This window comes from Pseudoalteromonas sp. DSM 26666 (assembly GCF_900116475.1).
In the GTDB taxonomy this organism is placed as follows: Bacteria; Pseudomonadota; Gammaproteobacteria; order Enterobacterales; family Alteromonadaceae; genus Pseudoalteromonas; species Pseudoalteromonas tetraodonis.
The window spans coordinates 113,973-171,643 of record NZ_FPAR01000007.1 but is presented as its reverse complement, the minus strand read 5'-3'; the positions used below and the strand labels follow the sequence as shown (position 1 = coordinate 171,643).

Sequence of the window (57,671 nt, the reverse complement as noted above, 5' to 3'; positions counted from 1 at the left end):
CGATTACCCATGCCAATCAAGTGGATGATGCAATCACAGCCTTATTAAATAGCGATGGACCTTACATTGTTCATGCTTGTATTGATGATAAAGAAAACGTATGGCCACTTGTTCCACCTGGGGCTGCTAACGATGAAATGATGACGGAGAAAGCACAATGAAACACAGTTTAACTATTGCCTTAAAAAGCCAAAGTGTCGCAATCGAGCGCTTTTTACGTGTCGTGCGTCATCGTGGTTTTGATTTAACTCACTTGCAGCTCAATATGGACGATGGCCAATATAATATGGCCATGACGGTTGATAGCGATAAACCAATTTATTTGCTTACCAGTCAACTAAATAAATTGGTTGATGTGAAACATGTCACGCTGCAAAGCTTACAGCAACAAGCTGTATAACAAAAAATTTAACAGATTTTACGAGTAACTGTTCACGTGGTTACTCATCAATTTTAAGAATGAGGAATGCCCGCATTTATTGCGGCAAATACTGAGGTAACTATGGCTAAATTAAGAAGTGCAACGACTACTGAAGGACGTAAACGCGCAGGCGCAAGAGCATTATGGCGTGCAACAGGCATGACCGACACCGACTTTGGTAAACCCATTATTGCTGTGGTTAACTCATTTACACAATTTGTGCCGGGGCATGTGCATCTTAATCAGCTCAGTGAACTAATGGCTGAAACCATCACCCAAGCGGGCGGTGTTCCAAAAGAATTTAATACCATCGCCATAGATGACGGTATTGCCATGGGGCACGGCGGTATGCTTTATTCACTGCCATCGCGCGATTTAATAGCCGACTCGGTAGAGTACATGGTCAATGGCCATTGTGCTGATGCGATGATTTGTATCTCAAACTGCGACAAAATCACCCCTGGGATGATGTTAGCGGCGCTGCGTTTAAATATACCGGTTATTTTTGTATCGGGTGGCCCTATGGAAGCGGGTAAAACTAAATTAGCCAATATCGATATTAAACTCGATTTAGTAGATGCCATGGTTAAAGGTGCCGATGAATCGGTAAGTGATGCCGACTCAGAGCAAGTTGAACGCTCTGCATGCCCTACCTGTGGGTCGTGTTCAGGGATGTTTACTGCCAACTCAATGAACTGTTTATTAGAAGCAATAGGCCTTGCGCTGCCGGGTAACGGTACCACGCTTGCGACCCACAAAGACCGTAAACAATTGTATGTTGAAGCAGGTGCTCGCATCGTTGATTTATGCCGCGAGTATTACCAAAAAGATAACCAAGACGTACTGCCTCGTGCCATCGCTAATAAAACCGCATTTATGAACTCTATGGTGGTTGATATTGCCATGGGCGGCTCATCAAATACGGTATTACATTTACTCGCAGCGGCACAAGAAGCTGGCGTTGATTTTGATATGTCACACATTGATGAACTTTCACGTAAAACCCCGTTTTTATGTAAAGTTGCCCCAGCTACCGCGCAATACCATATTGAAGACGTACACCGCGCTGGTGGCATGATGGCCATAGTACGCGAGCTTGGTAAAGCCGGCTTGGTTGATTTATCGGTTAATCATGTTGCCGGCATGACCATGGGTGAGCTGGTAAAAAAATGGGATGCAACGGATCCTAATAACGAAGTGGCGCGAAAGTTTTACCGCGCGGGTCCCGCTGGTATTCGTACTACTAAAGCCATGAGCCAAGATTGCCGTTGGGACGAAGGGGATAATGACCGTGAACATGGTTGTATTCGCAGTGTTGAACATGCATTTCGTCAAGATGGCGGCCTCGCGGTACTTTCAGGTAATTTAGCGGTTGATGGCTGTATTGTTAAAAGTGCCGGCGTTGTCGATGAAATGCTGCACTTTGAAGGCACTGCTGTTGTTTATGAGTCTCAAGATGACTCTGTAGAAGGGATTTTAAATGGTGAAGTAAAAGCCGGCGATGTAGTTGTAATTCGTTACGAAGGCCCTAAAGGCGGCCCAGGCATGCAAGAAATGCTATACCCAACCAGCTACTTAAAATCAAAAGGTTTGGCAGAGAAGTGCGCATTAATTACTGATGGGCGTTTTTCAGGGGGCACATCGGGTTTATCAATTGGTCATGTGTCTCCCGAGGCTGCCAGCGGTGGAGCGATAGCTTATGTTGAAAATGGCGATAAAATTATCATCGATATTGCTACTCGAGAAATCACTTTAGCATTAAGCGATGAGGAACTCGAAGCTCGCAGGCAAAAACAATTGGCTCGTGGTAAACAAGCTTATAAGCCGCTAAACCGCGATCGTTATGTGTCATCTGCGCTTAAAGCGTATGCGCTACTAGCAACCAGTGCCGATAAAGGTGCGGTGCGTGATTTAGCCAAACTGGAGGAGCTTAGTTAGGTATGGTTTCTCAAGAACTCGATTATTTTCGCGCTATTATCCAAGCCAATATGGAGCCTTTAGCTAAGGTGACTGAGGTGAGTGAAATGGCCGAATTGAGTGCACGATTAGGTAATCATGTTTGGTTAAAGCGTGAAGATCAGCAACCGGTGTACTCGTTTAAATTACGCGGTGCTTTTAATAAATTAAATAAGCTGCCAAAGGGCTCGGTCGTGATAACCGCATCGGCAGGCAATCATGCTCAAGGGGTGGCGCTGAGTGCTTCACACCTAGGGCATAAAGCCACCATTGTTATGCCCGTAACGACGCCTGAAATTAAGGTTAATGCGGTAAGGGCATTGGGCGGGGAAGTCGTGTTACATGGTCATCAATTTGATGCCGCAAAGGCGTATGCGCTTGAATTAACTGAGCAGCGAAACGGCGTATTTGTCCCTCCATTTGATGACCCCGATGTCATTGTTGGTCAAGGCACAGTTGCCCGTGAACTAATGCAACAGCTGAACGACTTAGACGTGGTATTTATTCCTGTTGGCGGCGGCGGATTGCTGGCGGGTATGGCGGTATACATTAAATCGCTGCGCCCAGATATCAAAGTGATTGGGGTCGAGGCTAATGAAAGCGCTTGTTTAAAAGCTGCCATGGAAGCGGGAGAGCCTGTAGAGCTAGAAAGAGTAGGAAGCTTTGCCGATGGTGTTGCCGTAAAAATAATTGGTAGCGAAACATTTAGACTGGCGCAAAAGTTTTGCGATGAAGTGGTGACCGTATCAGATGATGAAATATGTGCTGCCATGCAAGATATTTTTGTATCAACCCGTGCTATTGCCGAACCTTCAGGCGCACTTGCAACTGCAGGGCTTAAAAAATGGTCTCAGCAGTCGGGTTTAAAGGGGTTAAACTTAGCGGCTATTTTGTCTGGTGCTAATTTAAATTTTGATCGCTTACGCTATGTAGCTGAACGTACTGCATTGGGTGAGAAGAACGAAGCATTATTAGCGGTAACAATTGATGAAAAACGCGGTAGCTTTAAACAGTTTTGTGCATCTTTAGGTGGGCGCGCTATTACCGAATTTAACTATCGTTATGCGGGGCCTGGCGAGGCGCAAATTTTTGTTGGTATTGCACTGCGCCAAGGATTAGCAGAACTTGAGGAGCTTAAACAAAGCCTAACCGATAATGGCTATTCGTTTTGCGACTTGTCAGATAACGAATTAGCAAAACTTCATGTACGGTATATGGTTGGTGGTAAAGCGCCAGAGCAGCTACATGAACGCTTACTGCGGTTTGAGTTTCCAGAGTACCCAGGTGCATTAGCGCGCTTTTTAGATACACTGGGTAGTAATTGGAATATCACTTTATTTCACTACCGTAATCATGGCGGTTCAACGGGTAATGTATTGGCAGGTTTTGCTATTGAGCCAAGTCAATATGAGATGTTTAATGAGCACTTAAACCGCCTAGGTTACAGTGTTCAAGACGAAACCCATAACCCGTGTTTCACCCAGTTTTTAACCACACAACCTCAAGCAGAAAAGCTTGAAAAGCTCGCCTTAGCATAATCCTATTTTAAGCAGGCATCTTCTGTGGATGCTTGCTTTATCAGCTGCTTTACATATAGTTACGTTAATCACTACGTTTTTTGGAAACTCTCTTTGTTACTTAAAGGAATGATAATTAGCGCCTGCCTTTTTTGTAGCCAGTTAATGGCGCAGGAATCAGTCACACTACAATTAAAGTGGACACATCAATTTCAATTTGCGGGTTATTATATGGCTCAGCAAAAAGGGTATTATGATGAGGCCGGTTTAGACGTCACTATTGTGCCTGCAGATCAAAAACGACCCAATAGTTTTGGCGCGGTAGAGCGTGGTGAAGCCCAGTTTGGGGTTGCGCATTCTGGTATTTTACAGCAGCGTATTGCAGGTAAACCCTTTGTAGCCATGGCTGCCATATTACAGTTTTCTCCTTATTGCTGGATGGTCAAAGAAAGCTCTGATATTTTTCATGCCCGTGATTTTGTCAATAAACGTGTAAGTGAAGTGAGTAAAGAGAGCAATTCTGAGTTGTTAACTATGCTCAAGCGCAGCGGTATAAATACCGAAAAGTTGGCTATATACAAAGGCGATAAATTACAAAAAGCATGGATGGAAAATAAAATAGATGCCATCGAAGTCTATGTTACCGACTTACCTTATTATATGGATCAGCAAGGTATTGCTCATCGACTTATATGTCCACAACGTTATGGTATGGACGTATACGCAGATATTTTATTTACCAGTGATAACATGATTAAGTACCACCCCGATACGGTAGAAAAGTTTTACCAAGCGAGTTTAAAAGGGTGGCGCTATGCGGTAATGAATATGGATGAAGCCATCGCCATTACTCAGCAGTTTTATGCCCCTGAGCGTAGTTTTCATCAATTAGCTTATGAGGCCGAAGTGCTAAAAGACTATATTGCGCCACCAAGCACCAATGTGGGTAATATGTCGATGGCCAAATGGCGTTTAATTGCTGATTTATATGAGATTGACCAAACAAAGTTTGACGAAGTAAAATCCGATTTTATTTATAAATATAAAAAACAAGAAACGTTGCAGCTTTCTTGGATGCTGATTGCAGCCATTATTATTAGTATTATTTCTATTCCCCTTTATTTACGGTTAATGTTCAAAGCACGCTAATGGCTAATTTAACCAATAGAAAAGGCGGGAAAGTTAAGTAATCCCCTTGCTCTGCGAGGTTAAAAAAATAACCGCTTAATTAGGCGCGAGTGTACTGGTATAATTTATTGCCTTTTTAATATTTTAAGCTGTTATGACCTTAACTGAGCAATTTACTGCCCTCGATTCGTTACTGATGAATACGCGCTCGTATTGGCAATGTACTGCGTTTGATTTTGACTGTTTACCGTGGCCTGAATTACACGACCCCCTAACTGCTTTAACTGATCAGGACGTTGCTGAGTTAGATACTGATCAAGCGCAACTTTATCAGTTTTTTTCACCTTACATACCAGGTATTGAGCAATTAAGCCAATTAGCTTCACTCCCTGTCATAACAAGCAGTCGAACGGATTATCCGTTTTGGATTAGTAACGGTATTAAAGGACGAAAGTTTACACAGCTACAAGACTTTGTTGGTGCGCTACCTGCCAATGATCAGCCTATTTTAGAGTGGTGTGCAGGCAAAGGCCATTTAGGACGAATGTTAGCTTTTAATGGTGCGCCGAGCGTGCACAGTATTGAGCTACAATCTCACTTATGTGAGCAAGGACAAAAAAGTGCGCAGCAACAGGGGCTTGCTATGCAATTTAGCCAAGCTGATGTACTCACAGATAACACTCAGGATTTTTTTAACCCACAAACCCATGCCGTTGCTTTACATGCCTGCGGTGCGTTACATCAAACTTTTATGCATCAAGCCAGTGCGGCCAAAGTAACACAAATTAGTTTTTCACCTTGTTGCTATCACTTGTTTACCGAGAATAATTATCAAGCAATGAGCGAACAGGCGAAGCGAAGTGCGCTTAATTTAACTCATCGAGATTTAAAACTCGCCTTGCAAGAAACCGTCACGGCTCCATCGCGAGTGGGCAAAGTACGAAAAACAGAAGTTGAGTGGCGACTCGGGTTTGATGCTTTAAGAAAGTCACTCACCGGTGAGTCGGCGTATGTTAGTGTGCCCTCAGTGAATAAAGCAATATTTTCAGATTCGTTTGAATCATTTTGTAAGTGGGCGGCAGATAAAAAAGCCTTAAAACTGCCAAAAGATATTGATTACAATAAATTTTTATTGATTGGGCAGGCGCGAAAAAAGATAACCGAGCGAGTTGAACTGGTTCGACATGTGTTTAGAAGAGCAATAGAAGTTTGGCTTGTGCTCGATCGTGCTTTATATTTGCAACAGCAAGGCTATAACGTCAGTGTTAGTACATTTTGTGAGAAGCAATTAACACCCCGTAATATTTTAATTTTAGCCAGTTTAACGCCCTCGACCTAAAAGAGATGTAATGAGAAATTTAAATAACCTACTAGAAAATAATAAACGCTGGGCATCTAGAACGAGCGAAGCTAATCCCGAATTTTTTAAAATTTTATCGATGCAACAAAATCCAGAATATTTATGGATTGGTTGTTCTGACTCACGAGTTCCTGCTAATCAAATTGTTGATTTATTACCAGGTGAATTGTTTGTGCATCGTAATGTTGCCAACGTGGTAGTGCACACAGATCATAATTGCTTATCGGTTATGCAGTATGCGGTTGAAGTATTAAAAGTTAAACATATTATGGTTGTTGGCCACTACGGTTGTGGTGGTGTACAAGCGGTATTAAACGAAGATCGCTTTGGCTTTATTGATAACTGGCTACGCCATGTTGGTGATGTAAAAGAAAAGCATTTAGAGCAACTTAATGCTCTACCAGAAAAACAGCGTCTTGATCGTTTAATTGAGCTTAATGTGATTGAGCAAGTGCGTAACGTATCGCGCACTAGCATTGTTCAAGATGCTTGGTTACGAGGTCAAGAGCTCACAGTGCATGGCTGGGTATATGGATTAGAAAACGGTCACCTGCATGATTTAGAGTCGGTAGTTAGCTGCGCTGAAGAAGAATGCACTAGCTATAAAAAGGCAGTACACCATGTACTGAACAAGTCAGCGGGTAGTCACGCTTAATATGGCTAAAACGGCGTTAATAATCGGCAGTACCGGCTTAGTGGGCAGCCAGTTATTACAACAGCTGTTAGCATCTCCTTGCTATACGAAAGTAGTGAGCTTATCGCGCCGCCAATTAGACTTTTCTCATCCTAAATTAACTAGCCATGTTATTGATTTTGAGAACCTGACACATTACGTTGAGTTATTCAAAGGTGACGTGTTTTTTTCCTGCTTAGGCACCACGTTAAAGCAAGCTGGAAGCGCAGCAGGACAGCGTAAAGTTGATTTTGAATACCAATTTATTTGTGCGCAAATGGCGGCCAATAACGGTGTTCCTCATTATTGTTTGGTGTCATCAAGTGGCGCAAATGCGCATAGCATGAGCCGTTACCTAAAAATCAAAGGGGAACTTGAGCAGCAGGTAAAGCAGCTTGGTTTTTCGCGCTTGAGTATATTGCAACCGTCTTTGTTAGTCGGCGAGCGATCAGAGCTTAGAATTGCAGAAAAGTTAGGTGAGGTGGTACTGCCACTGTTAACGCGTTTTGGCATCTTCAAACGGTATAGACCAATAACCGGTGAGCAAGTAGCTAATAAATTGCTAAGGGTGAGCATAGAGCAGCAACAAGCAACGGGTTACTATGTGCTCGACGAGCTATTTTAATAACTGAGTGATTAGCGCCATAAAGCAGGTTCGTCTATGGCGTTATATTTATTATTCTGCGTCTATTTTTGCCGATAATTGCTGTTCAAGTATCGCTACTTTTGCTTCTAATTCAGTTAGCTTTTCACGGGTGCGGATCAGCACTTGGCTTTGAATATCAAACTCTTCGCGGCTTACAAAGTCCATTTCGGCAAGCTTATTTTGTAACACTTGCTTGGTTTTACCTTCAAGTGTATCAGCCAGGTTTTTTACACCTTGTGGCATGTTATTAGTGATCTGTTTCGCAATTTCTTCAAGTTTTGCTGGGTTAATCATAGTCGTCCCTTGCCTGTTGCCTAAAATGATAATAACTAATATTACCTTATTGGCTAGGCGTATTGTAGTGATTACGTTAAAATTGCCCGTCTTTTTGCAATCAGCTGGTCGTTATGAAACTCAATCCTAAACAAGATGAAGCGGTAAAGTACATTAGTGGTCCTTGCTTAGTATTAGCTGGCGCAGGCTCGGGTAAAACACGAGTTATCACCAACAAAATTGCTTACTTAGTACAGAAGTGTGAGTATCAAGCGCGTAATATTGCGGCGGTTACCTTTACCAATAAAGCGGCTAAAGAAATGCGCGAGCGGGTTTTGCAAACCTTAGGAAAGCAAGAGTCTAAAGGTTTATGGGTCTCTACATTTCATACACTCGGGCTTGAAATCATCAAAAAAGAGTTAAAAACACTGGGTTTTAAGCCTGGTTTTTCGCTGTTTGACGACCAAGATACGAATCAACTACTCGGTGATTTAACCGAAGATGAGCTTAAAAAAGACAAAGACTTACTTAATCTACTTAAAATGCAAATTGGTAGCTGGAAGAATGAACTCATTTTACCAGAGCAAGCTATTCGCGAAGCCAGAGAGCCACAAAAAGCCTTGTTCGCTCAATTGTACGTACGCTATCAAAACCAACTTCGCGCTTATAATGCACTCGACTTTGATGATTTAATTATGATCCCCACGCTGCTTTTAAGCAGTAACGCCACTTCACGTGAACGTTGGCAGCAGCGTTTTCGGTATTTACTGGTGGATGAATACCAAGATACTAATACCAGCCAATACCAATTAGTAAAATTGCTGGTTGGTGAACGTGCACGCTTTACTGTGGTAGGAGATGACGATCAGTCAATTTACTCTTGGCGTGGTGCTCGCCCACAAAACTTGGTGTTATTAAGTAAAGACTATCCAGGATTAAGATTAATAAAACTAGAGCAAAACTACCGTAGTGCAGGGCGTATTCTTAAAGCGGCGAATATATTAATTGCGAATAACCCCCATGAGTTTGAAAAAAAGCTCTTTAGTGAACTTGGCTATGGTGAGCAAATTAAAGTCATTGGTTGTCGCGATGAAGAGCATGAGTCTGAGCGTGTGGTTGCAGAAATTATTTCGCATAAGTTTATGAAGCGCACCAGCTATAAAGATTACGCGATTTTGTACCGGGGTAATCACCAAGCGCGTGGTTTTGAAAAGTCGTTAATGAGTAACCGTATACCTTATAAAATTAGCGGCGGGATGTCGTTTTTTTCACGTTCTGAAATTAAAGATATCATGGCTTACTTACGCCTTTTAGTGAACCAAGATGATGACAATGCCTTTTTAAGAATCGTGAACACGCCACGGCGTGAAATAGGCACGGTGACGCTTGAAAAACTAGGCACCTTAGCCAATGAAAAACATCAAAGCTTGTTTGCCACCTGTTTTGATAATGACTTAGGGTACAGGCTAAAAGGACGTGGTTTTAATGCGTTAGCTGGGTTTGCCCGTTGGGTGGTTGAGCTGTCGGATAACGCAGTACGCAGCGATACCTTAGAAGCGGTCAAAGATTTAGTGCGAAATATTAATTATGAAGCCTATTTATATGAATCATCACCGAGTGCCAAAGCCGCCGAAATGCGGATGAAAAATGTGTCCGAGCTGTACCGTTGGATCACCGATATGCTGACTGGCGATGCCGATAACCCGCCAATGACGTTAGCTGAAGTGGTTAGTAAATTGACCCTGCGCGATATGCTAGAGCGTAATGAGGAAGAAGATGAAGCAGATGCAGTACAATTACTTACGCTGCATGCTTCAAAGGGACTCGAGTACCCTTATGTATTTATGGTAGGCATGGAAGAGGGGCTATTACCACACCAAGTAAGCATTGATGAGGATAATGTAGACGAAGAGCGCCGCCTTGCCTATGTAGGTATTACCCGCGCGCAGCAAGAGCTAACCTTAACGTATGCTAAAATTCGTCGTCAATTTGGTGAAACATCGCAAACGGAGCTCAGCCGGTTTGTGCAAGAGCTACCACAAGATGACTTAGCCTTTGAAAACAAAAAAGCGCCTAATACTCAAGCTGAACGCATGGAAAAAGGCCAAGCTCGGGTTGCAAATTTAAGGGCAATGCTAAAAAAACCACAATAGCATGTGTTTAGCGTTATTTTGATTCTGAGCTTATAAGTGTTGAACGTATCGCGCTTTTAAGTGGGTGCTGTTTGGCAACAAACAAGTTCAAGCCATGCTTATCTAAAAGGGCTCTGAAGTTTAATATTGACGGGCCTTTAGCAATCACTTTAATGTGTTTAAGTTTAGTGATAGCCAGCAAACCTTGTAGCTGCAAGTCATAGCATTCCTGCTGCAATATTCGTTTACTGAAAGTGGAGCTTAATAGTAAGTAATCAAATTCTATCTCGGTCACTAAATTAAGCTCGCATTTATCCTTTGCGAAATTATTTAGACCAATAGAGTAGCCCAGCGCTTTAAGCTGTTTTAAGTTTTCTAGTTGCAGCGCACTGGCGTAACGTAATTCTTGATCATCAAACAACAAACAAAGTGGATCAATGTTTAATGGCTGCTTTAGTGCAGCAGTTAATAAAGAGAACTCATGCTTTTCTAAAAGCAGACTTGAGCAAGGCAGAAGAGCAACGCTTATTTCAGCGTCTTTCGCTTGTTGATACGCTTGTAAAATCAGTTGGAGTTCTACTTTTATATGCTGTTCTTTATCACTTGCAAATTTCTTTAAAATATCAAAACTAGTAAAGCCAAGTACAGGGTGTTCACCAAACGCTTCAAATAATGAGGCATATTGATAATGCTCATCCATAGAAATAATATCTGAGCTACGAAACGTCATAGGTAATACATCAAGATGGTGCAATGTTTGTGACTCATGTTGCAGCATTGGCTCTGTGAGTAACGGGTGAAATAATTCGAAGCGATTTTTACCAGAGTTTTTAGCGTAATACATTGCGGCATCAGCATCTCTAATAATTTCATCTGTATGTTTATAGCTTTGTTTTGAATAAGTGATACCAATACTCGCGCCGCTTTGCACACAAATACCTTTTGTACAGAAAGGTTTTCGCATGATGTTGATGATTCGATTTGCAACATCTTCAGCTTGGTTTGGCTCGGTTAAATGAGTGAGTAAAATTACAAATTCATCTCCCCCTAAGCGTGCTAATAAATCATGCTCACGGATACATTGAGAGAACAACTGACCCACGCTAATTAAAAATTCGTCTCCGGCATGGTGCCCAAGCTGGTCGTTTATATCTTTAAATTTATCAAGATCAATAAACAATACCGCAAAGTGCTCATCAGGGTGACGTTGGTAAAACTGTAGCGTTTTTTCTAGCTGCGTTAAAAATAAATTACGATTAGGCAAGCTTGTTAATGAGTCATGGTGCGCATCGTGATACAGCTGCTGTTCTATTTTTTTACGCTCATCAATTTGCATCTGTAAATGCAAATTTGCTTGGCTTAATTCTTTGGTTTTTTCGTTTACTCGAGAAGCGAGCTCTTGGTGACTTTTTTTCAGCGCCTGTGAGGCTAATTTTGTTTGTAATACCGTGGCAATTTGATGCGATACAAAGGTAATGAGTTCTGCATCATCTTGTGTGAAAAGATGTTCATTATTATAAGCTTGGCAAACAATTAAACCAATAACCCCTTGCGATGTTTTTAGCGGAGCGCCAAGCCAGCTGGTGGCTCTTCTAGATTCATCAATTGGTTTTTCACGCTCTACAATGCCACTATCTAATAACTCTTGTGCTCTTTGCGGGTGAATTATTTGTGTTTCTTCGGTGCTGATCACCAGCTCACTGTACCCTTTTGCAAAGCGCCTTGGTTGGGTGCTGCCTTGAAATTCGTCAACACTGTAAGGAAAACTAATCCAGCCCGTTTCTTTATCATACAAGGCAATATAAAGATTTTTTGCGTAAGTGATGGTTTTTATTATTTCGTGTATTTGAAAATAAGCATCATCTAGGTTTTTAGCTTGAGTTGTCAGCTCTGAAATTTTAAATAATATTTGCTGGCGTTGCAGGGCGCTTTTTCGCTGTTGTATTTCAACATTTAAAGCATCATTGCTTTGCGTTAATGCACGGGTTCTTAGTTTTACTTCTGATTCGAGCAACTCTCGTTTCTTAACGCGTTCAATAGCTGTCGCTAAATAAAGTGACATTGCTTCAAGTAGGTTTATTTGTTGCGAACTATAACCCTGCTCAGTGTCGTAACTTTGCGCTGCTAATACGCCAATAATATTTTTTTCTTGATAAACTGGAACGCCTACCCAGTGTTCTGCAGGTGTACCTAATGCTTTAAATAAGCCTTGCTGTGCAGCATCATGCATTTGTTGCTTAGTGAAATAAGTGGTCTTTCCTTGCTTAAACACATAACCCGTTGCGCCTTCTTCAAAATTATTCTCCCGATTAAGTGGTACAGAAATTCCATCTTTTTCATCAGAAAAATAAGACAGTTCCAACTGTTGTGATTGCGGCTCAACAAGCACCACATAAAAGCTTTTACTCGGGACATACTTTTGTAAAATGTCATGAATAGCTGGGTAAAGTAAGGTTAATTCGGCAACAGTACTTGCTTGCTCTGATAACTGTATCAGGGCATTGTGGAGGTGGTAGGCATGTTTGTACTTTTTCAATAGTGCTTTTAGTCGTTTATTTTGGCGCACTACGCTACTCGGTACAATGAGTTTATCTTCCAATGATGTTTAACCAGTTATAATTTTTTGTATAGTTATTAATCATTATAGTTCCACTTTTAACATTTTGCGTCAAGTAGATATTTATCTTAATTATGCTGCGAAAAGTCGATAATTAGAAACAAAAAAGGCTTACTGTGAGTAAGCCTTTCATTTATAGTTTTAGCCTGACTGATTTTATTTAGCAGTCATAAAGTCGATTGCTGCGCTTATTTCATCATCAGAACAATCCATACATGTACCACGTGGCGGCATTGCATTGAAGCCATTGATTGCATGATCTAATAAGGTATCTTTTCCTTTAGCAATACGAGGAGCCCAATCGTCAGCTGATTTAGGAGCGCCTAAAGCACCTGTACCATGACAAGCAAAACAGGCCGCTTGATATACTTGCTCGCCTGAACGAGGCCCTGTTGGTGCAGCAACCGCTACTTTTTCACCTTCAAGGTAAACAGCACCAATAGGCGCTAAACGTTTTTTAATTGCATCTTCAGTCATAGAGTTATCATATGGCTGTGCGTATGCGGTGGTTGCTAGCACAAGTAATGCTGCAGCTGATAGTTTTTTCATTTTGCCTTGCCCACTTCAATTTGAACGTGATCAATCACGATTTTAAATGACGGAATTTAAACCAATTATAACTCCACTAAGTCATTTATAAAATGCTCAGAGTCGATTTTATTTAGAAATACGACTAATGATTGTCTTAACTCAATAAAATTACATGGTTTAGCGCATAGTTAAATTATAAAACGGGATCATCACGCCTTTAATGCGATCAAAGCCCTTACGACTAACTCATAGCTAATACGTTACGCACTAACTTATCGATTCCTGCATCTGCATCCATAATAGACTGTGCCAACATATAGGCCGGTGTCGTAACGAGTTTATTGCTTTTATCAATAACAATATCATCCACTTTACACTCTACGTGTTCAGCGCCTAATGTGCTAAGAGCCTCGGCTGTGTCGCTATCATTACCAATAGTAAGCTGAGGTTTATGATAAATAAAAGGCAATAGAGCCGGTGCAATACACATGTAACCCGTGGCTTTTTTTGCATCCGCAAACGCTTTACAAGCGCTAAGTACTGCCTCGTTTACTTTAGCGTTAGTGCCATTAATAGCAAAGTCAGATAGATTTTTAGCTACCCCGAAGCCCCCAGGGACAATGAGTGCATCAAATTGTGTAACGTCTAATTCAGCGAGTGACTTTATATTGCCACGGGTGATGCGAGCTGATTCAACTAATACATTTCGCGGCTGTGCTATTTCTTCACCAGTGATGTGATTAATGGTGTGGTACTGCTCTATATCAGGTGCAAAGCACTGATACTGAGCATTATTTTTTTCAATGTGTAATAAAGTCAGTACCACCTCATTAATTTCACTACCATCAAACACACCACAACCTGCTAAAATTACAGCTATATTTTTCATATCATTTCGCTCCATTAAAGTCTCTTAAATAAAGTTTAACACGATGAATCAGCCGATTTAAAAATTTATTTGCTCGTTTTTTAGGCGCAAAGCACGTTGTTATGCGCTATATGCCATTTAGTGATTAGTAGCCATGAAAAAAATTATAAAGGATCGCTATGATCTTTGATCCATTATGCTAGAATGCTCATCCAGTTATTTAAATGGACGTAAATAATTAAGGTGGGTTATAAAACCAGTGACGGTATAAATGCTTTTTCCACATTAATAAAAAAATAATAAAAAAGAACCTCGAATTATCTTTTTTTAAATAAAACAATAAATTACAAATTAATCTAGGCATTTCAAGATGCTTCGGATGAATTGCCTGTGGATGTTATCTACATAGTTATCCACAGCTTACTAAAAATGTAGCGCGATTACTCACATTAATTCACAGTCGTTTTATTTACTGCCTTATGGCATGCTTACACTCATATTACTTTTTTGTATTTAGGATCCAATTTTACCATGGCTCAGATCCCCGAAAACCCGCTTATTTTAGTTGATGGCTCTTCATATTTGTTTCGTGCTTATCATTCACCACCACATCTAACCAACTCTAAGGGTGAGGCCACCGGTGCCATTTATGGCGTGGTAAACATGCTTAAAAGTTTGATCAAACAATATGATCCCTCACATATGGTGGTGGTATTTGACGCCAAAGGTAAAACCTTCAGAAATGATATGTACAGTGAGTATAAAGCGAACCGTCCGTCAATGCCTGATGATCTGCGTACTCAAATAGCGCCGCTGCACAGTATTATCAAAGCAATGGGTTTTCCGTTAATTAGTATTGAGGGCGTGGAAGCCGATGACGTAATCGGTACTTTTGCACGGATTGCCTCTGAGCAACAACGTCATGTGCTGGTATCGACTGGTGATAAAGATATGGCGCAGTTGGTCAATGAGCATGTAACCTTGATTAATACCATGACCGACAGTATTTCAGATCCCGAAACTGTGGTTGAAAAGTTTGGTGTTGGACCTGAACTTATTATCGATTATTTAGCTTTAATGGGCGACAAAGTAGATAACATTCCTGGCGTTGAGGGCTGTGGACCTAAAACAGCGGTTAAATGGTTACAAAAGTACGGATCGCTTCAGGGCGTAATTGATAATGCTTCTGATATAAAAGGTAAAATAGGCGAGAAACTGGCAAAAGCGATTGATCATTTACCGTTAAGCTATGAGCTTGCCACTATTAAATGTGATGTTGAGGTTGAATCTGATCTTGATACTTTTAAATTACAAACACCGAATAAAGACGAATTAATTGCCTTATACGGTGAATGTGAGTTTCGTCGTTGGCTAGCTGAATTGCTAGACAACCCAAAAGATGCCGACACACATTTAGCAGTACCAACGCAAGAGAATGAGCTGCCAAAAGTTGAAGATGCGCACTATGAAACTATTTTAACTGAGGCCCAATTTGAGACATTAATAGAACAGCTTAATGAAGCTGAGCTATTTGCTTTTGATACAGAAACAACCAGTTTAGAGTATATGAAAGCGCAATTGGTCGGTATGAGCTTTGCGGTTAAAGCAGGGGAAGCGGCTTATTTACCAATAGCACACGATTACCCCGGTGCGCCCGATCAGTTAAGCCTTGAATTTGTGATGCAAAAGTTGGGGCCAATATTAGCAGACGAAAATAAAGCTAAAGTAGGTCAAAATCTAAAATACGATAAAAGCGTGCTTGCCAATGCAGGCTACGAATTAAATGGTATTAAGTTCGACACTATGCTGGAGTCTTATGTATTTAATAGCGTAGGCACCCGTCATGATATGGACTCGTTGGCGCTTAAATACTTAGGCCACAAAAATATTAGCTTTGAAGATATTGCTGGTAAAGGTAAAAAGCAGCTTACATTTAATCAAATAGAACTTGAAAAAGCAGCGCCTTATGCCGCTGAAGATGCCGATATTACTTTGCGTTTGCACCAAGTGTTATGGCCGAAACTTGAAGCGGATGAAAAACTAAAATCGGTGTTTGAAGATATAGAAATGCCACTAGTAAGTGTTATTTCTGATATTGAGCGCACCGGTGTTGCTATCGACAGCAACATGTTGGCCACGCATAGCCAACGTTTAGGTGAGCGATTACTTGAGCTTGAAAAAGAAGCGTTTGAAATCGCGGGCGAACCGTTTAACTTAAGCTCACCAAAGCAACTACAGGTGCTGTTATTTGAAAAGCTCGAATTGCCCGTTATCAAAAAAACACCTAAAGGCGCGCCCTCTACAGCAGAAGAAGTACTACAAGAGTTAGCGCATGATTACCCATTGCCTAAAGTGATTATTGAGCATCGTGGTTTATCTAAGCTCAAATCAACCTACACCGACAAGTTACCCTTGATAGTCAATGAACGCACGCAGCGAGTGCATACTTCTTATCACCAAGCGGTAACAGCAACAGGTCGATTAAGCTCAAGCGATCCTAATTTACAAAATATTCCTATTCGTTCAGAGGAAGGGCGTCGTATTCGTGAAGCGTTTATTGCCGCAGATGGGTATAAAATTGTGGCTGCCGATTACAGCCAAATAGAACTGCGTATTATGGCGCATCTCTCGCAAGATAAGGGATTACTAAGCGCATTTGCTAATGGCTTAGATGTTCACAGTGCCACGGCTGCTGAAGTATTTGGGGTTGAGCTTGAAGAGGTAACATCAGATATGCGCCGTAAAGCTAAAGCGGTAAACTTTGGCTTAATTTATGGCATGTCAGCATTTGGCTTAGCACGTCAACTTGATGTACCACGCCATGAAGCGCAGCATTATATTGATAAATATTTTGAGCGTTTTCCAGGTGTTTTAGAATACATGGAAACAACGCGTGAGAAAGCGGCCGAAAATGGCTATGTAGAAACAATTTTTGGCCGTCGCTTACATTTACCAGAAATAAATGCGCGCAATGGCGCTCGTCGCAAAGGCGCTGAGCGCGCAGCAATTAATGCGCCGATGCAAGGCACTGCGGCTGATATTATTAAAAAAGCGATGTTAAGCGTGCATGCTTGGGTTAATCAGCAAGCACCTAATACAGTTAAGCTGCTTATGCAGGTACACGATGAATTGGTATTTGAGATTAAAACTGAATGTACTGAGCAATATACCAAACAGATTTGTGAGCTGATGTCACAAGCGGCGCAGTTAGATGTACCACTTATTGTTGAAGCTGACGAAGGTGATAACTGGGAACAAGCACACTAATTTAGCGCTACTGTACTGGTTTTAATATAGGCCAAATACAGAGTCCAAAAAGAGAATCATAAAGCGCCGCTAGGCGCTTTTTCTTTATCTTGCAGGTTAAAAAAAAGTTAAATTAAACAGCAGTTTGTATTAAATCGTTAGAGGTTCGTCAATTCGCTACGATTATCAATAATATGCTTGTATTTTTACACTTGCTTTTGGTAAAGTGCCGCCCGTCCTCATCCTGTAGGACATCCTGTTGATGATGCATCGTAAGATGCAACGTATTAATAGCTTCTCCCCAGTTTGCTATATCGGCCTATCATATATTTGATGGGCCGTTTTTTTATTGCCTTGCATCCAAGCGTTAAATTTATTCTCTAATTGCACTTAGCGTTTCAAGTGATACCATCAGTCTACTTAGCATTTTCGATTTACCACACAGTAACTAATGATTTTCAGCTGGGCTGATCAAAGTATTATTTTTACCGGTATAAGTCTTTTTATTTTAGGAGTGCATTATGTTTAAAACGTTAGCTATCGCAGGTTTATCTTTATCATGTTTACTAGTTTCAGGTGCTGCATCGGCAAACTGGCAACTATTGAACGATAAAAGCCAATTAAGTTTTGTATCAATTAAAAAAAATAGTATTGCTGAAGCAAGTCACTTTACTCAGTTAGCTGGGCAGCTGAGCGATCAGGGTCAATTTAGCGTAAACGTTGATTTAACCTCAGCCGAAACCTTTATCCCAATCCGTAACGAACGTTTAAGTAAGATATTGTTTGAGTCTGACACGTTTGCAAACGCAGTATTAACCGCTGACTTATCTGATAAGTTGTCACTTATTAAGCAACCAGGGCAGTACGTATTAAAAGGTATTAGCGCTGAGCTAGACTTTCATGGTCATAAAAAGCCACTTGCTGTTGATGTACTCGTAAGCAGTGCGGCCAATGGAGATTTAAGTGTGGCATCATTCACCCCTATCATTATCAACAGTGATGACTTTAAGATCACTGAAGGGGTAATGCAGTTACAAAAATTAGCCGGATTACCTTCAATTGCTACTGCCGTGCCAGTTACTTTTGCACTGACATTTAAAAAACAGTGATTTCACTTAACGAGCTTAGCAAGCAACTCAGCGAGCCAAGCAAACCTTTTGAACAATGGCAGCCCGCTCACTGCGGGCAGTTACCATTATTGATTGATGAGCAAGGTAAATGGTTTTACGCAGGTAGTGAAATTACCCGTCAATCAATGGTGAAACTTTTTGCCAGTGTATTATGCAACGAAGATGGGCAGTTTTACTTAAAAACACCCGTAGAAAAAATCGCGATTGAGGTGAAGGATGCGCCTTTTATTATTGTAAATTGGCATAGTGAAAAGACATCAGAGGGAAGTGTTATTTGTTGTATTGATAACTTAAACCGTACATGGTTATTAAGTCGTTCTGAGTCACTTTATATCAATGACTACAAAGGCGCGGCTGTGCCTTATATGCAGTTACCCTACGGCTGCTTTGCGCGAGTTGCGCGAAATGTGTTTTATCAGTGGGCTGAAATAGCCGAAACAGATGAGCTCGGCTATTTTATTACCTCCGCACAGCAGAAATTTTACTTACAGTAATTATTCGCTATCTGGCGCTACTAAATCAGCAGGTGGAACGGCCATGATTGGGCCTAAATACCACTCATCTAGCTTTTTAGCGACTTCTGGTAAGCCGGTGCCTTTAAGTGATGAAAATGCATGAACCGTAATATCGCCATCTAATTCACTTAACTCACGACGTACGCTAAGAACTTGTGATTTACGCGGACCTTGCTTTAGCTTATCGGCTTTAGTTAATAGTGCCAATACCGGAATTTCACTGCCTACAGCCCAATTAATTAAGTCGCGGTCTAAATCTTTTAATGGATGACGAATATCCATTAATACCACAATACCTTTTAAACTTTGACGTTTTTGCAGGTATTCGCCTAGCGATTTTTGCCATTTCTTTTTCATTTCAATCGGCACTTTTGCAAACCCATAGCCAGGTAGGTCAATTAGGCGCATATTATCTACATCGGCAAGTTCAAAGGTGTTGATCAGCTGAGTACGGCCGGGTGTTTTACTGGTTCGTGCTAACTTTTGATCGGTTAGGGCATTTAGCGCACTTGATTTACCTGCATTAGAGCGACCGGCAAACGCGACTTCAATTCCCGTATCAGCAGGTAATTTAGTGATGTCTGGCGCGCTTGTAACAAAAGACGCAGTGTTATACTTGATACGAGATTTGAGCACAGGCTCTCCTAAAACTTAAAAAAATAACATTGGGTAAACCAAATTCACCCGTGGCGCGTATTTTATACTATAAAGTAGCTATTAAAAAGTGTATTTGAGCATGTAAGATCATTGCTGACAGTACATTTTAACTGGCTTAGCGTTTAATTTTACTCAAAACCCTATAATTTATAGGTTTAATGTGTGTAGAAAACGTGCCAGAGAATTTAATATCGTGTAGAATATAAAAATCACAACATCCATATTGTAGATGATACAGGGTCGGAAACAGAGAATTCACCATGAAAAAAATAGCACTATCTTTAACTATATTGCTTGGTGCGTTGTCAGCAAGCAACGCAACAGCATTTGATGGCGATGTAAACGCAGGTAAAGAAAAATCAGCAACGTGTGCGGCTTGTCACGGCCCAGACGGTAATGCGCCGGTTAACATCTACCCAAAAATTGCAGGCCAACACGCAGATTACATATACAAGCAACTTACTGAATTTAAATTAGGTATGACTTCGGGCGGTAAAGAAGGTCGTATGAATCCAGTAATGAGCGGTATGGCAATGCCATTAAGTGATCAAGATATGAAAGACTTGGCTGCTTACTTTGCTTCTTTGAACATGTCTGAAGGTGCTACACCGAAAGATGTTCAAGAAACAGGCGCAATGTTATATAAAGCAGGTGATGCTGAGCGCGGTATCCCATCATGTGCGGCTTGTCATGGTCCACGTGGTAATGGCTCTTCACTTGCTAAATTCCCAAAGATTTCTTTCCAACATCCAGAATACATCAAGTCACAACTTGAACAGTTCAGAGATGGTGTTCGTAATAACGACCTAAATGGTGTTATGCAGGACATTGCAAAGAAACTAACAGATAAAGACATTGAAACACTCTCTAAATACCTTGGTGGTCTACACTAAAGTCGTATTTATTTAGATGTTGTTAACATAATATAATGTTAATTAGTGAAAAAGGCAGCTTTAGCTGCTTTTTTTGTGCCTGCCGTGACCGATAAAGCTCCTTCTCTTGTAAGACATTGACCATACTTTGGTGTAAGAAAAATCTCATTTTATTTTTATTTTTTAATGTAACTTATTGTAATTTATATTTTTTAGTGTTTTTTGTTATATGTAGTACAAGAAAAAAGATATAAATTAGTTGTAACAAAATTATTAACGAGTAAATTAACCCCTGTCGCAAAAACAATAACAAATAGGAAAACGTTATAAGGATAGTAGCGCGGCACGACTGAATAGCACATAGAGTGTGCTACCAAAGGAAATATCAAAAAAGTGTTAGGAAGACCGAAAATAATAAAATACTCATGGAAGTTTAATAATAAAAATAAAATGGAATGCTACACGGAAGATAAATAATAAAAATACGGATAGAAAATAATAATAAAAACAATAAAGACTAAAAAGTCGAAGGGAGAAGTGCCCATATAATGGCGCTCAGATTAGTAGGCGGTAGAGATGTTTTCTCTACCGCCTTTTTATTTGTCCTGTTACAATACCCCCCGTTTAAAAAAAGCACCTTAACTGTGCTTTGGCGCGCAAAACGCCCAAACTGAATTCTCCTGGCTAGGCCAGCACCGCGATGCCCATTGAGTTGCGCCTCGCTCAAAACCTCTTAAGTGAGACGATCAAGATATGAGTAGAAAGAAAAAGTCACGTAAAATTCCATCAAATGGTCCCGTTCGTTTAAGTCAAGATAAGCTTAAAGAAATGCGCGCATTGAAAGAGCAACGTGTTAAAAAAACTAAGGGCGCTAAGCCTGGTTCACGTAATGCACCGGATGCATTGAGTAATGACACTCAAAAAGCAGGTTCGGCTGCTAAAGATAAACGCGTTGGTAGTAAAAAAGCAGTGCCATTGGTTGCACCTGCTGCTGAACCAAAAATCGAAATGAAACGTAACCTTAAACCTGTAGCAGAGCTTAAAAAGGCTGTTGAACCAGAATTAACGCCTGAACAAGAGTTAGAAGCCCTTGAAAATGATGAGCGCTTACTTAAATTAGTTGAGCGTCATGAGCAAGGTGAAATGCTAACGGGTAAAGATGCAAAATACTTCAATAGCCGTATAGCGCGTCACCAAGTGCTTTGTAAATTATTAGGCATTGAAGATGAAGAAGAGTTTGAAGATGACTTCAGCGATGAAGACAGTAATTCAGACTTTGATCAATACCTATCAAACGATCTAGCGAATGAATGGCTAGATGACGACGAAGATAAGTAATAAGGACACGCAATGAGTACAGCAGTGATCTTAGCCTTAGTTGTAGGTGCTGCTATTATAGCGGGCTTGGCATTTTATGCGGGTCAGTTACTCTACAAGCTAAATGTGCAAAAAAAGCTAATTAGCAAAAAACAGGCAGAGCAACAGCAAAAGCTAAAACAGTCGCGTTTAAAGCGTAATGCGAAGTTAGCCGATAGTATTCATTTAATTGCACGTGCTATGAATGAAAAGCAATGTGATTATTCTGAGGGGTGCTTACGTATTTGGGTGCTTATGTCGCAATATAGTTTTGATACTGAGCGCGACCTAACGAGTGCATACCCGGGTATTTATAAAATGTACGACGTGGTAAAAGAAATGCCAACCCATGATTCGCGCAAAAAGTACGCTAAAAAAGAAATTTTTAAGCAAGACACGGCGCGCTGGCGCGCAGAAGAATCACTGAGTGATGAAATAGAAGCTGACTGTAAAAAAATTATTGTTGAGTTTAAAGCAGCCCAAGGCAGCGAAAACGTGGTTTTTAACTAGCGCTTAGATTTTACGGCATATATAAAAAAAGCAGACCTTGGTCTGCTTTTTTTATGCGTGCTAGTTTTAAATTATATAACGCGTGAGAAGCGAGTGGCATTTATCTGTTTTTGTAAATGCGCATCAAAGCACATACAAATAATACGAATAAATAAATTCCCTTTTGGTGTTACGCTAATTAGGTTGTTTTCTATTGTTACCATTTCATCGGCAATTAATGGTGCGAGTGCCTCTAAAGCATCTTGAAAGTAGTCATTAAAGCTGATTTTATGTCTGTTAGCGAATACGCTCATATCAAGCTCAAACTGGCAAATAAGCTGCTTAATCGCATCGGCGCGAATAAGATCATCTTGGGTTAAATGCATGCCTTTATTAATGGCACTGCCTGCTTGCTCATCAACTGCTTGATAATAATGTTTTAACTCTTTTTTATTTTGTAATATGGCCGTGCCTATTTGTGAAATAGACGAAACACCTAAGCCCAATAAGTCGCACTCGCCATGAGTGGTGTAGCCTTGAAAATTACGATGCAGCTGACCCGTATTTTGTGCAATGGCTAGCTCATTATCAACTTTTGCAAAGTGATCCATACCTATAAATTGATAGCCCGCCTGCGTCATTTGCTCTAGGGTATTTTTAAACATGGTGAGCTTATTATGCGCACTGGGTAAATCGGCGTCTTTAATTTTACGTTGGGCGGCAAAACGTTCTGGTAAATGAGCGTAGTTAAATACTGAAACGCGGTCAGGGTTTAAGGCAATAAGTTGCTCAATCGTTTGCGTAAAGCTCTCAGGTGTTTGTAGTGGCAGGCCATAAATCATATCAGCATTAATTGATTTAAAGCCCAACTGTTTTGCTTGGGTAATTAATTGCTTTACCTCATCAACATGCTGAGGGCGATTAACAGCCAGCTGAACCTGATCATTAAAATCTTGAATACCAAATGACACACGATTAAACCCCAACTCGCTTAAATCAACCAGCATATTGTCAGCCAGTGAGCGAGGGTCGATTTCGATACCGCGCTCGCAGGTATCGCTAAAGTTAAAGTGTTGCTCTAGCAGCTTTACTAAGCGCGTCATTTGCGCTGCGGTTAAAAAAGTTGGTGTGCCGCCCCCCAAATGTAATTGCTCAACCCGATAATCTTGAAACAGCGGCGCTTGTGCTGCAATTTCTTTAGCTAAAAAGTCTAGGTAGGTATCGGCTTTAGATTGGTGGCGAGTAATGACTTTATTACAGCCACAGTAATAACAAAGCTGACTACAAAAAGGAATATGAATATATAAAGACAACGAACGGGTTTGCGATGATTCAATAGCGCTAATCAAATCTTGTTGCTGATAACCATCAGCTAACGAAAGTGCGGTCGGGTAAGACGTATAACGCGGGCCCGATACATTGTATTTGTTTATTAAAGTTTGATCCCATTGAGGAAGTTTAATCATCACGCGCACCTTATCTTTTAAGTTGCTGCGTATTGTAAAAAAGCAAAGGGGAGGAGGTTTTGATCTACAACAAAAAAAGGTGCCGCAGCACCTTTTTAATATATAACGCGGCTGCGTTACATTATGGCGTCTTTTAAGTACTGAAATAACTCTTTGTAGCTTCTCGCTGGTTTTTCAGCTTTTACTTCTTTGGCAGCATTACGCACCATTTGGCGCATTTTTTGGCGCTCAAGAGCTGGATATTGTTCAATTGTTTCGTTAATTAAGTCATCGCCTTGTTCAATTAAATCACTGCGCAGTTGCTCAATTTTTTTGATCATAACCTCAGCTTGGTTATTTTTATTAAGCATGACATCAATAATCGCTTTAATTTCTTCAATATTTTCTACCGTACGAAGGGTTTTTGCGATGTAATTTAAATGTCGGCGGTAGGCATCACTTTTATTACTTATTTTATCAGCAACCACCATTGCTTCTTTTAAGTCATCATTGAGCGGCAGGCGTTCACGCTGCTTTTTACCCATTTTGGCAATTTCAGATCCTAACTGATGAAACTCTTGCGCTTCGCGCTTAAGTTCACTTTTTGATACATATATAATTTCTTCTTCAATTTCAGCAGGCTTGCCTTTTTTCTTCGCCATGGGGTGCTCTTAAATAAAAATAACTTCATCTATTATACGCGATTCTTTTAGTGATTAATATTAGCTGATGTGGTGCAGTGAGTGTGTTAGCATTTAAATATAAAAAATGTGTGCAATATGGCCTTCAGGGCTCAGGACAGAATTTATGAAAAGCCAACACCAAGATCCAATTTATTCGCAAATCTCTCAAGTAAAAGACGCTGTATCAGAAGTACTTGAACATGCTAAAAAACTAGGTGCTACCGCTGCAGAAGCTGCTATGTCTAGCACTTCGGGGCTGTCGGTAAGTACGCGCATGGGGGAGGTAGAAACCATAGAGTTTAATCAAGACGGTGGTTTAGGTATTAGCGTGTATGTTGGCAATAACAAAGGCTCGGCATCAACGGCTGATTTAAATCCTAAAACATTACGTGCTGTGGTCGAAAAAGCCATCGATATTGCTAAATTCACTTCAGACGATCCATGTAATGGCATTGCTGATAAAGAACTGCTTGAGTTTGCCCCTAAAGATTTAGACTTGTTTCATCCTTGGGATGTAAGCCCAGAGCAAGGGATTGATTTGTGTCATGCAGCAGAGCAAGCCGCATTAAACGCCGATGAGCGAATTGTGAATTCAGATGGCGCTAGCTTTTCATCGCATCAAGGGTTGCGAGTATATGGTAACAGCCATGGTTTAATTGCAGGCTTTCCACGTACTCGCCACAGCATAAGCACTATGGTGATAGGTAAAGAGGGCGAGCATATGCAGCGCGACTCAGCCTACACGATTTCTCGCGATCAAGCAGGGTTAAAAGATGCAGCAAGTGTTGGACTTGAAGCTGCAGCAGAAACCCTAGCAAAACTAAACAGCCAAAAACTAGGCACCATGAAAGTGCCGGTTATTTTTAGAGCCGATATTGCTAATTCATTGTTTGGCCATTTGGTATCAGCAATTGGTGGTGGCGCACTGTATCGTAAATCCAGCTTTTTATTGGATAGCTTAGGCACGCAGGTATTTAGCAAAACCGTTAATATTTCAGAGCGTCCGCACTTACTTAAAGGTTTAGCATCATCGCCATTTGATAGCGAAGGGGTTAAAACTCTCGACAGAGAAATAATTCACGGTGGCGAGTTACAAACGTATTTATTAGCAAGCTATGCGGCACGTAAAATGAATATGACCCCAACAGGGCACGCTGGCGGTATTCATAATTGGTTAGTAGAACAAACGCATCAAGATTTAACTGCATTATTAAAAACCATGGGTACGGGCTTATTAGTTACAGAATTGATGGGGCAGGGCGTGAATACCGTAACCGGTGACTACTCTCGCGGTGCGGCTGGTTTTTGGGTTGAAAATGGGGAAATACAATACCCAGTAAGCGAAATTACGATTGCTGGTAATTTAAAAGATATGTTCAAAGGTATTTCCGCTATAGGTGGCGATATAGAACGTCGCGGCGGGATTCAGACTGGTTCAGTACTGATTGAACAAATGCAAGTAGCAGGTGCTTAATACCCATCCGCAATAATATTTATTTCAGTGAATTGGTATAAACCCACTTTGCTTGCTTGCTTAAATTAAGTTTAATTTAAGTAAGCCTTCTTTTGATGTTTTTAAGGTGTGATATGGCTAAAGATAGATATGCGCCAAAACCGTTAACCGATATTATGGCTGGGCTGAACAACCGCTTAGCAGCCTATGCGGGAAAAAGCCAAGCACTGGATACACAGCAACAATTGTTGCGCGATTTCTTAGGCCCTAAGTTAGGTGAAAAGTGCCGAGTAAGTAATTACCGTGACGGCACCTTAATGATAGAAGCCGTTTCTGCACCTATTGCGCTTAGGCTTAATTATTTAAAAATGGACATGCAATCGCATTTTAGAGCCGCGGGTATGGCCGAGCTTGGGCAAATAAAAATTACCGCCAATCCACAGGCAACTCAACGGTTAAGCACTCGACCTAAAGTGGCTGATGGCAAACCAACGAACTCCCTTAAAATGAGTGAACAAACGGCTGATTATTTAAATGCGATCGCCGATTCTGCTCCACCGTCATTAAAAGAAAAGCTTCAACGCTTAGCTTTACATGGTAAAAATAAACCTTAATTAAATACCATTTAACACCTTGCTCGGTTTGTTTTGCTGGCTTTAAAATACTTTGTTACATATTCGATTTTATTGTTATTTAAATCAGGTTTATGATGCCTAGTTAGTACTTCCTAAATTAGGTTGTAGCTGATGCGTATTTCATTAAGCAGATAATAGACTGCATCCTATTGTTGTTTTTTTGAGTTATCAAATCTTAATGAAATGCGTATTTATTCTAATTAATATACGGAATTCTTATGGAAAAAATAACAATGACTGCCGCCAGTATTGCATTGGCGTTAGGTTTGGTTGGTTGCGGCGAAAAGCCACAAGAAATGCAAGCAGAAGCAACAACAGTAACCGCACCGGTAGCAACCCCTGGTGCCTTAGGTGTTGATTTACAAAATATCGATAAAAGTGTTCGTGCACAGGATGATTTTTACTACCACGTAAACGGTAAATGGTTAGAAAAAACTGAAATCCCTGGCGATAAGTCAAACTATGGGTCGTTCTCACAGTTATATGATGAATCGCAAAAAGCAATGAAAACAGTACTAGAAAATGCCAGTACCAATAGCAGCGCAAAGCCAGGTTCAGATGAATATAAGATCGGCGCATTTTATACTAGCTACATGGCTGAAAATGCTCGTGAAGAGTTAGGGATGTTACCACTTGAGCCGGCTATTAAAAGCATTGATACAGTAAAAGATAAAGCCGCGTTGGTCACACTGATGGCACAGCTACAAGTTAAAGGCGGAGATCTTCCTTTTGGCTGGTATGTTAATAATGATGCTAAAAACTCAAGTGAAAATGCGCTTTATGCCTATCAAGCCGGACTTGGTTTACCTGACCGTGATTATTATTTAAAAGATGATGAAAAATTCACAAAAATTCGCGCGGCATATCAAACCTATATTACCGATATTTTAGCTAAAGCTGGCGTTAATAATGCCGCTGATGCAGCCAAAGCGATACTTGCCCTTGAAACGACACTTGCTGATGCACAGTGGAGTCGGGTACAAAGTCGTGATGCAACAAAATCATATAATAAAATGTCAGTAGCTGAAGCTAACACGTTAATGGGAGATTTTGATTTAAGTGCTTACTTTGAAGCCGTTGGTGTTGATGCCCAAGAGTTGATTGTGCGCCAACCAAGTTACTTTGAAAAATTTGCAGACATTTTCAAAAATACAGACTTATCGGTTTGGCAAAACTACTTAAAATTCCATTTCGTTAGTAATTACGCGCAGTTGCTAAATAAAGACTTAGTGGATTTGAAATTTAATTTTTACAGCACCACATTGCGCGGTGTTGAAGAGCAAGCGCCACTTTGGAAGCAAGCCGTTGATGCATCAAACAGTGTACTGGGTGAAATTTTAGGTAAAGTCTACGTTAAAGAAAACTTCCCGCCAGAAGCGAAAGCGCGCATGGAAGAATTAGTTGATAACGTGATTAAAGGCTATTCAGTGGCAATTGAAAACCTTGAGTGGATGAGCCCTGAAACAAAAGTTGCGGCGCAAGAAAAGCTGGATAAGTTTACGCCTAAAATTGGTTACCCAGATAAATGGAAAGATTATTCAGATTTAGTAATTAATCCTGATGAACTAGTAGGTAACTATATTCGCTACAGTGAGTGGGCTTATGCAGATATGGTTGCTAAATTAGGTAAGCCAGTTGATCGCTCTGAGTGGCATATGACGCCACAAACAGTGAATGCTTACTATAACCCAGTGAATAACGAAATAGTATTCCCTGCGGCGATTCTGCAGCCTCCTTTCTTTAATTTAGAAGCAGATGATGCGGTTAACTATGGTGCTATTGGTGCGGTTATTGGCCATGAGTTAGGCCATGGCTTTGATGACCAAGGTGCAAAATACGACGGTGATGGCAATTTACGTAATTGGTGGAGCGAGTCAGACCTTAAGCAGTTTGAACAGCGAAGTGCTGCCTTAGTTGCGCAGTATAATCAATATAAACCGTTTGAAGATGCCAGCGTTAATGGTGAGCTGACACTGGGTGAAAACATTGGTGATTTAGGCGGCTTAACCGTCGCTTATAAAGCGTATCAATTATCGCTGGGTGATTCTAAAGCGCCCATTATTGAAGGCTATACGGGCGACCAACGCTTCTTTATGGGCTGGTCGCAAATTTGGCGTCGTAAATACCGTGATGAAGCATTACGTAATCGTTTAATGACCGATTCACATTCACCGAGTCATTATCGCGTGATTGGTATTTTGTCGAACATGCCGGAATTTTACCAAGCGTTTGATGTTAAAGAGGGCGATAAAATGTATATCAAGCCTGAAGATCGCGTAAAAATTTGGTAATTTAAGCTGAAATTAGCTTAAGCGGTTAGCCCCACTAATCGCAAAATAAAAAGCCAGTGAGCATGATGCCCACTGGCTTTTTAGTTACTTTTATACCTGATGATAAAACTAGGGTCTGTTGACCTTTGCGGATTAAAATTTGTTCAAACTAGGGGCGGTTTAATCGCGGCGCGAGGTTTGTAACCTAGTGGGCTAAGTAAAAACCGAGCAACAAAGAGTAAATCGCCCCTAGGCAGAACCCGAAGGGCAGCGCCTGTTTAGCATTGATGCTGCGTTATCGCCTATTTATGGGGAATAACCACACCACATAGGCTCTGCCTTGCCTAAATACCAAACAGACTGCTGCAAATTTAATCTTGAAAGGTCAACAGACCCTAGCTATATTTCGTTTTTATGGCGCTGATAATCTCGACATTGGCTGCAGGAAAATCATAGTTATCAAGTTCGTCTATACTTACCCATTCGCTTGGTTGCCCTTCTGCGCCATGAGCTTGACCATTAAAGTTACTGACTACATGCACATTAAGTCGTACGCATTTATCGCCATAGTCGTGCTCTATAGTGACAAGTTCGCTTGAGCTATGAATAGTCAGTCCTACTTCTTCAAATAATTCGCGCTTCAGTGCTTGAAAAACACTTTCTCCGGCTTCAATTTTTCCGCCTGGAAATTCCCATAAGCCGCCTTGGTGCTGTTCATCTGCACGTTTACAAATAAACACATTGTTGTTTTTTTTAATTACACCCACAGCAACATTGATGATTACTTTAGTCATTATCTCTCCCTTAAATAGCATAAAAAAAGCGACGCAAGCGTCGCTTTTTATCTAACTTAACAAAGTGGTGTTATTTTAATTTACCACAACATTGTTTGTATTTTTGACCTGAACCACATGGACATGGATCGTTACGACCCACTTTTGGCTCGCTACGCGCCATAACCTGAGCGCTTTGTGGTGCTTCACCACCTACGTGCTCTGCTTCTTCATGTTGATATTCGCGAGGGGCATTTTCACTTTTACGGTGTTGCTCTTCTACTTTTTCAACATCTTCTTCAGCGCGAACTTGCACTTTACTTAAAATACCGACGACATCGACTTTTAAGTTTTCTAGCATTTCAGAGAACAATTCAAACGACTCACGTTTGTATTCTTGCTTAGGATTCTTTTGTGCATAACCACGTAAGTGAATACCTTGGCGTAAGTGATCCATTGCAGCAAGATGGTCTTTCCAATGTTGGTCAAGACTTTGAAGCATAATGGCTTTTTCAAACTGACGTAGTACAGAATCGCCAACCATTTCTTCTTTTTGCTTGTAAGCTTGTTCAACCGCTTCTTCAATACGCTCACGCAGTTTTTCTTCGTACAGTTTATTGTCATCAGCTAACCACTGAGTAATTGGTAACTCAATTAAGAAGTCTTGTTTTAAGCGTTCTTCAAGTCCTGGTATATCCCACATTTCAGCCAAGCTTTGTGGAGCAATGTATTGATCAATCACACCAGCGAGCACATCACCACGGATAGCAGTAATCGTTTCTGAAATATCACCTTCTTCAAGCAATTCATTACGTTGAGAGTAAACAACACGACGTTGGTCGTTTGCTACATCATCGTACTCAAGTAGCTGTTTACGCACATCAAAGTTACGTGCTTCTACTTTACGCTGAGCGTTTTCGATTGCGCGGTTAACCCATGGATGTTCAATCGCTTCGCCGCGTTGCATACCTAGTTTACGCATCATATTAGTCATGCGCTCACCAGCAAAAATACGCATTAACGCATCGTCCATCGATAGGTAGAAACGGCTTGAACCGGCATCACCTTGACGGCCAGAACGACCACGTAATTGGTTATCAATACGACGTGATTCATGACGCTCAGTACCAATAATGTGTAAGCCGCCAGCATCAATTACCGCATCATGGCGAATTTTCCATGCTGCTTTTATTTCAGCAATTTGTTCGTCAGTTGGGTTCTCAAGTTTTTCAACTTCGCTGTTCCAATTACCACCAAGTACAATATCGGTACCACGACCGGCCATGTTGGTGGCAATGGTGACTGTGCCCGGTAAGCCCGCATCAGAAACAATGTCTGCTTCTTGTGCGTGGAATTTAGCATTAAGTACGTTGTGCTTAATTTTTTCTTTGCGTAAAAACTGCGATAAGTACTCAGAGCTTTCAATTGAGATAGTACCTACAAGTACCGGCTGACCACGTTCTTGACAGTCTTTAATGTCTGCTAAAATCGCTTCGTACTTTTCTTCTTGCGTTAAGTAAACTAAATCAGCGCGATCATCGCGGATCATTGGTTTATTGGTTGGCATAACCACAGTGTCTAAACCGTAGATAGACTGAAACTCAAACGCTTCTGTGTCGGCTGTGCCTGTCATCCCTGCTAGCGTTTCGTACAAGCGGAAGTAATTTTGGAACGTAATCGATGCTAACGTTTGGTTCTCGTTTTGAATTTTCACACCTTCTTTTGCTTCTACAGCTTGGTGTAAACCTTCTGACCAACGACGTCCTTCCATAGAGCGACCTGTATGCTCATCAATAATGATAACTTCGTTTTCTTTAATAACGTAGTCAACATCTTTTTGGTAAAGCTTATGCGCACGAAGAGCTGCATAAACGTGACTAAGTAGCGTGATGCTCGCTGCTGAGTACAGTGAGTCACCTTCTTCAATTAGACCGCGCTCTGTAAGTAGCTCTTCAACTTTTATTTGCCCACGCTCAGTTAGATGAACTTGCTTAGATTTTTCATCGATAGTGAAATCGCCATCGCCTTCAATCCCTTCCTCATCTTCTTTTTCTTGTAGTTCAAGTAAAGGAACAATGGTATTTATTTCAGTGTATAGCTCAGAGCTATCTTCAGCGGGACCAGAAATAATCAGTGGCGTACGTGCTTCATCAATAAGGATTGAATCCACTTCATCCACTACAGCATAAAATAATGGGCGTTGTACGCGCTCATCAATACTAAATGCCATGTTGTCACGCAGGTAATCAAAACCAAATTCGTTATTGGTACCGTAAGTGATGTCAGCTGCATAAGCTTGTTTTTTCTGTTGTGGCATCATGCCCGGAACATTACAGCCTACGGTTAACCCTAAAAATTCAAATAATGGGCGATTGGTTTCAGCATCACGTTTGGCCAAGTAGTCATTCACGGTAATGACATGAACACCTTTACCTGTTAAACCATTTAAATAAGCCGGCAGTGTCGCTGTGAGTGTTTTACCTTCACCGGTACGCATTTCTGCGATACGACCTTGGTGTAAAACCATACCACCTAATAACTGCACGTCGAAATGACGCATACCGTTTACACGTTTTGATGCTTCACGTACCACTGCAAATGCTTCTGGTAGAATATCGCCTAAGCTTTGTCCGTTATCGTAACGCTCTCTAAACTCGGCTGTTTTAGCTTTTAAATCTTCATCTGAAAGCGCTTCTAGCTGCGTTTCAAGTGCATTGATCAGTGCGACCGTCTTTCTTAGGTTTTTAATAGTGCGGTCATTGCGACTACCAAAAATCTTGGTAAATAAATTAGATATCATGATAAAACCGTTACAATGTGTTTTTTTGCTAGCCGTGCATCGGCTAACCCATTTTTTACAATTGATAATTAATGTATTCTTTAAATTAACCTTTAGGACACATTAATTAGCAATTTTGTATTAAGCTGCTTAAAAAGCACTGTTTATTACCTGCGCTACTATACCAGACTCTGCTAAACATCAAACTACCTCAATAAAAAGATCTTCATTTAAAACAGAAAAATGAGATCTCGCTCATAAAAATAGCGTTATGTAACGAAACTTGATTCAAACTGCAGATAAACAGACCCTAAAGATATGGTGCTGAATAAATTAAAAACAAGAGCAAAGCGCTTAAATTTCACCCTTAAACGCCTTGTTAGCAGCCATCGTTTTTTAAAGCTTAAATTGAGCAATCGTTTTATATATTACTCTCGATAAGTCACTTAAGTCATACGCTTTATCTGCAGGTATGTAATGAATGGTTGCGGTATCATTAAAGAGATTACTAATTGCAAAAAAAGCGTGTGTTAATATCTTCTGCAACCAGCGTTTGCTAAAATTATTTTTAGTCGCATAAAGTTAATTATATTTTTTATCGCTATAAAACGCGTTGATTGAGTTTTAATAAGGGTAAATAAAGTGCAAACCAACAAAGATAATTTAGTCGTTCTTGGCGCTGGCTGGCTTGGCCAAGCCTTATGTATTGATGCACAAAAACAAGGTTGGCAAGTGCAGGGGACTCATCGAAGTGACACTCATCAATTTGATTTTGAACGTCAGTTTGTTTTACAAAACGGTGAGTTGCAGCACCAAGTGGATTTGCAAAATGCGTATTGGGTCTGTGCAATCCCGCCTCGCAGTCGAGATAGCGAAAGTGATTATCCGCAAGTGCTTGAGCAGGCGTTAAAGCTGGCAACTGAGCTTAATTGCAAAGGCTTTTTATTGTGCTCATCGACTGGGGTGTATGATCAAGAACCTGGCGTTTATAGTGAAAGCAGCGATATATCAGGCACTAACGAGCGACAAATAAAGCTGTATGACGCTGAAGAGCAAGTGCTTGAACAGCAAGGTAAAGTGCTTCGCTTAGCCGGATTGTTGGGGCCAAATAGAGAGCCTGGTCGTTTTGTGGCGGGTAAAGAACTCAATACCTCTAGTCAGCAAGTGGTGAATATGGTACATCAACAAGATGTGATCAATGCTATTTATGCGGTCCTTAATAACTGGTCGCAAGGACAGAGCATTTATAACGTGGTGAACCCAGCGCACCCGACCAAAGCAGATTATTATGCACAAAAGTGTGAGCTGTTTGGCACACAAATGCCGAGCTTTAGTAGTAATGAGGTCGCTGAGCGCAAAGTTATTGGCTCAGCGATAGAAGCACTGGGTTTTAGTTATCAGTATGGTATTTAATAAGAAGGTAAGGGGGAGTGGCTTATGAAGTCACACAACTTACCTTCACTTAGTAGCGTGTTTGCCGCTTCAATATCGGGAGCAAAATACCGGTCTTTGTCGTAATAGCTAACATGTTGGCGTAGCAGTGCTTTGGCACTTTCTACTTTATCACACGCGCGTAGTGGTGCTCTAAACTCAAGCCCTTGGGCAGCACTGAGCCATTCTATGGCCAGTACGCCTTGCGTATTATTAGCCATATCAACTAGTCGTCGTGCTGCAAACGTTGCCATAGAAACATGGTCTTCCTGATTTGCTGAAGTCGGTAAGCTATCTACCGAAGCAGGGTGTGCTAAGGATTTGTTTTCAGAGGCCAGTGCAGCCGCGGTGACTTGAGCAATCATAAATCCTGAATTTACCCCACCGTTTTTTACTAAAAATGGCGGTAATTTAGATAAATTAGAGTCAATCAATAGAGCAATACGTCGCTCAGCTAAGGCGCCAATTTCAGCAATAGCAATCGCCAGGTTATCAGCGGCCATAGCAACGGGCTCAGCATGAAAGTTTCCGCCTGAAATAATATCCCCTACATCGGCAAATACGAGAGGGTTATCGGTTACTCCGTTTGATTCACACAGTAGTACTTCGGCGGCTTGACGTATTTGGGTTAAACATGCACCAAGAACTTGCGGCTGGCAGCGCAGGCAATATGGGTCTTGTACTTTTTCACAATTAATATGTGAGTCACTAATTTGTGAGTGGCTATCGAGTAATTCTCTAAATACGTGAGCCGTATCTATTTGCCCTTGCTGACCACGAATGTCATGAATACGCGCATCAAATGGCGCGCGACTGCCCATGGCCGCTTCTATACTGATAGAGCCAATAACACAGCTTTGTGCGTACAAGTCTTCGGCTCTAAATAAGCCTTGTAGTGCAAATGCAGTGGATGCTTGGGTGCCATTCAATAAGGCTAACCCTTCTTTTGCAGCTAATGTTAGTGGCTCAAGACCTGCAATTTTTAGCCCTTGTGTAGCGCTTATCAGCTCACCTTGATAACGCATTTTACCCTCACCTAATAAAGGCAAACACATATGCGCAAGCGGTGCTAAATCGCCCGATGCACCCACTGAGCCCTTTTTAGGCACGCAAGGGTAAACTTCACTTTTAAGCAGCTGCATAAAAAACTCAAGCACAGCTAAGCGAATACCAGAATAACCGCGCGATAAAGAGTTTATTTTTAGTGTGATCATCAATCTAACGGTGCTGTCATCCATTAACTCACCAATACCTGCGGCGTGTGAAAGCACAATACTGCGTTGTAATAGTTCGAGTTCATCGTCAGCGATTTTAGTATTGGCCAATAACCCAAAGCCAGTATTAATACCATATACAGTGCGATGTTCGTTTATCACGTTTTGGACTGTTTGAGCACTGGCAGCTATTTGCGCCTGTGCATCATTGGCCAGAGTTAAGTGTATGGCTGATTTGTTAATTTTTCTTAGCGTGTTTAAGTCAAGCTGACCCGGTTTGAGTGTATATGAAATCATGACTTGTCCTCATTAAGCATTGGTAGGTCTAGCTGCTGCTGTTGCGCACAGTTTTTTGCAATTTCATAACCCGCATCAGCATGGCGCATTACACCGGTGGCGGGATCGTTCCATAATACTCGAGCAAGACGTTGCTCTGCTTCATCAGTACCATCGGCAACAATCACTACGCCTGAGTGCTGGCTAAAACCCATACCTACACCACCGCCATGATGAAGCGATACCCAAGTAGCACCGCCTGCGGTATTAAGCAGAGCATTTAATAGTGGCCAATCGGAGACCGCGTCGGAGCCATCTTTCATACTTTCAGTTTCACGGTTAGGACTGGCAACTGAGCCTGAGTCGAGATGATCTCGTCCAATAACTACCGGCGCTTTAAGCTCACCGCTTTTAACCATATCGTTAAAGGCAACAGCAAGGCGCGCTCTATCTTTTAAACCGACCCAACAAATACGTGCAGGCAAGCCTTGAAATTGAATTCGCTCACGCGCCATATCAAGCCAATTATGCAGGTGTTTATCATCTGGAATGAGCTCTTTTACTTTTGCATCGGTTTTATAAATATCTTCAGGATCGCCAGATAGCGCTACCCACCTAAATGGACCAATACCTTCACAAAATAATGGGCGAATATACGCAGGCACAAACCCAGGGAAATCAAATGCATTACTCACGCCTTCTTCTAGGGCCATTTGACGAATATTATTGCCATAGTCGGTTGTTGCTGCGCCCGCTTTTTGTAGTGCCAGCATCGCCTTTACTTGGACTGCCATTGACTGTTTAGCCGCTTTTACAACTGCTTGTGGGTTATCGATTCGCATTTTAGCTGCGTATTCCATACTCCAATCTTGTGGCAGGTAACCGTTAAGTGGATCATGAGCTGAGGTTTGATCGGTAACTATATCGGGGATCACCCCACTTTTTACTAAGGTACTAAACACATCGGCGGCGTTACCTAGTAAACCCACAGAAAGCGCTTCACCTTTTATGCAAGCATCTGTTATTAATTTTAGTGCATGCTCAAGATCTGTGGCTTTTACATCGACATATCCTGTTTTTATCCGAAAATCGATACGGCTTTCATCACATTCCACCACCAAGGCACTAAAGCCTGCCATGGTAGCCGCTAATGGTTGTGCGCCCCCCATACCTCCAAGGCCACCCGTTAATACCCACTTACCTTTAGCATTACCAGCAAAATGCTGTTTTGCCATAGCCACAAACGTTTCGTAAGTGCCTTGCACTATGCCTTGAGAGCCAATGTAAATCCAAGACCCTGCGGTCATTTGGCCATACATCATCAAGCCTTTTTTATCTAGCTCGTTAAAGTGCTCCCAGTTTGCCCAGTGCGGTACTAGGTTTGAATTGGCAATTAACACACGTGGTGCATTACTATGAGTTTTAAATACACCCACCGGTTTGCCTGATTGCACTAATAGAGTTTCGTCATCTTCTAGGCGTTCAAGCGTTTCAATTATTTTGTCATAGCTTGGCCAATCACGGGCAGCACGGCCAATCCCGCCATACACCACCAAAGCTTGAGGGTGTTCGGCAACATCAGGGTCTAAATTATTCATTAGCATGCGTTTAGCCGCTTCGGTTTGCCAGCTTTTGGTGGTTATTTGATTGCCATGTTGCGCGCGTATTGTGCGCTGTGTGTCCAGTCGATGATTCATTGTTCACTCCTGTTAAATAGTATTAAGCGTTATGCGCTTTATTATTATTTTTAAATGTTAATTGCCCGCCCAAGCGGTACTTACTGCCAGGCGATATAAGTCGTGCAAAGCTAACAATCCCGTTAACCGACCAAGTGCGGCGTATTACTTGTAAGCATGGCTCTTCGTTATACAGGTTAAGCCATTGACACATTTCATTATTTGGCGTTATAGCCTCTACGGTGTGCCTCGCTTGTGTTAAAGGGGCAACCGTTGATAGGTATTCGTGTGGGGTGAGAGCGGTAAAATTTTGTTGTAAATAATCCTTGGCAAGTAACGGGTTTACAAAACGTTCTTCAACTTGCAAGGGACTGTCATTTTCGTTATGAATAATGACACTTCTATACACCACACTATCTACCTCAACACCTAAAGCAATAGCAATTGGCGCCACGGCATTGATTGATTCCAACACCTGTACTGTGCAGCTGTAGTTTCCGTTTCGCTCTTTGACTTCATGTGCAATGTTTTTTATTTCGAGTAATGATGACTGCGACTTAAAGCTTGCGACAAAAGTACCTAGCCCTTGGCTACGGGTTAAAATGCCTGTATCAGTTAGCTCACTTAACGCTCGACGTGCGGTCATTCTGCTTACCGCAAACTGCTTTGCCAGTTCATTTTCTGAGGGCACGCGTTGGTTTTCAAGCCAAAGCCCACTGCGTATTTTGTCCACAATAAACTGTTTTATTTGTGTAAATTTAGGTGTTGGCATAAACGCTTTTGGTGTATTAAAAATAAACAATACTTAATAAGATGGCATAATTACCTTGTATATACAAGATGTGTTGTTAAACTCGTTTGAACATTATCGCGGAGAAACTTATGCAAGCCACAGAATCTACAGAACAGTTAAATGATATCGATTTATTGCTCACAGATGCCAACATTGCGACCATGGATAGCAATATTGATGCGCCTTATGGGGCGATAGAAAATGCGGCATTAGCTATTAAAAATGGCAAAATAGTGTGGCTAGGTAAGCAAGCTGACTTACCTAATTTTGATGTGTTAGCCACTCCGATATTAAGTGTAAAAGGGCAATGGTTAACCCCAGGCTTAATTGATTGCCATACTCATTTAGTGTTTGCCGGTTCTCGTGCGCAAGAGTTTGAGCAGCGTTTGCAGGGCGTGAGCTATCAGCAAATAGCAGCGCAGGGAGGGGGAATAGCAAGTACAGTTAAAGCAACCCGAGAGGCTGACCACGAACAGTTATTTGTAGCAGCAAAAGAGCGTTTAAATGCATTGTTAGCTGAAGGGGTGACGACGGTTGAAATTAAGTCAGGGTATGGGCTTGATATAGACAATGAGAAAAAAATATTGGAGGTGGCTAGGCTATTAAATCAACATCATCCTATTGAAGTGGTTAACACCTTTTTAGGGGCACATGCGCTACCTTTGGAGTTTAAAAACCGCAGTGATGATTACATAGATTTGGTATGCAATGAAATGCTCAACACCCTTGTTGAACATGACCTAGTGGATGCCGTTGACGTATTTTGTGAAGACATTGGCTTTAGCTACGCACAAACTCAACGCGTATTTGATGCAGCTAAAAAACAGGGTTTGGCAATCAAGTGTCATGCCGAGCAATTATCAAATCAACACGGTGCAGCGCTGGTAGCACAATACAATGGCCTGTCGGCTGATCATTTAGAATACCTTGATGAAGCCGGCGTTAAAGCTATGGCAAACGCAGGCACTGTGGCGGTATTACTGCCTGGGGCTTTTTATTTTTTAAAAGAAACGAAATACCCACCAATTGAGCTGTTAAAGAAATACAAAGTACCCATTGCGATCGCCAGTGACTTTAATCCCGGCACATCACCCTTGTGTTCGTTGCAATTAATGATGAATATGGCCTGTACCTTATTTAATTTCACCCCAGAGCAGGCATTAACTGGCGTAACAGCACATGCGGCTCGTGCTTTAGGTTTTACTGATAGAGGGGTATTAAAAGTTGGCGCTCGCGCAGATATAGCTCATTGGCAAATTGACCACCCTGCACAATTAAGTTATCAGTTTGGGGTAAATAAACTGTTAAATTTATGGATATTGGGTAAACTTAGTTAGTTTGTATAAAATTAACTCTTAAACCTATGTTTTATTTAATGTCAGTGAGTACGTCAGCTATGGATGGAACGTTATTGAGCTACAGCAATTTAGCTATTTTTTTAAGTGGTGCACTTTTAATGGCAATGGTTGCCACGCTATTAACCGTTAAAAGTAACGTTATGAGACTCAGCTTTTTATGTACTGGGCTCATTGGCTTAGCTATGGTCAGTAGTGCAATACCTTGGCTCGCTATTTTACTAGCGCTAGGTTTTGGTTTTAATTTATATCAAGCGAAGTTACAAAAGCAAAAAAAACCGCTTCTTATCAGTGGCTGTGCAAGCGCATTTCTTGTTTTATTATTAATAGGGTATCTCTTTTTTACGCTGCATTTAGCGTGGTTGCTCATGGCTATTTTACTGCTCTCAGTCAGTGGTTTTTTAGCTGATAATGAGCCTAAAACTACTGCGCCTTTAAAGCCGCAAACCGAGCCTGAGGTGTATGTTGAAAACTCACCCTTAGCCAGCTTCCCCGATAAACAACAGTTACGTCAAAAGTATAATGAGCTTACCAATGAAGGTTCATTCAGAGCCGCACTTATTGTATTAAGGCTAGAGGGGTTTGCGCAGGTAAATCAGCATATTGGACGAGATTTTGGTGACTTATTGTTGTCGCAGTCGGCAAATCGAATAAAAGACTTACTAGACAGTGATGAAGTGTTGTTCCTTGCTCCGCATGCTAAATTAGCGCATTTAGGCGGGTTAAATTTTGCGTTTATTTGTGATCTACAAAGCCATAATCATTTACATCAACAGCTTATCAAGCAAATTATTGGCGCTACATTAAAGCCCTTTAACGTAGCTAATTGCACTATTGAAGTAAAGGTAAGAGCCAGTTATGTTCATTGCGATCAACAAAGTACGAGCTTTGATGATTTAATTAGTTATGCGTATTTGGCACTTGATAGTCAGCCAAGTAAACAAATAGTGGCTTATCATCAACAAATGACGGTTGAGCATTTAGAACAACAAGCGCGATTAACAGAGCTTGCGAATATCAGCTTTGCTGATGAGTTTGAGCTGTTTTTTCAACCCGTTATTCGCAACGGCGATGGCCAAATTGAATTTTTAGAATTGTTATTACGTTGGCAACACCCCACGCAAGGCACCTTATCGGCAAGCCGATTTATAAATGATATTAGAATTGCAGGGCTTGGTTATTCACTGGCTACCTTTGTTATAGAGCGTGCTGGCGAATTAGCCATGGCACTTCGCATGGAAGGGATGTCGGTACCTTTGAGTGTTAATTTATTTGGCCCAGAAATGCTCAATGAAGAGTTTGTTGATTTTGTTTACGGAGTAATTGGTGAGCATCAACTAAGGCCAGGCGATTTAATTATTGAATGTCCGCTTCATGTTTTTACCAGCCTCGATGATAAAGGCAGAGCCATGATCGCAAGGCTTAATAGTTTAGGTTTAAAAGTGTGTGTTGATGGTTTAGGTGATAACCCTGTATTACTTTCTAAGTTACCAAGTTTAGCGGTGGAGTATATTAAGGTATCTCCTGCCTTAACTGCTGACTTTAGTAATCAAAATAATATACGCAGCTTAGTAAGCGGCATGGTAGAAATGCATAATCAGCAACAAACAAAAGTGATTTTTGAAGGTGTTGAAACACTGGACCAACTTAAATTTGTGAAAAGTTTGAAAGCTTATGCCTCACAAGGCTACTACTTTGGACACCCTTTAAGTAGCTTAGGGTTAATGAGTTGGTTTAAACAGTGGTTACAGGCACAAGAAGACTAGGGAAGATTAGATTTTTTGCTTTGTTTGTAGGTAGGTATTTACTAAGGCGCTGATTACTTGACCACATTGTAATTTACCTGCAGCAAGAGAGTGAGGATGTTGTGACGGTGCTGCTTCGCATAAATGTAAATAAGCACTGTGATGATTACTTGCAGCTAAATAAACATAATGCTCGCCATCGCTAACATCAAAACCGCAATAATTAAATGCGCTTGCAGGCATGTTGGTTAGGCTATCTAAATCAACTTCTATTCCTAACGGTGCGTTATCAAATGCGTTTAGTGCATTGTTAGTTGCCTCCGTTAAACTTATTTCTCGCCTAACATTAATCGCTTGATAGCTGGTGAAACTAAATTTTGCACTTTGCATCGCATTAAAAATTTGTTGATTATTTTTAAGCTCATGTAAGCCAATTACATGATAACTGTTAAGGTGCTGCTCTTGATAGGCGTAATGAAAACCATTGCCACTGTGTCTGCCTTCACACTCTCTAAAGTCGGCATGGGGGTCTAAATTAATGGCGTTAATTGCGCTGTTTTTATATTTTGCAAGCGAGCGAATAATACCTAAGCAGTTGTTATGTCCGCCACCAATAATGATGGGTTCAAGACCGGCTTTAAAAATCATGCTTAAAATTGCTTCAACCCGCACATCAATCTCAGCGCACAACTGACGTAATTGGTCTAAATCGAGAGGATTTTGGTTATCAAGCGAGTGTGCTTGTTCCATTAAGTCATCGAGGTTTACTTCGCCAAGCAGTAACACTTTTTGCATGGCAATAGCGTGATTGTGAGGTTGGTTTAAAAAGTGTTGTAAAAAAGCGGGCCAAGCATGCTGTGCTCCGCCTTTACCTAAATTGGCTCTAGGTCCAATGTCTTCGCAAACGCCCAGTAAAACAAAGCGCATACCAAATTGTGCAGCATCAGTAAGCGCTTGTTGTATATTAACGTTTGCGTCAAGTAATGCCATTGACTGCCACGCTTTTTGTTCACCTGCACGGTTAGAACAAATGCGCTTGAGCGTGCTTTCGTTATATACTTTAAGGTGTGCTGTCACGCTACAGTTCTATTATTTCTAGCTCTAATTCTTCAGCAGAAAGTACAATACCTGTACTGTCGGCATAAACAAAATCATCATCGAAAAATGATACACCCGCAAAGTTAACGCCTATGCCGCTTTCACCCGCGCCTTCACTGTCAGCTGCAACCGGAATTGATCCAATGGCTTGAATTCCTAAATCCAGTTCTTCAAGTTCATCAACATGGCGCAGTGCACCATATACAATAATACCTTGCCAATTGTTTTCAAGTGCCAGCTCAGCCAGTTCAATATCAATTAAGGCTCTACGAGTGGAGCCTCCACCATCAATAAGTAAAATCTGATCTGTACCATCTTGAGAAAGCAATTGACGGATCAGTTCATTATTTTCAAAACATTTTACCGTTTTAATGCGGCCACCAAAACTGTGTCGACCACCAAAGTTGATGAACATAGGTTCAAGCACGTCAACCACATCAGCGAAATGGTCACATAAATCAGAAGTGCTGTAATCCATTATTTTATCCTCAAAAGATACATAAGTTAGTAACTTAGTATACCCTCCTTATATTCAATAACAACGACTTAATTGCAGTAAATTTAGCCAGAAATAGAACTAAATCAATAACACGACTCATAATTTTTTAATAAAATTGTCATCTTTATAAATAAATATTTTTAAAGCTATGGACTGAGCGTTTATAAGTGCGAGAGATTTAAGTTCTGATTGGCGAGACTGTTAAAATTAAACAATACTGTGATCAGGCCGATGATTATATTGTCCATTTGTATAAAGGGAGTTTGTTAATGGTTAAATTTTACTGGTAGCCCTTTTTTATGGTTTTTAATGATAGGCATTATTGTTTATTTCATGTAACAAAATTATGTTAATACAAGAAAGCATCACGTTATACTGAACTGGCAAATTTAATATAGGTATTTACAATGAACTTTTTACAGAATCTAACGATTAAACGTCGTTTACAATTTAACGCATTAATCGTTGGCTTAGCCATGATTGTTATGCTGTGCATCATCATTTATGAAGCACGTATTATGCTTAAATTAAATGAAACTATTCAGTACGCTGAAGAGCTAGATGTGCATGAGCTTTCGATGCGTAAATACGAAAAAGACTTTTTGTTTTACAAAGATGAGTCTAGTTTAGAGCTATTTGCACAAGAATATAAAAAACTACAATTTAAACTAGAAAAGCTATCTGTTTTATCTGCAGATTTAAATATTGCTACGGCTCAGGTCAATCAATTTTCTACGTTAGCCCAACAGTACTATGACGACTTTCAAAATGTTGTAAAACTACAGCGTAAAATCGGGTTGCACCCAAAAGACGCTTTATATGGCGAGCTGCGAGAAGCAGTTCATAAAATAGAAACATTGCTTAGTGAGCAAAATAATTACCAATTACTCACCACTATGCTACAGCTACGCCGAGCTGAAAAAGATTTTATGTTACGTTTAGATACCAAGTATTTAGATCGATTTAATAAATTAGCAAGCGAGTTAAAACAACAAGTAAATGCTGCAGAGCTACCTAATAATTTACGCAATCAATTGGTCTCGTTAATGACCAACTACCAAAATAAATTTACTGCATTGGTAGAGGCGCAGGTGGAACTAGGCGTCGATTTAAATTCGGGTGCCCTAGGGAAAATGAGAATAAGTGTTAAGAAAAGTGATGAAGTGGTCACTTTGATCACTACTGCGACTAAAGAGCAAGTAACTGAAACGGCGCAGCAGGCGCAATTATTGGCAATAGTCATTTTTATAATTGCAAGTATTATCGTTATGCTGCTTGTGTACTTAACCAGTCGTTCAATTATCCAACCTATAGAAAAAGTTTATCAAGCAATAGATAAGATCAGAAAAAGCAATGACTTAAGCTTGTTTATAGAGCATAAAGGGAAAGATGAAGTAACGAGGATGACCATAGACTTTAATAGTTTAATTAGTGACTTTAAAGATCTCATCTATGAAGTAAATACGGCTCTAACAACGCTTAATATAGCAACAGGGAATCTATCTGAAACAACCTCAGCGACTAGCTCTGGTATGCAAGAGCAATTACATGAAGCGGATATGGTAGCAACCGCTGCTACAGAAATGCAGGCAACGATTCAAGATATTTCACACAATACTGAAGCCGCCGCTAAAAAAGCTGAATCGACCAATGTAAGCGCCCAGCAAGGTCAGGTTGAAGTAGAGTCAACCATTAAGCATATTAATGCCTTATCTGATTCACTTGGTAAAGCTTCCAGCGTGGTGTCTCAGCTAGAAAAAGATGGTGAAACCATAGGTTCTGTGCTTGATGTGATACGTGCGATTGCAGAGCAAACTAATTTACTTGCTTTAAATGCTGCCATTGAAGCGGCGAGAGCGGGTGAACAAGGTCGTGGCTTTGCGGTTGTTGCAGATGAAGTGCGCTCACTTGCACAGCGTACACAGGAGTCAACCAGCGAAATAGAAGGCATTATTAACACCCTACAACAGCGTACTCAAGAAGTTGTGAGTATCATGCACCAATGTCGTACTCAAGGTGGCGAAAGTGCTACACAAGCAACAAAAGCGGGTGAGCTGCTAGGATCAATTACCATTGATGTGCAAACTATTATGGAAATGAGTACACATATTGCTACTGCTATTGATGAGCAAAGTCAGGTGGCTTCTGAGGTAAATAAAAACGTGGTCCGTATTCGAGATATTGCCGAGGGGGCTGCGGCTCACTCACAAACTAATGCGCAAACCAGTGAAGAGGTCTCTGAGCAAGCAAGGGTACTTCATCAAGCAATTTCAAAATATAAGGTTTAACTACTAACAGAAAAAAGTGGCTTAATTGCCGCTTTTTTCTCATTCACAGAGTATAAGTTCAGACTAAATACTAGGGGACAAACTTTATGGGTACGCTGTCTTTGTTGTTTTCATGTTGTTTAACACGCTCTAAATACGTATCCCATAAGCTTGTTTGTTCAGCTTGTAACTTAGCAAAATATTGCCAGCTGAACAGCCCGCTGTTATGGCCATCGTCAAACTCTAAACGTAACGCGTAATGCCCTACCGGCGTAATGGTTTTAATACCCACTGCTTGTTTATTTAGTACTAACTTCATAGGCTCAGATCCATGGCCTTGAACTTCTGCTGAGGGAGAGTGTACCCGTAAAAACTCAGCGCTAAATATAACTTCAGAGTTATCATCAAAATAAACATCTAAATTTTTACTCACACTATGATAGTGCACTTTTGTAACTTGTTTCATCGTCATCTCGCTTACAAAAAAGCCTCCATATTGGAGGCTTTTAGTATAACTGTTTGTGTTTTCAATTAAAGAATAAAACGACTTAAGTCTTCATCTTCAACTAGCGCACCTAAGTGTTTTTCAACGTAGGCGGCATCGATAACAAGGCTTGAACCCGCTTTTTCAGAAGCGTCATATGAAATCTCTTCCATTAGCCTTTCCATAACTGTATGAAGGCGACGCGCACCGATATTTTCGGTTTTTTCGTTTACTTGCCATGCTGCCTTAGCAATACGCTCAATTGCGTCGTCGCTAAATTCAATAGCGACTTGCTCTGTTTTGAGTAGCTCGCGTTGTTGCTCAGTAAGTGACGCGTGTGGCTCAGTTAATATACGTTTAAAGTCATCGGCTGTGAGTGCTTCAAGTTCAACACGAATAGGTAAACGGCCTTGTAACTCAGGGATCATGTCTGATGGTTTAGACATTTGGAATGCGCCTGAGGCAATAAACAACATGTGGTCAGTTTTTACCATGCCGTGCTTGGTATTAACGGTAGAGCCTTCAATAAGCGGAAGTAAATCACGTTGTACACCTTCACGACTTACATCTGGGCCAGAGGCTTCACCACGTTTACAAATTTTGTCTATTTCATCAATAAACACAATGCCGTTTTGCTCTACTGCAAAAATGGCCTGTTCTTTTAATTCTTCAGGATTAACCAGTTTACCGGCTTCTTCTTCAGTAAGTAACTTAAACGCTTCTTTAATTTTAAGCTTACGCTTAGTGCGTTTATCACCACCCATGTTTTGAAACATTCCCTGTAACTGGTTGGTCATTTCTTCCATACCAGGAGGAGCCATAATTTCAATATTAGGTTGAGCTTGGGCTAAATCAATATCAATTTCTTTGTCATCTAATTGGCCTTCGCGTAACTTTTTACGAAACGATTGGCGTGTCGATGAATTTTCATCGCGCTGAACTTCACCGTATTGATCTTTCGCTGGAGGCAGTAATACATCTAATATACGTTCTTCAGCCGCTTCTTCAGCGCGATGTTTGAACTTTTTAGTTTGTTGCTCTCGTGTCATTTTAATTGAAACATCAACTAAATCACGGATGATAGTTTCAACTTCTTTACCGACATAACCTACTTCTGTAAATTTAGTGGCTTCAACTTTAATAAAAGGTGCATTGGCAAGCTTTGCTAAACGACGAGCAATCTCAGTTTTACCTACACCCGTAGGGCCAATCATTAAGATATTTTTTGGCGTTACTTCTGCGCGTAAGTCTTCGTTTAACTGCATACGGCGCCAGCGATTACGAAGGGCAATAGCAACCGCTTTTTTCGCTTTAGCTTGGCCAATAATATGTTGGTCTAGCTCATGAACAATTTCTCTTGGGGTCATATCAGACATAGCGAGTTCCTATTACAATTCTTCGATAGTTTGGAAGTTATTCGTAAATACACAGATGTTGCCAGCAATTGTTAGACTTTTCTCTACAATTTCACGAGCACTTAAGTCGGTATTTTCTAATAAGGCGGTTGCAGCTGATTGCGCAAAGTTACCGCCGCTGCCAATTGCGATTAGGTCGTTTTCTGGTTGCACCACGTCACCGTTGCCGGTGATAATTAGCGAAGCTGTTTCATCAGCAACAGCAAGTAAAGCTTCAAGTTTACGCAGGGCACGATCGCTACGCCAATCTTTAGCCATTTCTACAGCAGCTTTAGTGAGGTTACCTTGGTGCATTTCTAATTTGCTTTCAAAACGTTCGAAAAGAGTAAAGGCATCAGCAGTGCCGCCAGCAAACCCAGCGATAACTTTGCCATTATAAAGGCGTCGAACTTTTCGGGCATTGCCCTTCATTACTGTGTTACCAAGAGATACTTGGCCGTCACCACCAATAACAACTTTGTCATCACGGCGTACACTTACGATTGTAGTCATGTTATTCCTCATCATCGCGCTGCAAGGGGCAGCGCGTAAAAAACGATTATGAAGAGGTTATATGGGTGAATGGTTTAAATTCAAGTCCAGCCCCAAATTCCGCAGCCGACAATATTAATTCGTTTAAGTTTGTTCTTGTCACTTTCTGCATGACGCTTGGTTTCATAAGGCCCTAAACGCACTTTGTACCAAATACCATTGCTGCCTGTGGTTTTTTTGATTTCTGAAATTAATCCTGCAAAGGCTATTTTAGCTTTTAAGGTTTCAGCTTGCTGATGGGTTCTAAATGAACCACATTGCATGACATAAGGGCCTTTTTGTTCAAGTTCTTTTACTTCAACCTGAATCTCATGCTCTTTAATTTCTTTAATAAATTTAGGTGGCCGCGGTTTAGCTATTTCTACTTGTTTTTCGGGTGTTGGATTTGCTTGCTTTTCAACAAGCTCTGGATCGGCATTGTTTTTAACAAACCAGAGTCCGTATGCAAAACCACCGATTAGTAACAAGGCAATAATGATTAACAAAAACGGGAAGGGTTTTTTAGCCGGCTCTTGTTTAGTGTTTTTTCTATTTTTTGGTTTTTTATTAATATAATCGTGCTGTGCCATGGTGTTATATGTGGCCTTACCTAAATCATGTCTGTAGGGTCTACGTCTAAACTCCAGCGAACTTTTTGTGCAAGTTTGCTAGTGCTGAGATAATCAACCATTTGCGCGAGATACTGATGTAGTATGCGTCGATCTTGCGCTTGAATATGTAATTGAAAACGATACATTCCCGCAATTTTTTCTAAAGGCGCGGGGATCGGTCCGAGCAATTGTATACCAGATACCCCATTGACAGGAACCAAATCCGTTAGAAAGTCGACGACTTGCTTTATGTTATGCCCTTGTGCGCGAACAATTGCCATACTCGTAATGGGTGGCAACTGTGCATCACTTCGCTCAGTGAGTGCAAAGCGGGCAAAATCTTGATAGCCATTATTAACTAAGTCTTGTAATAGCGGGTGCTCAGGAAAGTGCGTTTGTAATAATACTTCACCGGGTTCGCCAGAACGTCCCGCGCGTCCTGCAACTTGTGTTACTAATTGTGCTAAATGCTCAGTAGCCCTAAAGTCACACGAATACAAACCACTATCGACATCTAAAATAAGTACTAAGCTAACATCAGCAAAATGGTGACCTTTTGCCAGCATTTGCGTACCAACTAAAATACGTGCGCCGCCTTGGTTTATTTCATCCAGTGCTTTTTCAAGGCTACCTTTACGCCGAGTTGAATCACGGTCGATACGGCTGATCGGGGTGTCTGCAAATTCACTACTCAAAAACTCTTCTATTTGCTCGGTGCCCTTGCCGTTAGGAAAGATTTGCGTACTACCACAGTCAGGGCATTGATGTGGTACATGATATTGATCGCCACAATGGTGGCAAATCATTTGGCCTATTGCCTTATGAAAAGTCGCACTGGTGCTGCAGCGGTTACATTCACTCAACCAACCACATTCATGACAAATCAAAGTAGGAGAAAACCCACGGCGATTTAAAAATACCATCACCTGCTTTCCTCTATTCAGGTGCTGGCGCATTATTGCAAGACTGGCATGCGCAATACCGGCTCTATCAGGCTGACCTTTCATGTCGAGCAGCTTAAACTGATTATCGGTGGCGGTTTGTGCGCGCTCACTTAATGTAAGCAACTGGTATTTGTTATTAATAGCTTTATGCAGTGTTTCTAGTGCTGGCGTAGCGCTACCCAAAATAAGTGTAATTTGATGCTGATAGGCACGATACGCAGCTAAATCACGGGCATGATAGCGTAAAGTGTCTTGTTGTTTAAATGAGGCATCATGCTCCTCATCAACCACAATCATCCCGAGCTTTAAAAATGGCAGAAAAATACTCGAACGGGTGCCTATAACAATGGCACAACTGCCTTTTTCACAAAAGCGCCATGTTTGTAGACGTTCGTTATCGGTTAATGCCGAGTGCCATAACATAATAGGGGTGTCAGGAAAGCGACGTCTAAAACGATTGACCGTTTGAGGCGTTAGCCCTATTTCAGGAACGAGCACTAACGCCTGTTCGCCACGTTTTAATACTTCTTCTAGGCATTGCAGGTAAACTTCGGTTTTTCCGCTGCCAGTGACACCTTCTAGCAAAAAGCTATTAAACCCCGTACTTTGATTAATTGCAGTGCAGGCAATGGCTTGCTCTTTATTTAAACGGGGTTTGCTGCCAACCGTTGGCGAGGTATGTTGCCATTGATTGTCGTGCTCAATGGTTTGAACTATTAGCTCTTTATCTAAAAGGGTATCAATGGTTTTTTTATTAAACCCGAGGGCTTTGAGTTCGGTTAATGATGATTTACCGGATGCTGATAATTGCTTAAGCAAATTAAGCTGTGTTTTAGCTTTTAAAGACGGTAAAAGTGCCCCCTTTTCGCTTAATGTCACCATGTTTATACTGGTTTTATCAGGGCACTCACCTTGGCGCAGTGCACTGGGCAATGCAATATGAATAGTTTCACCGAGTGGATAGCAATAATAACGCGCTGTAAATTTCAGTAGCTCTAAATGCTGCGCAGATAACACCGGTGAGTCGTCAATAACTTCAATAATAGATTTTATTTTGCCTTCGGGGACTGCTGTTTCCGCTTTTAAGCTAAGAATAACCGCTACTTTACGTTGATTGCCAAAAGGGACTAACACGCGCATACCAGGCTGTAATTGAGTCAGCGGTACTAATTGCTCATCCACTTTATAATCAAAGGTGCGAGGCAAGGGGACTTTTATTGCAACTTCAGCAAAACGCATAACAACTCAACCAATTAACGTAATGGTTTAATGTACTAAAAATAGCATTAAAAGCCTACCGACAAATCAGTAATGAATAGGTGTTTGCCGACTTTTTAGCAAAAAGGGTAATTAAAGCTTGTGTGCGTGCGGGTTGTTGGATAAAATTCGCGACCAATAAATTTGTTTTAACGACGTATGGTGCCAGACTTCGGGTTTGGAGAGCGATGCGGCCTTAACTAGAGGTTCCTATGAAAGAAGGTATTCACCCTAAGTACGAAGTAATTTCTGCAACTTGTTCATGCGGAAACAAATTCGAAACTCGTTCTACTCTGTGTAAAGACATTCACTTAGACGTATGTTCTGCGTGTCACCCGTTTTACACTGGTAAGCAAAAGATTTTAGACACTGGCGGCCGTGTTGATCGCTTCAACAAGCGCTTCGGTGCACTTAGCAGCAAAAAATAATTTTTTGTTTCTATGTAAAAAAAGCACCTTAGGGTGCTTTTTTTGTGGCCAAAATTTACTTTCCTACCTGCTTTCTTAGCAATTTTGTATTTATTTTTTTTGCATAACTATTTCCTGTTCTTATTCTGAGTATGCATAAACATTTGCAGACAAAACAGCCAATATTCTCTATATTTTTATTTGTTAAACTTTAAAGATGGTACTCAAATGCAGGTAACGTGAGGTTATTTGTGTTTAAAGTTAAATAAAATTCGGTATTTCACTATTTTAATTTAAGACTAAAAAATACGCTTTATAAAAATAGAACAAGGGCAAAAAGTACCTGTATTTTTCATTTTTATGACGAATTTATATTTTAAAAATGTCAGGATAATCTAGGGAAGTTGCTGATAAATCACTTAAAATTAACAGTTCTAGCATATAACAGGATAGACCTGATATTGCTTGGAATTTAAAAATAATAAAGGTATCGTAGATTAAAACTACCTCTCACTTTAACTTAAATTGCAGGATATAATCGCGTTATGTCAGATTTTCGTGAACAAGCACTACATTACCATGCCCATCCCGTTCCAGGTAAAATCAGTATTGAGCTGACCAAGCCCGCTGAGACGGTTAAAGACCTCGCGCTCGCATACAGCCCCGGTGTCGCAGAACCTGTTCGTGAAATTGCCGCTGATCCAGCAAATGCCTACAAATATACTGGTAAAGGAAATATGGTTGCGGTTATTACTAACGGCACCGCAATTTTAGGCTTAGGTAATTTAGGCCCACTCGCTTCAAAACCCGTTATGGAAGGTAAAGCGCTACTATTTAAGCGTTTTGCAGGGTTAGACTCTATAGATATTGAAGTTAAGCACCGTACTACCGAAGACTTTATTAACACAGTGGCTAATATTGCCGACACCTTTGGTGGAATTAATTTAGAAGATATTAAAGCGCCCGAGTGTTTTGAAATAGAAAAAGCGCTTATAGAGCGTTGTAGCATTCCTGTTTTTCATGATGATCAGCATGGTACGGCTATTGTAACGGCTGCGGGTATGCTAAACGCGCTGGAAGTACAGGGCAAAGCAATTGAAGATGCAATTATTGTATGTTTAGGTGCCGGCGCTGCAGCTGTTGCCTGTATGGAGCTTTTAATTAAATGTGGCGCGTTGCGTGAACATATTTATATGTTAGATCGCAAAGGAGTTATTCATACGCGTCGTGATGACTTGAATGAATATAAGCAATTATTTGCAAACAATACCGATAAACGTACTTTACAAGATGTAATTGAAGATGCCGATGTGTTTGTGGGTGTATCGGGCCCTAATTTATTAGCCCCTGAAGATTTAAAATTAATGGCTGATAGACCCGTGGTATTTGCTTGTTCAAACCCCGATCCTGAAATCGATCCGCAATTAGCACACGCTGCACGTAACGATTTAATTATGGCTACAGGTCGCTCTGATTATCCGAATCAAGTTAATAACGTATTGTGTTTTCCGTTTATTTTCCGTGGTGCGTTAGATGTACGTGCCAGTGAAATAAACGACGAGATGAAAATTGCTGCTGTAGAAGCAATCCGCAGTATTGCTAAAGAGCCCGTACCGGCTGAAGTGCTTACTGCCGCAGGCATCGACAAATTAGAGTTTGGTGCTAAATATATTATACCAAAACCAATGGATCCACGTTTGTTACCACGTATAGCTAAAGCGGTTGCGCAGGCGGCGGTTGATTCAGGTGTGGCACAAATTGATATGCCAGAAAACTACATGGCGTAATTGTTAAGTGTAAATTAGCGCAAAAAAAACCTCAGCATTTGCTGAGGTTTTTTTGTATAAAGACCCTTCTAGTCTTCATTTAAAATAGGCACTTCTAGTCCCATTTCTTGCATTATTTTCTTCACTTCTTCAGGTACTTTTTCTGCGTTATCTTTACGCAAATCATCATCATTAGGCAGCGGTTGCCCGGTAAACGCATGCAAAAACGCTTCGCATAAAAGCTCGCTATTTGTTGCATGACGTAAGTTGTTTATTTGACGACGAGTACGTTCATCAGTTAATACTTTTAATACATTTAGCGGGATCGAAACGGTGATCTTCTTTACTTGTTCGGATTTTTTCCCGTGTTCTGCGTATGGGTGAATATATTCACCATTCCATTTAGCCATAAGATGTATCGTTGCCTCAGATTATAAATTGCTCACACAGCATCAAAGCGTGTAAATATGCGTGAAATTCTATCGGTTTAAAAAAGATAGTCAAATACTAGTTATTTAGCTATCTAGACATTTAAATGTTTTGACATCTTAAATTGCATGCGCTACCTTTTAGACGTCTAAACATCCAAATTAGTAAAGGTAGCGAAAATGAGTGAAAAAAATAAGGCAACAATTGCTGTTCGTAGTGGAATAGAAGCCGACAAACAGCATGGTGCGGTTGTTCCACCGCTTTATTTATCAACAACTTACTCATTTGCTGACTTTGATACAAAGCGCCAATATGATTATGGCCGCAGTGGTAACCCCAATCGTGACATTTTGGCTGAGGCACTCACGGAGCTTGAAGGTGGCGCTAAAGGCATTATTACCGCAACAGGCATGGCAGCCGTTCACCTAACAACACAATTACTTAATAGTGACGATACGTTAGTGATCCCTCATGACTGTTATGGGGGCAGCTATCGCTTATTTACTTCGCTAGAAAAGCGCGGCTTATTAAAACTAGAAGTGGTCGATTTTACCAAAAGCGACAGTTTGACACGCATCCTTGCTATTAAACCTAAGCTGATTTGGATTGAAACACCTAGCAATCCTATTTTACGCTTAACAGATATTAAAGCGGTAACTGATACAGCTAAACAGTGTGGTGCACTGGTTGCCGCCGACAACACATTTTTATCGCCAGCATTACAAAACCCGATTAAGTTTGGCGCTGATATTGTGGTGCACTCAACCACAAAATATATCAATGGCCATTCAGACGTTGTTGGTGGCGCGGTTATCGCAGCGACTGCTGAGTTAGGTGAAGAGTTAGCGTGGTGGGCAAATAACATTGGCATCACCGGCGCGCCATTTGATAGCTATTTAACGCTCAGAGGCTTACGTACGTTAAACGTGCGTTTAAGGCAACACCAAGAAAATGCACTCGCCATTGCACAGTATTTAGAACGCTCCCAGTTTGTTGCCCAAGTTTACTACCCAGGTCTTGAATCACACCCTCAACATGCGCTAGCTAAGGCGCAGCAGCTTGGCTTTGGCGCTATGGTTAGCTTTGATATAAAAGGCGATATAAACGATGCTGCAGCGTTTTTAACGCGCTTAAATGAATTTAGCTTAGCGGAATCATTAGGTGGAGTAGAAAGTTTGATTTGTCACCCTGCGACTATGACCCACGCCGGCATGGACGCAACCGCGCGTGCAGAAGCCGGAGTAGGCGACACGCTTATTCGTATCTCGGTGGGTATTGAAGATGTAAATGATTTACTCGCTGACTTAGACGGGGTATTTAATTTGGTGCGCCCAGGACAAGCCGATCCCGGCCTATCGGCAAAAAGTGGTGCTAGTGAATCATTTGGTTCAGCAAAGTTAAACGCGGCGCATCCGGCGTTATGGTAGTGCATACCAATCTTCAAAATACAAAACATAAATGCGAGTCGGTATTAATATGGTAAATCAGGTTCATAAATTTGGTGGTTCGAGTTTAAGCTCAGCGGATCGCTTTAAAAGTGTCGCAAATATTATTCTAACTCATGCTCAAGCTGGGGATTGTGTGGTGGTATCGGCTGCCGGTAAAACCACCGATACCTTAGTTAAACTGTGGCAAAGCTATCAACAGCAAGACACTCAAGCTATTGCTGATATTGTATTGCTATTGAGTAACCATCAAATAGCTCTGATTGAGCAATTATTAATAGCTAACGCTAAGCACCATGCGCTTGATTTACTTGAAACTGAACTCAGTATTATTACCAAGCAGGCTAAGCAAGGAACATTAGCTGAAGCTGCGTTATTAGCACATGGTGAATTGTGGTCTGCAAGGTTACTAAGCGCTTACTTAGAACAGCTTAACGTTAGCGCTTGTGCCCATGACGCTAGGCAGTTATTTACGTTAGATGCCGGACAGCTGCAGCATGCTAATAATCAGCAGCAGTGCTTAAAAGCCATACAGACGAGTAAAATTAATGTAGTTACTGGGTTTATTGCGGCTGATTTACATGGTGAAACAGTGACCTTAGGGCGAAATGGCAGTGATTACAGTGCCACTTTATTAGCGCGGTATTGCAATGCTAAAAAAGTCTCTATTTGGACTGACACTCAAGGTGTTTTTAGTACTGATCCGCGTAAGGTTGCTAATGCGGTTAAGTATGCGCGAGTGTGCCGTGATCAAGCGAATTTATTAGCGAGGTTAGGTAATCCAGTATTACACGCTAAAACATTATCGCCATTAAAAGATACCGATATAGAATTAGTTGTTCTCAGTAGTTACGATCCTCAAGGCAGTCATACCGAAATAGTTAAACTAGGAATGAGTAAACAAAAACGCTTTTTAACCACAGTAAATAATGTGGATTTACTCATTGTTGATGATCTGAGTGAAGGCGAAGTAGCACATGTTAGCCAACTTATTCAGCATAGTTTGCATCACTTTGAACACGAAGGCGAAATCTACTTACTAGTCCCTGCGTCAGCGACACATCAGGTGGCTAATTATTTTGCTGGCCGCGCCAATATTAGTGAGTCAAACTTAAATGGGGTGGCGATTATTGCACCTGATCAAGAGGTAGCGCCGCTTGGTAAGCAAAGTGAAGCCTTATTACAAACACAATCTATCCAGCCTCGGTTTACCCATTACGGTGAGGGATATACGTTACTATTAACCGATCAAGTACTTGAAAGTGATGTGCTGAGCCTGTTACATGACAAGCTCATTAATAAAGCACAAGAAATAGCTTTAATTATTGCAGGACTTGGCAATGTAGGTGCTGAGTTTATGCGCCAATTACCTGCTCAACTAGCACGCTTATCAACTGATTTTAACGTCAAGTTAGTAGCGCTTTTACGCTCAGAGCAGATGTTGGTGAATGCTAATGGATTAGACTGTGAAAGCTGGCAACTTCAATGGGAAAACCATGCAAGCTCCTATAAACAAGCCGATTTATTGTCATACATAGATACTCTTGAATATGAACATAAAATAGTGATCGACATTACGGCAAGTGAACATTTTAGTCAGCTTTATAGTAAGTTAGTTGAATTAAACTGCCATTTAATTAGTGCTAATAAATACGCGGGAACCGCATCGCTTTCGTGGTATCAAACACTACGTGAAAGCCTTGCTCAACGTGGCTTACATTGGCGTTATAATGCAAGTGTAGGGGCCGGACTACCGATTAATTTTGCCTTGGCTGATTTACAAAATAGTGGCGATAAAATAACGCGAATAGAAGGCGTGTTTTCAGGCACGCTGTCATGGTTATGCAGTATGTATGATGGCAGTAAAGCGTTTTCAGATTTAGTTCTAGAAGCGCAAGCTTTGGGGTTCACAGAGCCTGATCCTCGAGAAGACTTATCTGGACGAGATATGCAACGTAAGTTGCTTATTTTAGCGCGTGAATTAGGTATTGAATTGGAACTTGATGACATTTCTTTATCCGCTTTGATGCCCGATGAGTTAAGTGCAGGCAGCTGGAATGACTTTATTGATAATAAGGCTCGTTTAGATGCATTTATTGAGCAGCATGCGCAAGCGGCTCAGCAACAAAATGCTGCACTGTGCTACACCGGGTTATTAGAGTTTGAAAACAACACGCTAAACGCTAAGGTAGGGATTGCCTATGTACCAAAAAGCGAAGCGGTTGCGAATTTGACCCCTGGCGATAATATTTTTGTGATTAATACCCAGTGGTATAAGCAAAACGCATTAGTGATACAAGGCCCCGGTGCGGGTAAAGAAGTGACTGCTGCTGGCGTTCACTCTGATTTATACTGGCTGGTACAAAATATTAGTTAGACCATCAAAAAGGCCGCAAATTTGCGGCCTTTTTACTGTTCGCTATATTTAAAATAGCTCTTCTTCAGTTTTAGTGTTTTCTTCAAATATATCATTTGGTTGTGATAACACATACTTGGTAGGAGCGGTGCCTTTTTCAAAGTATTCAAAACGGCTGGTGTAATCGTTTTTATGACTTAATAATCCGGTTTCTAAATCAATACGAATAGAAACTAAGCCTTCAGGTGGTTCGATGGGCGCGGCAGGTTTGCCATCCAGTGCGGCGCGCATAAAATCAACCCATGCAGGCTGAGCTGTTTTTGCGCCTGACTCAGCACCTGATATTTGACCACTTCCTAAGTTATTATTGTAGGTTGACCGTCCCAGTGTATTACCTGGGTTATCAAAGCCAACCCAAACTGATGTCATCACATCGCGGTTAAAGCCACTAAACCAAGTATCTACAGAATCATTAGTCGTGCCTGTTTTACCAGAAAGATCGCGACGTTTTAGCGCTTGTGCACGCCAGCCTGTTCCACTCCAACCGGTTTTATGTGACCAGCTACCGCCACCCCAAATAGCACTATTCATTGCGCTGGCAATTAAAAATGCATTTTGTTTAGAGATGATCTGCGGCGCACAATTTGGTGCTACTTGCTCACCTAGCATTAGCGAGCTAGGTGTTGTCGTTTCATCATCACAAATAATGGTGGGATTGGTTTTAAATAACGTATTACCCATTGCATCTTGGATTTGTGAAATAAAGTACGGCTCAATTAGGTGACCGCCATTAGCAAAAGCACTCATCCCACGAGCTAATTCAAGCGGCGTAATGGATGCACTGCCTAATGCCAGTGACTCACTACGATTTATATCTTTATCGTCAAAACCAAATTTTAATAAATGATCGGCTGTTCTTTGCAGTCCAACGCCCCTTAATAAACGTACGGAAATTACATTCTTAGATTGGGCTAAAGCACGACGAATGCGAATTGGGCCATTATAAATAGCTGGGCTGTTTTTTGGTCGCCATGCAACGCCTTGGCTCTTATCCCATTGATTTATAGGAGCATCATTTAAAATTGACGCTAGTGTGTAGCCTTTTTCAAGCGCAGCTGAATATATAAACGGCTTAATATTTGAGCCTACTTGGCGTTTAGCTTGTACAGCTCGGTTATATTGGCTTTGTTCAAAACTATATCCACCAACAATGGCTTTTATGCGCCCGTCTTGTGGGTCTAAAGAAACAATGGCGCTCGCCGCTTCAG

Annotated in this window: 47 protein-coding genes (2 of these 47 cut by a window edge); 26 read left to right on the top strand and 21 right to left on the bottom strand. The window is 41.1% G+C overall.

Annotation, left to right across the window (positions count from 1 at the left end):
• The 8 genes from ilvG to BM380_RS14140 all read left to right on the top strand — a co-directional run.
• Positions 1-161, top strand: the 3' portion of a protein-coding gene (gene ilvG / locus BM380_RS14175; RefSeq protein WP_090494887.1) for an acetolactate synthase 2 catalytic subunit. It extends 1,489 nt beyond the left edge of the window; the window shows 161 of its 1,650 coding nt (coding positions 1,490-1,650); its start codon lies beyond the left edge, outside the window; its stop codon occupies positions 159-161.
• Positions 158-400 carry an acetolactate synthase 2 small subunit gene (gene ilvM, locus BM380_RS14170; protein ID WP_028834467.1) on the top strand — a complete coding sequence of 81 codons (243 nt, stop codon included), beginning with the start codon at positions 158-160 and terminating at the stop codon, positions 398-400. Before ilvG ends, ilvM begins: the two co-directional genes overlap by 4 nt.
• 102 nt (positions 401-502) lie before the next feature.
• Entirely contained in the window at positions 503-2,359 is a 1,857-nt protein-coding gene (gene ilvD, locus BM380_RS14165) for a dihydroxy-acid dehydratase (protein ID WP_013463862.1), read from the top strand.
• 2 nt (positions 2,360-2,361) lie between these two features.
• A complete protein-coding gene (gene ilvA / locus BM380_RS14160) occupies positions 2,362-3,915 on the top strand; it encodes a threonine ammonia-lyase, biosynthetic (RefSeq protein ID WP_013463863.1) in 1,554 nt (517 codons plus the stop codon).
• A gap of 144 nt (positions 3,916-4,059) precedes the next feature.
• Positions 4,060-5,043 (top strand): ABC transporter substrate-binding protein, encoded by a 984-nt coding sequence (locus BM380_RS14155; protein WP_090494906.1) that lies wholly within the window; start codon positions 4,060-4,062, stop codon positions 5,041-5,043.
• A 133-nt stretch (positions 5,044-5,176) separates the two neighbouring features.
• Positions 5,177-6,361 carry a methyltransferase gene (locus BM380_RS14150; RefSeq protein WP_024602123.1) on the top strand — a complete coding sequence of 395 codons (1,185 nt, stop codon included), beginning with the start codon at positions 5,177-5,179 and terminating at the stop codon, positions 6,359-6,361.
• 10 nt (positions 6,362-6,371) lie between these two features.
• Positions 6,372-7,037 carry a carbonate dehydratase gene (gene can, locus BM380_RS14145; protein ID WP_024602124.1) on the top strand — a complete coding sequence of 222 codons (666 nt, stop codon included), beginning with the start codon at positions 6,372-6,374 and terminating at the stop codon, positions 7,035-7,037.
• Position 7,038: 1 nt separating this feature from the next.
• Positions 7,039-7,680 (top strand): NAD(P)H-binding protein, encoded by a 642-nt coding sequence (locus BM380_RS14140; RefSeq protein ID WP_090494885.1) that lies wholly within the window; start codon positions 7,039-7,041, stop codon positions 7,678-7,680.
• A gap of 51 nt (positions 7,681-7,731) precedes the next feature.
• Here the strand turns inward: BM380_RS14140 and BM380_RS14135 are convergent, their stop codons facing one another.
• On the bottom strand, positions 7,732-7,995 hold the full coding sequence (locus BM380_RS14135; RefSeq protein WP_090494884.1) for a ubiquinone biosynthesis accessory factor UbiK: 264 nt from the start codon (positions 7,993-7,995) through the stop codon (positions 7,732-7,734).
• 113 nt (positions 7,996-8,108) lie between these two features.
• On the opposite strand from BM380_RS14135, the gene rep reads away from it, so the two are divergent.
• Positions 8,109-10,127 (top strand): DNA helicase Rep, encoded by a 2,019-nt coding sequence (gene rep / locus BM380_RS14130; protein ID WP_090494883.1) that lies wholly within the window; start codon positions 8,109-8,111, stop codon positions 10,125-10,127.
• Between the two features lie 13 nt (positions 10,128-10,140).
• On the opposite strand, the gene BM380_RS14125 is transcribed toward rep, so the two are convergent.
• From BM380_RS14125 to elbB, 3 genes are all read right to left on the bottom strand, one after another.
• Positions 10,141-12,705: a bifunctional diguanylate cyclase/phosphodiesterase gene (locus BM380_RS14125; RefSeq protein ID WP_090494881.1), complete on the bottom strand. Its 2,565-nt coding sequence runs from the start codon at positions 12,703-12,705 to the stop codon at positions 10,141-10,143.
• Positions 12,706-12,879: 174 nt separating this feature from the next.
• Positions 12,880-13,272, bottom strand: coding sequence for a c-type cytochrome (locus BM380_RS14120; protein WP_016899314.1), 393 nt, complete (start codon positions 13,270-13,272; stop codon positions 12,880-12,882).
• A 223-nt stretch (positions 13,273-13,495) separates the two neighbouring features.
• Entirely contained in the window at positions 13,496-14,143 is a 648-nt protein-coding gene (gene elbB, locus BM380_RS14115) for an isoprenoid biosynthesis glyoxalase ElbB (protein WP_028834474.1), read from the bottom strand.
• 510 nt (positions 14,144-14,653) lie between these two features.
• Here elbB and polA point away from each other — a divergent pair.
• The 3 genes from polA to BM380_RS14100 all read left to right on the top strand — a co-directional run bounded on the left by polA (position 14,654) and on the right by BM380_RS14100 (position 18,992).
• A complete protein-coding gene (gene polA / locus BM380_RS14110) occupies positions 14,654-17,389 on the top strand; it encodes a DNA polymerase I (protein ID WP_090494879.1) in 2,736 nt (911 codons plus the stop codon).
• A gap of 500 nt (positions 17,390-17,889) precedes the next feature.
• Positions 17,890-18,477, top strand: coding sequence for a YceI family protein (locus BM380_RS14105; RefSeq protein WP_013463874.1), 588 nt, complete (start codon positions 17,890-17,892; stop codon positions 18,475-18,477).
• Complete coding sequence (locus BM380_RS14100) at positions 18,474-18,992, top strand: DUF1285 domain-containing protein (protein WP_013463875.1); 519 nt, start codon at positions 18,474-18,476, stop codon at positions 18,990-18,992. The genes BM380_RS14105 and BM380_RS14100 overlap by 4 nt, the downstream gene beginning before the upstream one ends.
• Here BM380_RS14100 and yihA read toward each other — a convergent pair whose 3' ends face one another.
• Entirely contained in the window at positions 18,993-19,649 is a 657-nt protein-coding gene (yihA, locus tag BM380_RS14095; protein WP_090494878.1) for a ribosome biogenesis GTP-binding protein YihA/YsxC, read from the bottom strand.
• Positions 19,650-19,930: 281 nt separating this feature from the next.
• Between yihA and BM380_RS14090 the strand changes: the two genes are divergently transcribed.
• The 3 genes from BM380_RS14090 (at position 19,931) to BM380_RS14080 (ending at position 22,408) form a co-directional block, all read left to right on the top strand.
• The gene (locus BM380_RS14090) at positions 19,931-20,563 is read left to right on the top strand and encodes a c-type cytochrome (protein WP_013463877.1); all 633 of its coding nucleotides are present in this window, start codon (positions 19,931-19,933) and stop codon (positions 20,561-20,563) included.
• A 732-nt stretch (positions 20,564-21,295) separates the two neighbouring features.
• Complete coding sequence (gene yihI / locus BM380_RS14085) at positions 21,296-21,880, top strand: Der GTPase-activating protein YihI (RefSeq protein WP_013463879.1); 585 nt, start codon at positions 21,296-21,298, stop codon at positions 21,878-21,880.
• A gap of 12 nt (positions 21,881-21,892) precedes the next feature.
• Positions 21,893-22,408, top strand: a complete 516-nt coding sequence (locus BM380_RS14080) for a DUF2489 domain-containing protein (protein ID WP_024602131.1) — start codon at positions 21,893-21,895, stop codon at positions 22,406-22,408.
• 71 nt (positions 22,409-22,479) lie between these two features.
• Here BM380_RS14080 and hemN read toward each other — a convergent pair whose 3' ends face one another.
• Together hemN and yjgA are read right to left on the bottom strand one after the other, a co-directional pair.
• On the bottom strand, positions 22,480-23,853 hold the full coding sequence (hemN, locus tag BM380_RS14075; RefSeq protein WP_090494876.1) for an oxygen-independent coproporphyrinogen III oxidase: 1,374 nt from the start codon (positions 23,851-23,853) through the stop codon (positions 22,480-22,482).
• 116 nt (positions 23,854-23,969) lie between these two features.
• Positions 23,970-24,494: a ribosome biogenesis factor YjgA gene (gene yjgA, locus BM380_RS14070; RefSeq protein ID WP_013463882.1), complete on the bottom strand. Its 525-nt coding sequence runs from the start codon at positions 24,492-24,494 to the stop codon at positions 23,970-23,972.
• Between the two features lie 145 nt (positions 24,495-24,639).
• On the opposite strand from yjgA, the gene pmbA reads away from it, so the two are divergent.
• The 3 genes from pmbA (at position 24,640) to BM380_RS14055 (ending at position 28,894) form a co-directional block, all read left to right on the top strand.
• Complete coding sequence (gene pmbA / locus BM380_RS14065; protein ID WP_013463883.1) at positions 24,640-25,989, top strand: metalloprotease PmbA; 1,350 nt, start codon at positions 24,640-24,642, stop codon at positions 25,987-25,989.
• Positions 25,990-26,102: 113 nt separating this feature from the next.
• A complete protein-coding gene (locus BM380_RS14060) occupies positions 26,103-26,582 on the top strand; it encodes a DciA family protein (RefSeq protein ID WP_036955747.1) in 480 nt (159 codons plus the stop codon).
• A 239-nt stretch (positions 26,583-26,821) separates the two neighbouring features.
• Positions 26,822-28,894, top strand: a complete 2,073-nt coding sequence (locus tag BM380_RS14055; protein ID WP_090494875.1) for a M13 family metallopeptidase — start codon at positions 26,822-26,824, stop codon at positions 28,892-28,894.
• Between the two features lie 374 nt (positions 28,895-29,268).
• Here the strand turns inward: BM380_RS14055 and mutT are convergent, their stop codons facing one another.
• Positions 29,269-29,667, bottom strand: a complete 399-nt coding sequence (gene mutT, locus BM380_RS14050) for an 8-oxo-dGTP diphosphatase MutT (RefSeq protein WP_013463886.1) — start codon at positions 29,665-29,667, stop codon at positions 29,269-29,271.
• Between the two features lie 70 nt (positions 29,668-29,737).
• On the bottom strand, positions 29,738-32,446 hold the full coding sequence (gene secA, locus BM380_RS14045; RefSeq protein WP_013463887.1) for a preprotein translocase subunit SecA: 2,709 nt from the start codon (positions 32,444-32,446) through the stop codon (positions 29,738-29,740).
• Between the two features lie 621 nt (positions 32,447-33,067).
• Here secA and BM380_RS14040 point away from each other — a divergent pair.
• Entirely contained in the window at positions 33,068-33,838 is a 771-nt protein-coding gene (locus tag BM380_RS14040) for a Rossmann-fold NAD(P)-binding domain-containing protein (RefSeq protein ID WP_090494874.1), read from the top strand.
• On the opposite strand, the gene hutH is transcribed toward BM380_RS14040, so the two are convergent.
• From hutH to hutC, 3 genes are read right to left on the bottom strand one after another with little or no spacing between them, the layout of a single operon-like run.
• Positions 33,835-35,367: a histidine ammonia-lyase gene (gene hutH, locus BM380_RS14035; RefSeq protein ID WP_013463891.1), complete on the bottom strand. Its 1,533-nt coding sequence runs from the start codon at positions 35,365-35,367 to the stop codon at positions 33,835-33,837. The two genes, BM380_RS14040 and hutH, sit on opposite strands and share 4 nt — an antisense overlap.
• Positions 35,364-37,043, bottom strand: a complete 1,680-nt coding sequence (gene hutU, locus BM380_RS14030; RefSeq protein ID WP_090494872.1) for a urocanate hydratase — start codon at positions 37,041-37,043, stop codon at positions 35,364-35,366. Before hutU ends, hutH begins: the two co-directional genes overlap by 4 nt.
• A 22-nt stretch (positions 37,044-37,065) precedes the next feature.
• Positions 37,066-37,794 carry a histidine utilization repressor gene (hutC, locus tag BM380_RS14025; protein WP_090494871.1) on the bottom strand — a complete coding sequence of 243 codons (729 nt, stop codon included), beginning with the start codon at positions 37,792-37,794 and terminating at the stop codon, positions 37,066-37,068.
• 110 nt (positions 37,795-37,904) lie between these two features.
• On the opposite strand from hutC, the gene hutI reads away from it, so the two are divergent.
• Complete coding sequence (gene hutI, locus BM380_RS14020) at positions 37,905-39,152, top strand: imidazolonepropionase (RefSeq protein ID WP_090494869.1); 1,248 nt, start codon at positions 37,905-37,907, stop codon at positions 39,150-39,152.
• Positions 39,153-39,211: 59 nt separating this feature from the next.
• Positions 39,212-40,936, top strand: coding sequence for a GGDEF domain-containing phosphodiesterase (locus BM380_RS14015; protein ID WP_090494868.1), 1,725 nt, complete (start codon positions 39,212-39,214; stop codon positions 40,934-40,936).
• A gap of 6 nt (positions 40,937-40,942) precedes the next feature.
• Here the strand turns inward: BM380_RS14015 and BM380_RS14010 are convergent, their stop codons facing one another.
• Together BM380_RS14010 and rraA are read right to left on the bottom strand one after the other, a co-directional pair.
• Entirely contained in the window at positions 40,943-41,992 is a 1,050-nt protein-coding gene (locus tag BM380_RS14010; protein WP_090494866.1) for a formimidoylglutamase, read from the bottom strand.
• A gap of 1 nt (position 41,993) precedes the next feature.
• A complete protein-coding gene (gene rraA / locus BM380_RS14005; protein ID WP_008115004.1) occupies positions 41,994-42,491 on the bottom strand; it encodes a ribonuclease E activity regulator RraA in 498 nt (165 codons plus the stop codon).
• Positions 42,492-42,919: 428 nt separating this feature from the next.
• Here rraA and BM380_RS14000 point away from each other — a divergent pair, with 428 nt between their 5' ends.
• On the top strand, positions 42,920-44,800 hold the full coding sequence (locus BM380_RS14000; RefSeq protein WP_090494865.1) for a methyl-accepting chemotaxis protein: 1,881 nt from the start codon (positions 42,920-42,922) through the stop codon (positions 44,798-44,800).
• Positions 44,801-44,870: 70 nt separating this feature from the next.
• On the opposite strand, the gene BM380_RS13995 is transcribed toward BM380_RS14000, so the two are convergent.
• The 5 genes from BM380_RS13995 to priA all read right to left on the bottom strand — a co-directional run bounded on the left by BM380_RS13995 (position 44,871) and on the right by priA (position 49,982).
• On the bottom strand, positions 44,871-45,245 hold the full coding sequence (locus BM380_RS13995; protein WP_008115008.1) for a gamma-butyrobetaine hydroxylase family protein: 375 nt from the start codon (positions 45,243-45,245) through the stop codon (positions 44,871-44,873).
• A 65-nt stretch (positions 45,246-45,310) separates the two neighbouring features.
• Positions 45,311-46,639, bottom strand: coding sequence for an HslU--HslV peptidase ATPase subunit (gene hslU / locus BM380_RS13990; protein ID WP_013463899.1), 1,329 nt, complete (start codon positions 46,637-46,639; stop codon positions 45,311-45,313).
• Positions 46,640-46,651: 12 nt separating this feature from the next.
• Positions 46,652-47,170 (bottom strand): ATP-dependent protease subunit HslV, encoded by a 519-nt coding sequence (hslV, locus tag BM380_RS13985; protein ID WP_008115012.1) that lies wholly within the window; start codon positions 47,168-47,170, stop codon positions 46,652-46,654.
• Between the two features lie 80 nt (positions 47,171-47,250).
• Positions 47,251-47,778 (bottom strand): SPOR domain-containing protein, encoded by a 528-nt coding sequence (locus BM380_RS13980; protein ID WP_008115014.1) that lies wholly within the window; start codon positions 47,776-47,778, stop codon positions 47,251-47,253.
• 20 nt (positions 47,779-47,798) lie between these two features.
• The gene (gene priA, locus BM380_RS13975) at positions 47,799-49,982 is read right to left on the bottom strand and encodes a primosomal protein N' (protein ID WP_090494863.1); all 2,184 of its coding nucleotides are present in this window, start codon (positions 49,980-49,982) and stop codon (positions 47,799-47,801) included.
• Between the two features lie 230 nt (positions 49,983-50,212).
• Between priA and rpmE the strand changes: the two genes are divergently transcribed.
• Positions 50,213-50,428, top strand: a complete 216-nt coding sequence (gene rpmE, locus BM380_RS13970; RefSeq protein WP_008115018.1) for a 50S ribosomal protein L31 — start codon at positions 50,213-50,215, stop codon at positions 50,426-50,428.
• 524 nt (positions 50,429-50,952) lie between these two features.
• The gene (locus BM380_RS13965) at positions 50,953-52,194 is read left to right on the top strand and encodes a malic enzyme-like NAD(P)-binding protein (protein ID WP_016899301.1); all 1,242 of its coding nucleotides are present in this window, start codon (positions 50,953-50,955) and stop codon (positions 52,192-52,194) included.
• Between the two features lie 68 nt (positions 52,195-52,262).
• Here the strand turns inward: BM380_RS13965 and metJ are convergent, their stop codons facing one another.
• Complete coding sequence (gene metJ / locus BM380_RS13960) at positions 52,263-52,583, bottom strand: met regulon transcriptional regulator MetJ (RefSeq protein WP_008115021.1); 321 nt, start codon at positions 52,581-52,583, stop codon at positions 52,263-52,265.
• Between the two features lie 198 nt (positions 52,584-52,781).
• On the opposite strand from metJ, the gene metB reads away from it, so the two are divergent.
• Together metB and metL are read left to right on the top strand one after the other, a co-directional pair.
• Positions 52,782-54,029: a cystathionine gamma-synthase gene (gene metB / locus BM380_RS13955; RefSeq protein ID WP_090494861.1), complete on the top strand. Its 1,248-nt coding sequence runs from the start codon at positions 52,782-52,784 to the stop codon at positions 54,027-54,029.
• A gap of 49 nt (positions 54,030-54,078) precedes the next feature.
• On the top strand, positions 54,079-56,424 hold the full coding sequence (gene metL, locus BM380_RS13950) for a bifunctional aspartate kinase/homoserine dehydrogenase II (RefSeq protein ID WP_090494905.1): 2,346 nt from the start codon (positions 54,079-54,081) through the stop codon (positions 56,422-56,424).
• Between the two features lie 48 nt (positions 56,425-56,472).
• On the opposite strand, the gene BM380_RS13945 is transcribed toward metL, so the two are convergent.
• A protein-coding gene (locus BM380_RS13945) for a penicillin-binding protein 1A (RefSeq protein WP_008115027.1) crosses the window boundary here: on the bottom strand, positions 56,473-57,671 show its final stretch. Its footprint extends 1,276 nt past the window's final position; 1,199 of the gene's 2,475 nt are visible here — the last part of the coding sequence; its start codon lies beyond the right edge, outside the window; the stop codon is at positions 56,473-56,475.

Coding starts and splice junctions, on each gene's coding strand:
- ilvM (WP_028834467.1), top strand. CDS start 158: ATGAAACACAGTTTAACTATTGCCTTAAAAAGCCAAAGTGTCGCAATC.
- ilvD (WP_013463862.1), top strand. CDS start 503: ATGGCTAAATTAAGAAGTGCAACGACTACTGAAGGACGTAAACGCGCA.
- ilvA (WP_013463863.1), top strand. CDS start 2,362: ATGGTTTCTCAAGAACTCGATTATTTTCGCGCTATTATCCAAGCCAAT.
- BM380_RS14155 (WP_090494906.1), top strand. CDS start 4,060: ATGGCGCAGGAATCAGTCACACTACAATTAAAGTGGACACATCAATTT.
- BM380_RS14150 (WP_024602123.1), top strand. CDS start 5,177: ATGACCTTAACTGAGCAATTTACTGCCCTCGATTCGTTACTGATGAAT.
- can (WP_024602124.1), top strand. CDS start 6,372: ATGAGAAATTTAAATAACCTACTAGAAAATAATAAACGCTGGGCATCT.
- BM380_RS14140 (WP_090494885.1), top strand. CDS start 7,039: ATGGCTAAAACGGCGTTAATAATCGGCAGTACCGGCTTAGTGGGCAGC.
- BM380_RS14135 (WP_090494884.1), bottom strand. CDS start 7,995: ATGATTAACCCAGCAAAACTTGAAGAAATTGCGAAACAGATCACTAAT.
- rep (WP_090494883.1), top strand. CDS start 8,109: ATGAAACTCAATCCTAAACAAGATGAAGCGGTAAAGTACATTAGTGGT.
- BM380_RS14120 (WP_016899314.1), bottom strand. CDS start 13,272: ATGAAAAAACTATCAGCTGCAGCATTACTTGTGCTAGCAACCACCGCA.
- elbB (WP_028834474.1), bottom strand. CDS start 14,143: ATGAAAAATATAGCTGTAATTTTAGCAGGTTGTGGTGTGTTTGATGGT.
- polA (WP_090494879.1), top strand. CDS start 14,654: ATGGCTCAGATCCCCGAAAACCCGCTTATTTTAGTTGATGGCTCTTCA.
- BM380_RS14105 (WP_013463874.1), top strand. CDS start 17,890: ATGTTTAAAACGTTAGCTATCGCAGGTTTATCTTTATCATGTTTACTA.
- BM380_RS14090 (WP_013463877.1), top strand. CDS start 19,931: ATGAAAAAAATAGCACTATCTTTAACTATATTGCTTGGTGCGTTGTCA.
- yihI (WP_013463879.1), top strand. CDS start 21,296: ATGAGTAGAAAGAAAAAGTCACGTAAAATTCCATCAAATGGTCCCGTT.
- BM380_RS14080 (WP_024602131.1), top strand. CDS start 21,893: ATGAGTACAGCAGTGATCTTAGCCTTAGTTGTAGGTGCTGCTATTATA.
- hemN (WP_090494876.1), bottom strand. CDS start 23,853: ATGATTAAACTTCCTCAATGGGATCAAACTTTAATAAACAAATACAAT.
- yjgA (WP_013463882.1), bottom strand. CDS start 24,494: ATGGCGAAGAAAAAAGGCAAGCCTGCTGAAATTGAAGAAGAAATTATA.
- pmbA (WP_013463883.1), top strand. CDS start 24,640: ATGAAAAGCCAACACCAAGATCCAATTTATTCGCAAATCTCTCAAGTA.
- BM380_RS14060 (WP_036955747.1), top strand. CDS start 26,103: ATGGCTAAAGATAGATATGCGCCAAAACCGTTAACCGATATTATGGCT.
- BM380_RS14055 (WP_090494875.1), top strand. CDS start 26,822: ATGGAAAAAATAACAATGACTGCCGCCAGTATTGCATTGGCGTTAGGT.
- mutT (WP_013463886.1), bottom strand. CDS start 29,667: ATGACTAAAGTAATCATCAATGTTGCTGTGGGTGTAATTAAAAAAAAC.
- secA (WP_013463887.1), bottom strand. CDS start 32,446: ATGATATCTAATTTATTTACCAAGATTTTTGGTAGTCGCAATGACCGC.
- hutH (WP_013463891.1), bottom strand. CDS start 35,367: ATGATTTCATATACACTCAAACCGGGTCAGCTTGACTTAAACACGCTA.
- hutU (WP_090494872.1), bottom strand. CDS start 37,043: ATGAATCATCGACTGGACACACAGCGCACAATACGCGCGCAACATGGC.
- hutC (WP_090494871.1), bottom strand. CDS start 37,794: ATGCCAACACCTAAATTTACACAAATAAAACAGTTTATTGTGGACAAA.
- hutI (WP_090494869.1), top strand. CDS start 37,905: ATGCAAGCCACAGAATCTACAGAACAGTTAAATGATATCGATTTATTG.
- BM380_RS14015 (WP_090494868.1), top strand. CDS start 39,212: ATGGATGGAACGTTATTGAGCTACAGCAATTTAGCTATTTTTTTAAGT.
- rraA (WP_008115004.1), bottom strand. CDS start 42,491: ATGGATTACAGCACTTCTGATTTATGTGACCATTTCGCTGATGTGGTT.
- BM380_RS14000 (WP_090494865.1), top strand. CDS start 42,920: ATGAACTTTTTACAGAATCTAACGATTAAACGTCGTTTACAATTTAAC.
- BM380_RS13995 (WP_008115008.1), bottom strand. CDS start 45,245: ATGAAACAAGTTACAAAAGTGCACTATCATAGTGTGAGTAAAAATTTA.
- hslU (WP_013463899.1), bottom strand. CDS start 46,639: ATGTCTGATATGACCCCAAGAGAAATTGTTCATGAGCTAGACCAACAT.
- hslV (WP_008115012.1), bottom strand. CDS start 47,170: ATGACTACAATCGTAAGTGTACGCCGTGATGACAAAGTTGTTATTGGT.
- BM380_RS13980 (WP_008115014.1), bottom strand. CDS start 47,778: ATGGCACAGCACGATTATATTAATAAAAAACCAAAAAATAGAAAAAAC.
- priA (WP_090494863.1), bottom strand. CDS start 49,982: ATGCGTTTTGCTGAAGTTGCAATAAAAGTCCCCTTGCCTCGCACCTTT.
- rpmE (WP_008115018.1), top strand. CDS start 50,213: ATGAAAGAAGGTATTCACCCTAAGTACGAAGTAATTTCTGCAACTTGT.
- BM380_RS13965 (WP_016899301.1), top strand. CDS start 50,953: ATGTCAGATTTTCGTGAACAAGCACTACATTACCATGCCCATCCCGTT.
- metJ (WP_008115021.1), bottom strand. CDS start 52,583: ATGGCTAAATGGAATGGTGAATATATTCACCCATACGCAGAACACGGG.
- metB (WP_090494861.1), top strand. CDS start 52,782: ATGAGTGAAAAAAATAAGGCAACAATTGCTGTTCGTAGTGGAATAGAA.
- metL (WP_090494905.1), top strand. CDS start 54,079: ATGGTAAATCAGGTTCATAAATTTGGTGGTTCGAGTTTAAGCTCAGCG.